Genomic DNA, 55,741 nt, shown 5'->3' on the forward strand with positions numbered 1-55,741 from the left:
ATACAGGTTGTTGTTTGTGCCGCGGGCGAAGGTGTCGATTCGGTTCGGCCCCCAGGACACGGCCGCGGGGTTGTCGATGATGACGCCGCCGAGGTCCTGCCAGCCGGACCAGCTGGAACCGTTCCACCACTTGTGCCACATGTGGTTGTTGGTGCCCGTGGCGAATACATCGAGGCGGTTTCCCGACCAGGAGGACACGGTGGGGCCTGCGATGATGGTGCCGCCCAGGTTCTCCCAGCCGGACCAACTGGAACCGTTCCACCACTTGTGATACAGGTTGTTGTTTGTGCCGCGGGCGAAGGTGTCGATTCGGTTCGGCCCCCAGGACACGGCCGCGGGGTTGTCGATGATGACGCCGCCGAGGTCTTCCCAGCCGGACCAACCGGAACCGTTCCACCACTTGTGCCACATGTGGTTGTCGGTGCCCGTGGCGAATACATCGAGGCGGTTTCCCGACCAGGAGGACACGGCGGGCCCTGCGACGATGACGCCGCCCAGGTCCTCCCAGCCGGACCAGCTGGCCTCGGTCGCGGGAGCCTCCGGTGCGGCGTTGGCGACGGCGGACGTGGTGATCAGCAGGCTCCCCAGCACGACGGCATTCGCCAAGGATCTCAGAATCTTCCCGCGCATTGACTGTCCTTTCTCGAACCGCTTACTGCTCTTTTGGCACGAAATCAGATCAGATGATCGCACGGTATGATCAGGGTTGAACAGGACGAACAATGGGAATCATCCGATAGGGTGGCGCAGGCCGGAAATCCCGAGGTAAAAGGGGAAAAAATTCAAGCCTTCCGGGTTAATACTCCAGCCGCACTTCGTGATGCTTACCCTGTAGCGTGCCGGTCTTGTGCCGAGTGATGATGATCCGGCCGCCTGGATATCCGGGTTGGATGCCCTGTTTTGGGCAGGTCGCGGGACGTTTCCATCGGGCGGAACCTCGACGTAGGGCTCACGCCTACGTGTTTGCGCTCTCTGGCCGGCACCCCGTGGTGCCGGCCAGAGAGCATCGCCAAGAGCCGGTGAGCAGCCGAAACACCGTCACCGGCGCAGGCTCCTCCACCGCCCCGCTTCACCGGACCCGGATACCCCAGCCGCCCGACCACGACGTCGCCGGCTCGAGCTCGATCAGGTCGGTGCCGGTGTTGAGCGCGTCGGCGGGGCAGGTCATCGGCTCGATCGCGACGGCCCGGCCGCGGCCGACGAGGTCGTCCGGGGTGAACACCTGCGCCCAGCGGAAGTCCGGGCCGGTCCAGACGAGCACCTCCTGCTCCCCGTGGCTCAGGACGATGTGGTGCAGGCCGTCCTCGGCCGCCGCGAGCCCGCCGAACGCCGTGTCCAGGTTGACGCCCGCCAACACCCGTCCGGAGCGGAAGTCGTACTCGGTGCCGTCGACGTCCTGCTCCGGCGCGTACGGCATCTGCTCGTCGGGGAGGGACGGCCGGACGCGGCTCGCCGGCAGGGTGAGGGTCAGCTCGTCGGTCGGGACGTCGCCGATCCGGAAGTACGGGTGCGTGCCGACGCCGACGCCGATCGGCTGCTCACCCTCGTTGCGAATCTCGTGGGTGACGGTCAGTTCGCGCGGCGCGAGCTCGTAGGTGACGGTCGCGCGCAGCGGCACCGGCCAGCCGGGCCGCACCTCGACGTCGACGGCGAGGGTGATCGACGACTCGGCGTGCTCCAGCAGCTCCCACTCGAGGTGGCGGGTCAGGCCGTGGATCGCGTTGCCACGCGCCTCCTCGGTGATCTCGAGCTGCTGCTGCGCACCCTGGAACGTCCACTGGCCGCCCTTGGTCCGGTTCGGCCACGGCAGCAGCACCTGCCCGGCGCCCATCGGCGGCTTCGCGTCTTCGGGGAATTCTTCGACGTACGGCACTCCGCCGACCTCGAAGGCGCGCAGCCCCGCGCCGATCTCGGTGACGACGGCGCGCGCGTTGCCGCGGGTGATCTCGAACTGCTGACCGGTCGGGTTGCCCATGCCCACGACCTTACCGAGACACGAACTCACTAGACCGGTCGTCATAGTTTGCGCTACAGTCGGCGTCATGGTTCGCCGCACCGACACGCGGCAGCGGATGCTCGACACCGCCGCCGACCTCTTCCAGACCCAGGGCTACCACGCCACCGGCCTCACCCAGCTGACGACGGCCGGTGGCGCACCGAAGGGATCGCTCTACTTCCACTTCCCCGGCGGCAAGGAGCAGCTCGCCGCCGAAGCCGTCCAGCTTTCGAGCCAACGCACCGGCGCGCTGCTCGAAGCGATCCTGCACGACGCTCCCGACGCGGCGACCGCGATCGACCGCGCCGTCGACGCGCTGGCGAGTTTCCTGACCGCGTCGGACTTCCAGCGTGGCTGTCCACTCGCGACGGTCGCGCTCGACGCCGCCGCGGCGAGCGAACCCATCCGGGAGGCCTGCGTGGACGGCTACTCGTCCTGGCACGACGTCTTCGCCGGATACCTTGCCGGACAAGGACTTTCCCCCGAACGCGCGGACGAGCTGGCCACCGTCGTGCTCGCCGCCATCGAAGGCGGGCTGCTGCTGGCCCGCACCCGCCGCGACCTCGCGCCACTGCGCGCCGTCGCCACCCACCTACACGCCACCCTCGACCGGGAGTTCTCCTGATGCGCGTCCACCACCTCAACTGCGGCACCCTGCGACCACTCGGCGGCAAGCTGATCGACGGCAAGCCGGGCCTGTTCCGGCGCGCCACCATGGTCTGCCACTGCCTGCTGCTCGAAACCGGCACCGGACTGGTGCTCGTCGAGACCGGCATGGGCACCCCCGCCGCCGTCGACCGGAACGCCTGGCTCGGCGCCGGCTTCGTCCGCCAGTCGAACCCCGTCGAAGACCCGTCGCAGACCGCGATCGCCCAGATCCGCGCGCTCGGCTTCGACCCGGCGGACGTCCGCGACATCGTGCTGACCCACCTCGACCTCGACCACGCCGGCGGGCTCATCGACTTCCCGTGGGCGCGCGTGCACGTCTACGCCGAAGAGCTGCGGGCGTTCCAGGAACCACGTGACGCCGCCGAGCGCGGCCGCTACCGCACCATCCAGTTCTCCCATGGTCCACAGTGGACCTCCTATGCGGACACCGGCGAGCCGTGGTTCGGCTTCGACGCCGTGCGGCAGCTCGACGGCCTGCCGCCCGAGATCCTGCTGATCCCGCTGTCCGGGCACACACGCGGACACGCCGGGGTCGCCGTCGACACCGGTGACGGCTGGCTGCTCAACGCCGGTGACTCGTACTTCTTCCACGGCCAGGTCGATCCCGTCGCGCCGCACTGCCCGCCGGGCCTGAAGTGGTTCGAGGGCCGAACGGAGACGGTGAAGCGTGCCCGGCTGGACAATCACGGCCGCCTGCGCCAGCTTGTTCAGGAGCACGGCGAGGAGGTCACCGTCTTCGCCGCGCACGACGAGACCGAGTTCCTCCGGCTGAGCACCAGGAGCAGGGTATGAAGGTGCACCACCTGAACTGCGGAACGATGCGCCCGGTGGGCGGGAAGGTGCTCGACGGCGAGCCCGGCCTGCTGCGGCGGGCGGAACTGGTCGCCCACTGCCTGCTGATCGAGACCGGCGACAGCCTGGTGCTGGTCGACACCGGGTTCGGCAGCCAGGGCGTGGCCCGCCCCGCCGCCTGGCTGGGCCAGCCGTTCCTGGCGATGGTCGGCGCCAAGCCCGAGGCCGCCGAGACGGCCGTCGCGCAGATCGAGGCGCTGGATCTCGACCCCGCCGACGTCCGGCACATCGTGGCGACCCACCTCGACGTCGACCACGCGGGCGGGCTGGCCGACTTCCCGAACGCCATCGTGCACGTCCGGGCGGAGGAGCACCAGTCCGCGACGGCGCCCGCGAACGCGGGGGAAAAGTACCGCTACCGCGCGGCGCAGTTCGCGCACCGTCCGTTGTGGAGCACGTACGACGAGCTGGGCGAGCCGTGGTTCGGCTTCGAAGCGGTCCGCTCGCTGAAGGGCCTGCCGGAGGAGATCCTGCTGGTCCCGCTCACCGGCCACACGCGCGGCCACACGGGCGTGGCGGTCGACACCGGCGACGGCTGGCTCCTGCACGCCGGCGACGCGTACTTCTTCCACGGCCAGCTGGACCCGGTCACGCCGCACTGCCCGCCGGGCCTGACCGCGTTCCAGAACATCGTCCAGACGATCCGCGCGGCCCGGCTGGAGAACCTGGCGCGGCTGCACGAGCTGGTCAGGAACCACCAGGACGAGGTCACGGTGTTCTCGGCACACAGCCCGGTCGAACTCGCGGCACTGCGCCGCTGAGGGAATCGGCCGCTGATCGGGGGAACCGGATGATCTCCCGTCGCATCTGAGCCGCGACGAAGGAGGTTCAGCGGTGACGAAGAAGTGGTGGAGTGCGGCCTTGATCGCGGCGGTCGCGGTGCTGGTCACGGCCTGCGGGAACGGCGGCACGCCCGCACCGGCCGCCGCCGCGGCGCCGGAAGCGGCGCCGCTCGATCTCTCGGGAATCGTCCTGCTGCAGCACTCCGAGAAGACCGGTCTCGACGACGTCGTCTTCGCCGATCCGGTCTCCGGCGCGGCGAGGACGACCCTGTCCCTGCCCGGGTACGACAGTTCCCTGAACCGCTTCGACGGGCCGGCCACCAAACTGGACCTCGTCTCCCCCGACGGCCAGTACGCGACCCTCGAGACCGACGAAGGCGTCGACGTCTTCATGCTCAACGCCGCCGACCGGCGGTACGAACGCACGGGTAGCGTGCCGGCCCCGGAACGGTCGATGAGCGAGCGGGCCTCGCGGTTCCAGAACCCGCAGTTCAGCCCCGTCGGGTCGAAGCTGTACTTCGACGACGACAAGGCGGTCTACTCCGTCGACTACCGGCAGCTCGGTCAGCCGGTGAAGGAAGCCGACATCGTGCCGAGCGGCAGTTCCGACCAGCACGTCGAGGACTGGTGGGTCGATCCGCAGGGCAAGGTGCTGACCTGGCGGGACGTCCGGCACGCCGGCGACCGGCTGGCTTATCTGGCCGACTCGGCGGGCGCGATCGCGTACGCCTACTACGAAGAGCCCGGCGCCACCTACCAGTTCGTCACCGCGCTCGACGCCACTACGGCGCTGATGTCCGCCGTCACCGGCTCGGACGAGCACGGCGTGCTGATGCGGCTGCACCTCGACGGCGGGACACCGCAGCTGACCAAGCTCGTCGAGAAGTCCGAGCCGATGATCGGCAAGGCTGCCGCCGCGCCGGACACGGCCACCGTGCTCTATCAGACCTACCAGGGCGAGTGGTTCGCCTCGCCGGTCACTCCGGGCGCGGTCGCGCGGCCCGCGCTCCCGCAGCTGCCGGCCACCGGAACGGTGTCGGAACGGCAGCTCGTCGGCTGGGCCTGATCAGCTCGCCGCGAGGGCCTGCTTGACCAGCGGGGCCATCATCTCCGGCGTCATCTTCGCCGGGCCGGTGTAGTTGACCAGCACCGGCGTCCCGGCCACCAGCTCGGCCGAGGCGAGGGTCGCCGTCTTCTGCTCGTCGATGTAGTAGACGGCGCCGTCCGGGAAGCCGGCGACGTCCTGCGAGCCCGCCTTCGCCTTCTTGATCGACGCCACCATTTCGGCGGGCTTCGCCTGGCGGCCCTCGTACCGGGTCACCGCGAGCGCGCCCGCGGCCTTGCCGTTCAGCTGGTACTCGCAGCTGCGCGCCTTGCCGCCGTTGGCGGTGTTGTCCTGGACCGGGCCCGGCACGGCCTTGAGGTCGGGGACCGAGATCGCCTTCGCCACGGCGTCGGCGGGCAGGAGCGCGCACGGGTCGAGTGACGCCGCCGCGGCCTTCGAACTCGTCGGCGCCGGCTTCGGGGCGGCGGACGACGATGTCGTCGTCGACGGCTTGTCCCCCGAGGAGCAGGCGGTCAAAGCGACAAAAGCGACTAAGGCGACAGCGAAAGTACGCATGTCCCGCACCATAGTCCGAACGGCCTACCCGCTCGGCGCCCGGTACCGCCAGAACGCCGGGAGCACCAGCATCGAAGCCAGGACCAGCACGATCACCAGCAGGCCACCGGTGGTCGCGGCGGCCGTCGTGCCGAACGCGGCGGCACCCCAGCCGTGGGTGAGGTCGGCGATCCGCGGGCCGCCGGCGACCACCACCGTGAACACGCCCTGGAGCCGTCCGCGCATCTCGTCGGTGGTCGCGACCTGCAGAATCGCCATCCGGTAGACCGCGCTGACCATGTCCGCGGCCCCGGCCAGCGCCATGAAGACGACGGCGAGCCACAGCGAGTGCGCGAGCCCGAACGCGGCCACCGCCGCGCCCCACGCGCAGACCGCCACGACCACCGCGACACCCTGGCGGTGGATGCGCGTCAGCCAGCCGGAGAACAGCCCGATCAGCATCGCGCCGGCGGGCAGCGCGGCGTAGAGCCAGCCGAGGGCGGGGCCGCCGCCGGGCGGGTCGCCGAACGTGCGCTCGGCCATCTCGGGGATCAGCGCCCGCGGCATCCCGAAGACCATCGCGATGATGTCGGCGACGAACGAGGCCAGCAGGATCTTCTGCCCCGCGAGGTACTTGAAGCCGTCGAGGACGTCGCTGAAGCCCGCCCGGCGCGACGGGCCGTTGAGCGGCGGGATCGACGGCAGCCGCCAGACCGCCGCGAGCGTGATCGTCAAGGCGATGACGTCGATCAGGTAGAGCGTCGAGAGGCCGAGGACGGGGATCAGCGCGCCGGCCATCAGCGGGCCGAAGACGGCGCCGAACGTCGACATCGTGGTGTTGAGGGCGTTCGCGGACGGCAGCAGCTCGGCGGGCACGAGCCGGGCGACGACGGCGCCGCGGGTGGGCATGTTGATCGCGAAGAACGCCTGGTTGACGGCCAGCAGGCCGAGGACGAGCCACACCGAGCCGAAGTGCGCGAACGCCTGCAGCCAGAGCAGCGCGGAGGTGATCGTGACACCGACGTTGGTGACGAAGAGGAGCTTCCGCCGGTCGACGGCATCGGCGACGGCGCCGCCCCAGAGCCCGAAGACCAGCAGCGGGACGAGGGCGACAAGCCCGGTGAGGCCGACGTACGCGGAGGACCCGGTGAGGTCGAAGACCTGCTTGGGCACGGCGACGGCGGTCAGCTGCGTGCCGACGGCGGTGACCACAGTGGACAGCCAGAGCCGCCGGAAGGCCGGGATCTTCAGCGGCCGCGTGTCGACGATGATGCGGCCGAGAAGCCCACGAACGCCCGAGCGGGGCGCCACGGTCCCCGGTTCACCACCAGTCACAACACGCGAGCTTAGCTCGGCTAACTATCTCGGGTCGCGTGATTTTCGTCGCGCGGCCGAGCGCCCCAATGTGGCGTTGGTTGCGTCCAGCGCACCCAATGTGGCGTTCGGTGCGTTGGACGCACCGAACGCCACATTGGGGCGCTTGGGACTCAGGGGGCGACGCGTTCGATGTGCCAGCCGTCGTCGGTGCGCATGTAGCGCAGCCGGTCGTGCATGCGGTCCTCGCGGCCCTGCCAGAACTCGACCAGGTCCGGCCGGATCCGCCAGCCGCCCCAGTGGGGCGGGGCCGGGATGTGCTCGACGTCCGCGAAGCGGCGCTCGATGCCGTGCAGCGCGTTGTCCAGCGCGCGGCGCCCGTCGACCACCCGGGACTGCGGCGACGCCCACGCCCCGAGCTGCGAGCCGCGCGGCCGCTGGGCCCAGTACTCCGCCGTCTCCTTGACACCGACCTTCTCGACCTCGCCGCGGACGTGGACCTGGCGGTGGAGCGCGTACCAGGGGAACGTCACCGACGCGTAGCGCGTCGCGGTCAGGTCGTGGCTCTTCGCCGACGTGTAGTTCGTGTAGAACACGACACCGCGGTCGTCGAGGCCCTTGCACAGCACGGTGCGGGACGACGGCCGGCCTTCGGCGTCCGCCGTGGCCAGCACCATCGCGTTCGGTTCGGCGATCCCGGCGGCGACGGCCTGGTTCAGCCAGCCCTGCAGCTGGTCGGTCCAGGTGGCCGCCAGCGCGGATTCGTCGAACGCCGCGCCGTCGTAGGCGACGCGCATTCCGGGCAGGCGCACGATGGCGTCTTCCACCTGGTCCTCGATCTCCGGCATCATCGCCAAACCTCCACGCCCGGTCGGGGCATCCGTCGACTTCGGCTCTAGGCACGTTAAGGCCTTCCGAGCTGCGGCGGAACCCACTGAACGGTGACACCCGCCACCCGCTTCGCGGCCACCAGCCCGTAACCGCAGGACAGCAAGCTGTAACGCTCGCGTTACCTGCCGGACCAGGATCGATACAGGACGCCCCTACCTTCGGCCCGTTCCCACCACCCCCGGAGGCAGGCATGACCGAGACCCTGTCCAGCGCCGAAGAAGGCGCTCCACCGAAGCGCCGGTACGCCCCGCTCGCGGCGAACGAAAACCGCGAGGACTATTCGCTGCGCTTCGCCGCTCACTCGTTCCGCAAGTGGTCCCCGTTCGTGGTCGCGACGACGGCGCTGGGCGGCATCGCCTACCTCGCCGACTTCGCGATCGGCGCCAGCATCGTCCTCTCCTACGGCTTCACCTCGGGAGTGCTGGCGATCCTCGCCGCGGCCGTCGTCATCTTCACGACCGGCGTGCCCATCGCGGCCGCCTGCGCGAAGTCCGGAGTGGACATGGACCTGCTGACCCGCGGAGCCGGCTTCGGCTACTTCGGGTCGACGCTGACGTCGCTCGTGTACGCGAGCTTCACCGTCATCTTCTTCTCGCTCGAAGGCTCGATCATGGGTCAGGCGTTCGAGCTGGCCCTCGGCATCCCGCTGCCGATCGGCTACCTCCTCGCCACGCTGATCGTGCTGCCCTTCGCGCTCTACGGCATGGGCGCGGTGGCGAAGATGCAGACGTGGACGCAGCCGCTGTGGATCGCCGGCCTGGTGCTGCCGTTCGTCGTCGTGCTGGTCCGCGAGCCGGGCCGCTTCGCCGACTTCGCCGCTTTCGGCGGGACGGAAGGCGCGGGCGCCGGGTTCTCCGCGATCGGGTTCGGCTTCGGCATGGGCGTCGCGCTGTCGCTGATCGGGCAGATCGGCGAGCAGGCCGACTACCTGCGGTTCATGCCGGAGAAGACGGCGGAGAACAAGCGGTCGTGGTGGGCCGCGGTGCTCGCCGCCGGACCCGGTTGGGTGATCCTCGGGGCCGCGAAGCAGATCGGCGGCGCGCTGCTGGCGTTCCTCGCGCTCGGCGTCGTGGGCAAGACGGCCGCGCTGGAGCCGATCGCGCCGTACCTCGAAGCGGTGAAACCGGCCCTCGGCCCGGTGGCGCTGACGTTCGCGGCGCTGTTCGTCGTCGTCTCACAGATCAAGATCAACACGACGAACGCGTACTCCGGGTCGCTGTCGTTCGCGAACTTCTTCTCCCGCGTGCTGCACAAGCACCCCGGCCGGGTCTGGTACGTGCTGGTGAACTGCGGGATCGCCCTCGCGCTCATGGAGTTCGGCGCGTTCGGCTTCCTCAACAAGATCCTGGGCTTCTACTCGAACGTCGCCATCGCGTGGATCGGCGCGGTGTGCGCCGACCTGGTGATCGCGAAGCCGCTCGGGCTCTCGCCGCGCTACATCGAGTTCAAGCGGGCCTACCTGCACAAGATCAACCCGGTCGGGTTCGGCTCGATGCTGGTCGCTTCGGTGGTCTCGATCGCGGCGTACTTCGGCGCCTTCGGGCAGTTCCTGGCCGCGTTCAGCCCGCTGCTCGCACTCGTGATCGCAGTGGTGCTGGTGCCGGTGCTGGCCGTGGCGACGCGCGGCAAGTACTACCTGGCCCGGCCGAACACGGTCGCCGGTCCGGACACCGACCTCGATCTGCGGGCGACGTACACCTGCTCGGTCTGCGGCGACCCGTACGAACTGCCGGACGTCGCGGACTGCGCGAAGCAGGACGGCCCGATCTGCTCGCTGTGCTGCACGCTCGACAACACCTGCCACGACGTGTGCCAGACGACCGGCCCGGTTTCGCTGGGCCTGCCGACGATGCGCGAGGCGTAAAGTCCGCGAAGACCTGCTCACCGGCGTCCGCCGCCGGTGAGCAGGCCTTCACGTTCGCCGGGCTCCCCCCTGCGCCCCCTCCCGGCTCGACTCTTCCACGTCCGCGGGCCCGCCGAGGTTGCCCGGGATCGCCAAGATTTTTTTTCCGGCCGCATCCGGCAGCGGCAGCCCGGTTGCGACGACCTGGCCGGCCACCAAGTTCTGAAGTCCGTGAATGTCGCATTGAGGGACATAGAGTCCCTCAATGTGCCATTCACGGCCGTGCCGTTGACCGCTTGCGCGGCAGAGGAATCTTTAACTACCCGGCCTTGGTCGTTCGAGACACCAAGCCGGGTGGTGATTCCCCGGATGCGGCGGGAAGCGACCGGTCGGCTAGCGCGGCCCGAGACCGGTCCGTCCGTCGATGAGCTCGCGCGCCACGTCCAGGTGGCCGGCGTGGCGCGCCGTCTCCTCGATCATGTGCAGCACCACCCCGCGCAGATCGGTGATCTCGGCACCGAGCGGGCCGGGGTGACGCTCGCGCGGCGGCGCGGACAACGACGTCGCCGCGAAGATCTCGTCGGACCGGCGGCACTGTTCGCGGTAGAACGCGAAGACCGCGTCGGGCGAGCGGGGCGTGGTCAGCGGCTCGTGGTCGTCCGGCCAGGCTACCGGGCCAACGTTCCCGGTGACGATCGCTCCTGGAACCAGTGCCGCTCGGCGTACCCGAGGTGCTCCACCATCCCCAGCGGCGTCCAGCCGGACGGCAGGACCGCGCTCTTCAGCACTTCCTCGCCGAGCCCGTCGAGGATCGCCAGGACGCTTTCGCGTTGCGCCCGCAGGAACATCAGCAACGTGCTCTTCTCACCGTCGTCCACGATCGTGGTCCCTAGCGGCGGGGTCCGACAGGACCGCACGACGGCGAGCGGTTTTTGTCGGCGCCACCCGGTAGCGTCGCGAGCATGGCAACACTGGTCACCTTCCACGCCCACCCGGACGACGAATGCCTCCGCACCGCGGGCGTCATGCGCAAAGCCGTCGAAGACGGGCACCGGGTCGTGCTCGTCGTCGCCACCAAGGGCGAGGTCGGCGAAGTACCCGAGGGCTTCCTCGCCGAAGGCGAAAAACTGGAGGACCGGCGCGTCCAGGAGGCGCACGCGGCCGCGGAGATCATCGGCGTCGAACGCGTCGAGTTCCTCGGCTACCGCGACTCCGGGATGATGGGCGAGCCGACGAACGACGACCCGGCGTGCTTCTGGCGGGCCGACGTCGAAAAGGCGGCCGAGCAGCTCGCCGCGATCCTGCGCGAGGAGTCGGCCGCCGTGCTCACGGTCTACGACGACAACGGCGACTACGGCCACCCGGACCACATCCAGGTGCACCGCGTCGGCCTCCGCGCCGCCGAGCTGGCCGGCACCGGCCGCGTCTTCCAGGCCACCTTCAACCGCGAATTCATGCAACGAGGCTTCGAAGCGGCCGTCGAGCAGGGCCTGATGCCACCCGAGGCCGCGCCGAAACCCCCGGAGAACGTCGAGTTCGGCAAGCCGGAGGCGGAGATCACCGCGGCCGTCGACGTGGCGAAGTACGCCCCGGTGAAGCGGGCGGCGATGCGGGCCCACCCGAGCCAGATCAGCGAGGACATGTTCATGCTGGCGATGCCGGACGACGCGTTCGCGTTCGCCTTCGGCACCGAGTGGTTCATCCGCGCGGGGCAGGGCCCGGGGATCACGGAGACCGACCTGATGGCCGGCCTCTGATCACGCGAGGGCGGCGGTCACGTCCAGCTCGACCAGCTGCCCCGGGAACCCGAGCCGGGCGACACCCAGCAGGGTGCTCGCCGAGCTGAACGCCGCGCCGATCTCGGACGCCGTGAGCCGGTCCCACACGGCCGAGAGCGTCTCCCGGTCGTCGGTGACGACGTAGATCACCGTGCGGACCACGTCCGCCGGCCCGGCGCCCGCGAACGCCAGCGCGGCCGCCGTGTTGGCGACGACCTGGTCGGTCTGCTCGAGGACGCCGCCGTCGACGACCTGGCCGTCGGCGGCGAGGGGGCACTGGCCGGCCAGGTACACGGTGCGGCGCGCCTCGGTCACCGTCACGTGGTGGTACCCGGGCGGCGTGTGCAGCCCGGGCGGGTTCTGCCGTTCAATGGTCACCGTCGCATCATCACCTGGGCGGCAACCGGATTTCGCGGGAGGACACGTGCGCAGGACCATCGACTGGGCGGACGGCGCGATCGTCATCATCGACCAGACCGCGCTGCCCGCCGAGTACCGGCTCCTGGAGCTGCGGACCGTCGGCGAGCTGGTCGACGCGATCAAGCGGCTCGCCGTCCGGGGCGCGCCCGCGCTCGGCGCGGCGGGCGCGCTCGGCGTCGCGCTGGCGGCCCGCCTCGGCGGTGACGTCCTGGCCGGCGCCGAGCTGATCGCGAACGCCCGCCCCACCGCCGTCAACCTGGCCTGGGGCGTCGAGCGCGCGCTCGCGAAGCTCCCCGACGGTCCGGACGCGGTCCTCGCGGAAGCACAAGCGCTGCTCACCGAGGACGAAGAACTGAACAGGACGGCGTCGGCGCACGCCGCCGAGATCGTGCTGGCCGAGTGCCCGCGCCGGCCGCTGCGGCTGCTCAGCCACTGCAACGCCGGGCACCTCGCGACCGTCGGCTGGGGCAGCGCGCTCGGCGTCGTCTGGCACCTGCACGAACGCGGCCTCGTCGAGGAAGTCCTCGTCGACGAGACACGGCCGCTGCTGCAGGGCGCCCGGCTGACGGCGTGGGAGCTGGCCCAGGCCGGCGTGCCCTACCGCGTCCAGCCCGACTCCGCGGCCGCCGCCGCGATGGCGCGCGGCCTGGTCGACTGCGTGCTGGTCGGCGCCGACCGGATCGCGGCCAACGGCGACGTCGCCAACAAGATCGGCACCTATGGCCTGGCGATCGCCGCCAAGCACCACGGCGTGCCGTTCGTCGTCGTCGCCCCGTCGTCCACAGTGGACAGCAGACTCGCGGACGGCGCGGGGATCGCCATCGAGGAACGCGACGCCCGCGAGCTCACCGAATACGCCGGGGTGCCGATCACACCGCCGGACGCGGAGGTGTTCAACCCCGCGTTCGACGTCACCCCGCACGCGCTGATCACCGCCGTGGTCACCGAGCGCGGCCGCTTCGCGCCCTAGGGACGCGGGCCGATCTCGCGACCGCCGTCGGTCACCGTGATCGCCATCGCCGGGCAGGAGTCGGCGGCGTCGAGCACCGTCTCGTCGCCGTCGACGGTGTCGGTCACCGTGTGCGCGACCGCGCCGTCCAGCGCGAACACCCCGGGCATCAGGGCGGCGCACATCCCCGACCCGATGCAGGTGTGTTCGTCGATCTCCACGTGCCAGCTCATCGTCACCTTCCGATCGGCATCGACCGCGGTCCGCGGACGATCATCTGCGTCTTCCCCACGATATCGCCGGCGAGGTGCGACACCGGCGTAACGGAAATTTTCCGTCCGGATGTCACGGTGAGCCATTGCGGGGTCACGGCCGACTAGGTTACGGTGACCTAGGTGTGGATCGAGATCCTCTTGCTGTCCAAGCTGGCCGCCGAACCGATGCACGGTTACGAACTGCGCAAGGCCGTCGAGGCGTCGACGGGCCACACCTTGTCGAACAACTCGCTGTACCCGACGCTGCGGCGCTTCGTCGACGCCGGCGCGGTGAGCCGCAGTGCCGAGGAGCAGGAGGCCAAGCCGCCGCGGCACGTCTACACGATCACCGACGTCGGCCGGGAGCTGCTGCACGACATGCTCGCGGACTTCCCGCCGGAGCTGGCGCTCAGCCAGGAGGAGTTCCTGTCGCGCGTCGGGAACTTCGGGTGGCTGCGCCCGGAGGAACGGGCGCGGGTGCTCGAAGTCCGGACCCGCGCGCTGACCACCGAGCAGGCGCGGCTGACCGAGCTCGCCGCCGGGCAGGCCGACCCGTGGAGCCGCACCGCGCTGCACCACGTTCTCGGGAGGTTCGACGCCGAACTCCGCTGGCTTTCCGACCTCCGAACCGATCCGAGGAGCGACGCATGACCACCACCGAACAGACGCCTCGACTTCCCTTCGCCCGCGCCGACGCGCTCTCGATCGCCCCGGACTACGAAGTCCTCCGGCGGCAGGCGCCGGTGACCAGGGTGCTCACCCCCGCCGGCGACCCGGCGTGGCTGGTGACGTCGTACGAAGAGGCCAAGGAGGTCTTCCGGGACCGCCGCTTCGGCCGCTCGCACCCGGCGCCGGAACAGGCGTCGCGGATTTCCTACGCCGCGGTGCAGGACGGCCCGAGCGGCGACTTCGAAACCGAAGAGCGGGAGCACAAGCGGATGCGCCGGATGCTGGCGCCCGCGTTCTCCGCGCCCCGCATGCGCGCCCTCGGCGACCGCATCGCCGAGCTGACCGACCGCTGCCTCGACGACCTGCAGGCCGCGCGCGACGCCAACCCCGGCGAGCCGGTCGACCTGACCGACTTCCTCGCGTTCCCCCTGCCGGTCCTGGTGATCTGCGAGCTGCTCGGCGTGCCGTACGCCGACCGCGAGCACTTCCGCGGGCTGTCCGAGCGGATCGCGCTGATGGACGGCGGCGAAGACGCCCAGGCGGCGATGGCGGAGTTCATGGCCTACATGACGAAGCTGGCCGACGCCAGGCGCACGGACCCGCGGGCCGACGTCATCTCCGACATGGTCGCGGTCCAGGCCGACGATCCGGCCTTCACCGACGAAGACCTCGCCCGGATGGGCGCCGGCCTGCTGTTCGCCGGCCACGAGACGACGTCGACGCGCATCGCGATGGGCACCCTGTTCCTGCTCACCGATCCGGACCGCCGCGACCGCTTCGCCGCCGACCCCGAAGGCCAGGTGGACCAGACCGTGGAGGAGATCCTGCGGCTGACGGCCACCAGCGGCACCGGCTTGCTGCGGTACGCGCGCGAGGACGTCGAGATCGCCGGGGTCCGGATCGCCCGCGGCGACGCGGTGCTGATCTCGAGCGACGCGGCCAACCGCGACGCGTCGGTGTTCGCCGACCCCGACGAGTTCGACCCCGGCCGCACGCCGAACGTCCACCTCGCCTTCGGCACCGGCGCCCACGTCTGCATCGGCGCCAACCTCGCCCGCACCGAGCTGCGGACGGTGTTCCCCAAGCTGTTCCGCCGCTTCCCGGGCCTACGGCTCTCGGTCGGGCTCGACGAGATCCCCGTCCGGGTGAACCGCGTCGCCGGCGGCGTCGACCGCGTCCCCGTGGAGTGGTGAACGTGAAGATCACCGTCGACCCGGAAAGCTGCGTCTCGTCCGGACAGTGCGTCCTGCTCGCGCCGGGGACGTTCGACCAGAGCGAGGACGACGGCACGGTCGTCCTCCTCGCGTCCGAGCCGTCCGCCGGCGAGGAGGACGCCGTCCGGCAGGCGGAGCTGACCTGCCCGGCCGCCGCGATCCGCCTCTCGGGCGCGTAAGCCGCCGCGCGCGAATGATCACGGGAGCGCGCGGCGCAGCAGCTCCGCCAGGTGCACCGGCGTCCGCCCCGACTCCTGGGCGATCTGTGTCCGGCAGCTGAAGCCGTCGGACACGACCACGGTGTCCGGGGAAGCCGCGCGAATCGCGGGCAGCAGGCGATCCTCGGCCACCGCCTTCGAGACGTCGTAGTGGCCGCGCTCGAAACCGAAGTTGCCGGCCAGGCCACAACATCCGGAGTCGAGCGTCGTGTTGCGCACCCCCGCGGCCGCCAGCGCGGCCTCGTCGGCGCCGAAGCCCAGCACCGCGTGCTGGTGGCAGTGCACCTGCGTGATCGCGTCGACATCGAGCGCCGCGAACGGGATCGGCGCCCGCTCCAGCAGTTCGGCGAACGTGAACGTCCGGGATGCCAGCAGTGACGCACGCGCGTCGCCCGGCATGAGCGCGGGCAGGTCGCCGCGGAACAGCGCCGTGCAGCTCGGTTCCAGGCCCGCCACCTCGTAGCCGTCCGCCAGGTACGGCATGAGCACGTCGAGCGTCCGGTCGAGGACGCGACGCGCGACGCCGAGCTGGCCCGTCGACACCCACGTCAGTCCACAGCAGACTCCGCGGTCCGGCAGCACGACGTCGTAGCCCGCCGCGGTCAGGACTTCCCACGCGGCGTCGAGCACCGAAGGCGTCAGGTAGTTGTTGAACGAGTCCGGCCACAGCACCACGCGGCGCTCCCCCGTCGCCTGGCGGCGCAGGTCGGCCCGCGCACGGGTGAACGGGGAAGGCGCGAACGACGGCAGGTCGCGTTCCGGTGCGATCCCGCCGAACCGTTTCACCCAGCGCGCCAACGAAGAACGTCCGACGGCGTTGGCCAGCCGCGGGACGCGTGCGCTGAGCCGCAGCCACAGCGGCAGCCAGCCCATCGAGTAGTGCGACGCCGGACGCGGCCGCCGCCGGTAGTGCTGGTGCAGGAACTCCGCCTTGTACGTCGCCATGTCGACGTCGACCGGGCAGTCGGAGAGACACCCCTTGCAGGACAGGCACAGGTCGAGGGCCTCGCGGACTTCGCTCGATCGCCAGCCGTCCGTGATGACTTCGCCGTTGATCATCTCCGCGAGCAGGTGCGCGCGCCCGCGCGTCGAGTGCTGTTCCTCGCGGGTGGCCCGGTAGCTCGGGCACATCACGCCGCCGCCGCTGGTGTTGCGGCACTTCCCCACGCCGACGCAGCGCCGCATCGCCTGCCCGAAGCTCCCCCGGTCCTCGGGATAACCCAGCACCGTGACGTCCTCTATGGACAGTGGCGCCGGGCGCACGCGCAGGTTCGCGTCGACCGGCCGCGGCGCCACCAGGATGCCGGGGTTCATCCGGCCGGCCGGGTCGAAGACCCCCTTGAACCGCGCGAAGAGGTCCATCATCTCCGGGCTGTACATGCGCGACAGCAGCTCGGAGCGCGCCTGGCCGTCGCCGTGCTCGCCGGACAGCGAGCCGCCGTGCGCGGCGACGAGGTCCGCGGCCTCCTCCAGGAACCGCCGGAACCCGGCGACGCCTTCGGAAGACAACAGGTCGAAGTCCAGCCGCATGTGCAGGCAGCCTTCGCCGTAGTGGCCGTAGACCACGCTGCGACGTCCGTGCGCGCGCATCAACGCCTTGAACTCGCGCAGGTACGCGCCGAGCCGCTCGGGCGGGACGGCGGCGTCCTCCCAGCCGGGCCACGCCTCCGAGCCGTCCGCGAGCCGCGTCGCCAGCCCGGCGCCTTCCTCGCGGATGCGCCACAGACGGCGTTGTGCGGCCGGGTCGTCCAGGATCGCGAACCCGGTGAGATCGAGCGACGAGGCGAGCGCGCGGGCCTGCTCGCCCGGGTCGTCACCGGCCAGTTCGACGAAGAGCCACGCGCCGCCCGGCGGCAGGTCGCCCGCCCGGCCCGGCAGCATCGCGACCAGTTCGGCGTCCACGCCTTCGACGGTCAGCGGGGACCACGGGAGGATCCGCGGCACGGCGTCCGCCGCGGCGATGTCGGAGGAAAACCCCAGCACGGCGAGGACCTTGCGGTCCGGGAGCGCGGCGAGCGAGACGGTCGCTTCGAGGATGGTCACGCAGGTGCCCTCGCTCCCGACGAGCGCCTTCGCGACGTCGAAACCGTTCTCCGGCAACAGGTGTTCCAGCCCGTAGCCGGAGACGCGCCGCGGCCACGTCGAGAGTTCCTTGCGCAGCAACGCCAGGTTGTCCCGCACCAGCGCGCGCAGCTCGTCGAAGATCCGGCCTTCGGTGGGCTCGCCGCGCCCCACCCGCAGCCGCGTGCCGTCGTAGAGCAGCACGTCCAGCGAGCGGACGACGTCGACCGTGCGCCCCCACGCCACCGAGTGCGAGCCGCACGCGTTGTTGCCGATCATCCCGCCGAGCGTGCACCGGCTGTGCGTCGACGGGTCCGGCCCGAACCGCAGCCCGTGCGGCGCCGCGGCCGCCTGCAGGTCGTCCAGCACCGTGCCCGGCAGCACCCGCGCGAGCCGGGTCTCCGGGTCCAGCGCGAGCACGCCGCGGACGTGGCGCGAGGTGTCGATGACCAGGCCCGGCCCGCACGCGTTCCCGGCGACGCTCGTGCCGCCGCCGCGCGCGATCACCGGCAGGTCACGCGCGCGGGCCTCGGCGACCGCGGCGACGACGTCGTCGACGGTCTCCGGCAGCACCACGCCGCGGGGCACGTGGCGGTAGTTGGACGCGTCGGTGGTGTACAGCGCGAGCGTGGCGGCGTCGGTGAGGATCTCCACGTCCCCCATTCAAGTCGACCGGCGGCGTCCGCACCTCTCCAGTCGGCTATGTCCGAAACCACCTCCGATGTGCGATCGTGAGCGCGTGACGGCAAAGGAGCACGTCGCCGAGTACAGCGCTGTGCTGGGCGAGCTGCTGCGCGAGCGCGAGGAGCTGCTCGGCACGCTCGACCGGGTCGCCGCGCTGCACGGAACCGCGCGCCTGATCCGCGAGACGGTCGGCGCGAAGGCCGGGTTCGTCGGCGAGCTCACCGAGCCGGGGCGGGCCGTGATCCGCTGGATGTCCGGCAACCGCACCGACGCGCTGCAGGACCTCGAAGTCCCCGTCGGCCAGGGCATCGGCGGGCGGGTGCTGGCGCTGGGCCGGCCGGTGCGGGTCACCGACTACGTCAGCTCGCCGACGATCACCCACCACTTCGACGCCCAGGTGCGCGGCGAGGGCCTGGCCGCGATGCTCGCCGTCCCGATCATCGCGCGCGGCGAGACCGTCGCCATCGCGTACGCGGCCATGCGCGAACCCGCCGACTTCGGCGACGACGCCGTCCGGCGGATGGAAGCGGTCGCGTGCCAGGCCGGCGCGGCGCTGCACCTGGCGAAGGTCGCCGAGACGGACCGCTCGGCCGCGGTGGCCGGCGAGCGCCTGCGGATGCAGAGCGCGCTCCACGACTCCGTCGGCGCGCTGCTGTTCTCGATCGGCGTCCAGGTGCGTGACCTGCACGCGGACGCCCACGGCAACCCCGGCCTGGAAGCACGGCTGCGCCAGTTGGAAGGGGACGTCTCGGCGGCGGCCGGGGCGCTGCGGGAATCGCTGCTGGCGATGTCGGAGTCCAGCCCGGAACGCGCGCTCCCGGTCGAGCTGGCCGAGCACTGCCGCTCGTTCCAGGCGCGCTGCGGCGTCCCGGCGCGGTTCGTGCAGCTCGCGGCGGTGCCGCCGCTGGACGCCGAACGGACCGCGCTGCTCGTGTCCGCGGTCCGCGAAGGGCTGCTCAACGTCGAGAAGCACGCCGGGGCGACGTCCGTGATCGTCAGCCTGCTGCCCAGCGACGACGGGGTCCAGGTGGTCGTCGCGGACGACGGCGCCGGTGCGGCGCCCGTCCCCGGCACGGGCATGGGCCTGCGGACGCTGACCGGGCGTGCCGCGCGCCTCGGCGGCCGGGTCAGCCTGGTCCGCGACGACGACGACGGCTGCACCCTGCGCGCGTGGGTGCCGCTGGTGCGGCCGTGACGCCCGCGACCGTGTTCGTCGTCGACGACCACCCGGTGGTCCGCGACGGCGTGACCCTGCTGCTGCGCTCGGACCCGTGCCTGAGCGTGGTCGGCTCCGCGGAGTCCGGGCGGCTGGCGATCGAGCGGGTGGCGTCGCTGGCGCCGGACCTGATCCTGCTCGACCTGCGGCTGCCGGACATGCTCGCGCCGGAGGTCGTCACCGAGCTGCGGCGGGTGCACCCCGACGGGAAGATCGTGGTGTTCACCGCGCACGGCGACCACCAGGGCGTGCTGGCCGCGCTGGAGTCGGGGGCGCACGGTTGCCTGCTCAAGGACGCCGCCGGCGCGCAGCTGGTGACCGAGCTGCGGCGGGTGCTGCGCGGCGAGCGCGTCGTCGACCCGCGGATCCTGCCCGACGCCGGGCAGCGGTCGGACGCGCTGGCCCGCAGCGGCCTGACCCGCCGCGAGTACGAGGTCCTGCGGCTGGCCGCGCAGGGGCAGACGAACCCGGAGATCGCGGAGTCGACCGGGCTGGCGCGCAACACGGTGAAGACGTACCTGCAGTCGGCGCTGCACAAGCTGGGTGCGCGCAACCGCGTCGAGGCGATCGGCAAGGCCAGTGAGGCCGGGCTGCTGTGAGATCCTCCGCTGCGTGACGATCGACCTGCACGCGCACAGCACGGCCTCCGACGGGACGACGCCGCCTTCGGACCTTCCCCGGCTGGCCGCCGAAGCCGGGCTGACCGTGCTCGCCCTCACCGACCACGACACCTTCGCGGGCCTGGCCGCGGCTTCCGCCGCTTCGGACATCGAACTCGTTCCCGGCGTGGAGATCTCGTGCCGGCTCGATGACGCCGAGGTGCACCTGCTCGGCTACTTCGCCGATCCGGGGAACGCGCCGCTGGCCACGGAGCTGGAGCTGATCCGGACCGACCGGGAGCGCCGCGGGGTGCGGATGGTCGAGCGTTGCCGGGAGCTGGGCGCGCCGATCACCCTGGAGGAGGTCCGGGCGATCGCCGGCGGGGCTTCGCTCGGCCGCCCGCACGTCGCGGCCGCGCTGGTGGCCGCGGGCGTGGTCGCCGACACCGCGGGCGCGTTCACCACGGACTGGCTCGCCGACGGCGGCCGCGCCGACGTGCCGAAGCACGTGCTGTCCACGGTGGACGCGATCGCGCTGGTCCGCGCGGCGGGCGGCGTCACGGTGCTGGCTCATCCGCGCTCGGTGAAGCGCCGCGCTTCGGTCTCCGACACGCAGCTGGCCACGCTCGCCTCAGCCGGGCTGGCGGGTGTCGAAGCCGACCACCCGGAACAGCCACCTGAAGTCCGGGAGCGGCTACGCGCGGTAGCCGCCGACCTGGGCTTGCTTGCGACCGGATCGAGCGACTTCCACGGCGACCGCAAGCCGGTCCGCCTCGGCGAGTTCACGACGTCCCCCGACGTGCTCGCGGCCCTCCGGGAGGCCGTCCAAAAGCCGTGAATGTCGCATTGAGGGTCCATCCATGCCCCCGCCACCACCCTCAACGGAGGCGCTGACGCGCCACAGCGTCAATTCAAGTCCCTCAATGCGACATTCACGGATCTGAGCAGGCCCGTGTCCGTTTTGTAGCCCGGGGGGTCTCCAGGTGGGGGTAACGGATCACTCCCGCCGAACGCAGGATGACCGCCACTGACGGTGACTCACGTCACACAAGTGGAGGAGGCATCTTGCGTCCTGGAGTAAGTCCGTGCTGACCGTGCGTGGTCTACGGGTGCGGTACGGCCGGTCGACGGCCGCCCTGCACGGCGTCGACCTCGACGTTTCCGCCGACGGCGTGCTGGCCGTGCTCGGCAGCAACGGTGCCGGGAAGTCCACTTTGCTCAGAGCCCTCTCGGGCACGCTCCGCATGCACCGCGGCGCGGTTTCGGGCGGCCAGATCCACTACGACGGCCACGCGCTCGGCAAGCTCGACCCCGCCCGGATCGTCCGGCTCGGCGTCGTCGGCGTGCCCGAGGGCCGGCAGGTGTTCGCCCGGATGACCGTCGAGGAGAACCTGCGGGCCGGCGGCATCGGGGCACGGACCGCCGCCGAGCGCACCGCCGCGCGACAGCGGGTCGACGAGCTGTTCCCCGTCCTCACCGAACGCGCGAGGCAACGCGCCGGGCTGCTGTCCGGCGGGGAGCAGCAGATGCTGGCCATCGGCCGGGCGCTGATGTCCGCGCCGCGGCTGCTGCTCCTCGACGAACCGTCGCTGGGACTGGCGCCGAAGATCGTCGAGCAGATCAGCCGGACCATCCGCGAGATCCACGAGCAGGGCACCGCCGTGGTGCTGGTGGAGCAGAACGCCGTGATGGCGCTCAACGTCGCCGACCACGCCCTCGTGCTGGAGACGGGACGGGTCGCGCTGGCCGGGACGGCCGCCGAACTCGCCGCCAGCCAGGACGTCCAGCGGCTCTACCTCGGCGGGCACGCCGAGTCGCAGGAGGCCGCCGAGGCCGCGGCGGAGACCGCGCGCGCCCGCCTGGCGGGCCGGACCCTGTCGAGGTGGGGCGGATGACGCCGCCGGAACTGCGCGTCGACCGCCTGTCCCTGCGGTTCGGCGGGATCCGCGCGCTCGACGACGTCTCGTTCACCGTCGCCCCGGGATCGCTGCACGCGCTGATCGGGCCGAACGGCGCCGGGAAGTCCAGCTGCTTCAACGTGATCAGCGGCCTCTACCAGGCGAACGACGGCCGCGTGCTGCTCGGGGAACAGGACCTCACCGGGATCGCGCCGCACAAGCTCGCTCGCCTCGGCGTCGGGCGGTCGTTCCAGAACGCCGCCCTCTCCCCCGGCTCGACCGTGCTGGACAACGTCATGCTCGGCCGCCACGCGCTGACCCGCGGCGGGTTCCTCGAAGTGGGGCTGCGGCTGCCGTGGACGGTCCGCGCCGAACGACGGCACGCCGAGCGGGTCCGGGAGATCTGCGCGTTCCTCGGGCTGGGGCCGGTGGTCGACGCCCCGGTCGGCGCGCTGCCCTACGGCGCGGTCAAGCGCGTCGACCTGGCCCGCGCGCTCGCCGTCGAGCCCGTGCTGCTCCTGCTCGACGAGCCGGCGGCCGGGATGAACGCGTCGGAGACCGCGGAGCTGGCCGGGACCATCAGCGAGATCCGCGCCGAGCTGGGCATCTCGATCCTGCTCGTCGAGCACGACATGGGCCTGGTGATGGGGATCGCCGACCGGGTCACGGTGCTCGACTTCGGGCGCCGCATCGCCGACGGCACTCCCGCCGAAGTCCAGTCCGACCCGGACGTCATCAAGGCCTACCTGGGCACGGAGGCGGCGTGAACACATTCCTGCAGCTCGCGGTGAACGGTCTCGGCAAGGGCGCGGTGTTCGCGTTGCTGGCGCTGGGGTTCGTGATCATCTTCAAGGCCACCGAGGTGGTCAACTTCGCGCACGGCTCGCTCGTGCTGTTCGGCGGCTACCTCGTCGTGGTGACGCGGGACGCGCTCGGCTGGGCCGGCGCGTCGCTGGTCGGGATCGTCTCCGCCGGGCTGCTCGGGCTGCTCGTGGAGCGGCTGCTGCTGTCGCGCTCGCGGCACGCCGACGCGAACAGCCTGGCCCTGCTCACCATCGGCGTCGACGTGATGATCACCGAGGAGATCGTCCGCCGCCTCGGCGTCACGCTGCCCTTCCTCGGCGACGCCTGGGACGCGAAGCCGTTCCAGCTCGGCGGGATCACGCTGTTCCGCACGCACCTGGTCGCCCTCGGCGTGGCCGCGGTGCTGATCACGGCGTTCTGGCTGGCCTTCAAGTACTCGAACTGGGGCGTGGCGATGCGGGCGCAGGCGGAGAACCGCGAGGCCGCCGCGCTGATGGGCATCCGCAGCTCCCGCGTCACCGCGACCGCGTGGCTGGTCGCCGGGCTGCTGGCCGGCGTGGCCGTGCTGTTCATCGCGACGCAGGACTTCTCCGGCGCCGGGCTTTCCCGCGGGACGCACTCGATCGCGCTGGCCGCGTTCCCCGCGGCGATCCTCGGCGGCCTCGACTCGACGGCGGGCGCGGTGGTCGGCGGCCTGGTCGTCGGCCTCGTGGAGGCGTTGTCGGCGCAGTACGTCTCGTTCGACTTCTCCAAGAGCGCGGTGTTCCTGGTGATGCTGGTGGTCCTGGTGGTGCGGCCGTCCGGGCTGTTCGGCACGAGGGAGCGAACCCGTGTCTGACAGCGCTGTGTCCGAAGTGGACACCAAAGCCGCGGCCGACGCGCCGGCGCCGCGTCCCCGCCGCAGCCCGGCGAAGCTGGTCCGCACGGCGGCGTGGCTCGTGCTGCTGGTCGTCCTGCTCGCCCTGCCGCTGTACCTCGACGCGGCCTGGCTGAAGTCCGGCCAGTACATGATGATCGGCGCGGTCGGGGCGATCGGGCTGACGCTGGTGGTCGGGCAGGCCGGCCAGCTTTCCCTGGCGCACGCGTTCTTCCTGCTCGCCGGCGGCACGGCCTACACCGTCCTGTCCGGACCGACCGGCGACGACCGCGTGGTCGGCTTCGGCCTCGACCCCGGCCTGTCACTGCTCGGCGCGGTGGTCGTCGCGGCGCTGCTGGGCCTGGCCTTCGCCCCGGTCGCCGGGCGGCTGCGCGGGATCTACCTCGGCGTCGCCTCGCTGGCGCTGGTGTTCCTCGGCCTCTACTTCGGGCAGTCGGCCGAGGAGCTCACCGGCGGGACGTCGACCGGGCGCACACCGGCGTCGTTCTCGCTGTTCGGGTTCCCCTTCACCAACGACGGCCCGCAATTCGAACTGCTCGGCGTGCCGATCCAGCAGGCCGAGCGCATGTGGTACCTGTTCCTGCTGCTCACCGTCATCGCGTTCGTCATGGCCCGCGGCGCGGTCCGCGGCCGGGTCGGGCGGTCGTGGCGGGCGGTGCGCGACCACGAGGCCGCGGCCGCGGTGATGGGGGTCAGCGTGATCCGCGCCAAGGCCGGCGCGTTCGCCGTCTCGTCGGCCTATGGCGGCCTCGCGGGCGCGATGACCGTGCTGTGGTTCGACATCCTCAAACCGGACGAGAGCGAGTTCGGCACCTACGGCATCAACGTGTCCATCGCCTTCCTCGCGATGGTCATCATCGGCGGCCTCGGCTCGGTCCCCGGCGCGCTCGTCGGCGCGCTGATCGTCAACGGCCTGCCGCAGGTCCTCGCCCTGTACTCGGCCGACCTGGGCTGGTTCTCCGGCACCGGCGACGGCGCGCTGACCCCGGTGCTGGTCAGCTCGTTCGTCTACGGCGCCGCGATCATCCTCGTCGTGCTGTTCGAGCCGGGTGGGCTCGCCGCGATCGGCCGCCGGATCACGCAGAGACGTTTTCGCCGTCAACCTCCGGAGGAACCATGAAACGAACACACCTGGCGGCGGCGCTGGCGGCCGTCCTCGCGCTCGGCGCGTGCAGCACGAAGGCGAACGACTCCGGCTCGTCGGGCTCCGACAGCTCCGGCGTCAAGACCGGCAAGGGGGTGACGGCCACCGAGGTGACGCTCGGCGTGATGACCGACAAGTCCGGCGTGTTCAAGAACCTCGGCCTCGGCGTCACGCAGGGCAACGAGCTGTGGGCCAAGGACTTCAACGCCGCCGGCGGTGTCTGCGGCCGGCAGGTGAAACTCGAAGAGGTCGACCACGGCTACAAGGCCGACACGGCGAAGACGCTGTACCCGCAGATCGAGCCGAAGGTGCTCGGCTTCGTGCAGCTGCTCGGCTCGCCGGTGGTGGCCGCGCTGAAGCAGAACCTGGCCACGGACAAGGCCGTCGCCGCGCCCGCGTCGTGGTCGTCGGAACTGCTCGACAACCCGTACGTGATGATCGTCGGCACCACCTACGACCTGGAGATCATCGACGGCCTGTCCTACCTGCAGGAGCAGGGCCTGATCAAGGACGGCGACACGATCGGGCACGTCTACATCGACGGCGAGTACGGGAAGAACGGCCTGCGCGGCTCGCAGTTCTACGCGAAGAAGCACAGCCTGACGGTCAAGGAAGTGAAGATCACCTCGACCGACAGCGACCTCACCAACGTCGTCACCGGGCTGAAGGGTGCCGGCGTCAAGGCCATCGTGCTGACGACGACGCCCGCGCAGACCGGATCCGCGGTCTCGACGAACAAGGCGCTCGGGCTGAACGTGCCGGTGCTGGGCAACAACCCGACGTTCGACCCCGCGCTGCTGAAGAGCCCGGCCGCCGGGGCGCTCGACAAGCTCACCGTCGTCGCCAGCAGCGTGCCGTTCTCGGCCGACCTGCCGAAGGCCAAGGACGTCGCGGCGAAGTACAAGGCCGCGTACAAGGAAACGCCCAACGGCGGGGTGCCCTACGGCTACGCGGTCGGCGAGGTGTGGGGCGCGGTGCTGAAGAAGGCCTGCGACAACAAGGACATCACCCGGGACGGCATCGCCGCGGCGCTGAAGCAGACGACGTCGGCGAGCACGGACGACCTGGTCGCGGCGCTCGACTTCTCCAAGCCGGGGACGCCGGCGACGCGCCAGGTGTACGCGGCCACCCCGGACGCCACCGCCGAGGGCGGCGTCCGGTACGTCAAGCCGCTGTTCGAAGCGCCCGAGGCTAAGGAGTACGTGGCTCCGCACCAGAAGTGAGCCTTCGCCGCGCCAGCGCGGCCGCCTCCTCCAGCGGGGTGGTCGCGTTGGCGCGCGCGGCGTTCAGGAGGTCCTCGACGGTCCGTTCGATCGTCTCGACGCGGGCGAGGGCGGCCTCGTGGCCCAGGCCCTCCGCTTCGCGCGAGAGCGTGTAGAGAATCCCGCCGGCGCTCGCCACGTAGTCCGGGATCCACAGGACGCCGCGAGCGGCGAGGCCGGCCGCGACGGAGTCGTCGGTCAGCTGGTTGTTGGCCGGGCCGACGACCAGCGGGGTGTCCAGCGGTGTCTCCGCGCTCAGGACGCCGCCGACCGCGGCCGGGATGACGACGTCCGCGGTCAGGGTGAGCGCCTTTTCCGGCTCGGCCCAGGTCAGTCCGAGCCGCTCGGCTTCGGCGCGCTTCGCCGGGTCGATGTCGGAGACGACGACGTCGGCGCCGGCCGCTTGGAGGCTCGCGGCCAGGTGGGCGCCGACCGAGCCGTAGCCGCTGACGACCACCCTCCGGCCGGCCATGGCGGCTTCGCCGAAGACGGCCCGGGCCGCGGCCCGCAGCGCGGCCAGCACGCCGACGGCGGTCGGGCCGCTGGAGGAGCCGGTGCCGCCCGCGGACTCGGGGGCGCAGAACGCGAACGCCGAGACCTCGCGCAGCACCAGCATGTCGGCCGGGCCGGTGCCGACGTCCGGTCCGGCCAGGTAGGCGCCGCCGAACCCGGCGATCAAGTCGGCGTGGTCGAGCAGGACGTCCCGGCGCTCCGCCGGCGAAAGGACGCGCCCCGGCTCCAGCGCGATCACGCTCTTGCCGCCGCCGAAGGCCAGCCCGGCGACCGCGCACTTCGCCGTCATCGCGGCGGACAGGCGGAGGACGTCGTCGACGGCCTGGCCGAAGTTCGCGTAGGGCTTGAGGCGGCAGCCGCCGACGGCCGGACCGAGGGCGGTCGAATGGATCGCGACCATCGTGGTGATGCCGGATCGGCGGCCCCGGCGGGCGACGAGTTGCTCATGTGCGGTCATGACGGCTGAAGTTAGAGTGACCAGCGGCGGTATCGGCTCGTCGCCGAACGTTATTCGGTGACACTGGGGAGGTCAGGGTGCTCGACGAACTTGATTCGGCGATCGTGCGGCACCTGCAGGAGGACGCGCGGCAGACCAACCGGGACATCGCGCGCAAGGTCGGCATCGCGCCGTCGACGTGTCTCGAACGCGTCCGGCTGCTGCGCGAACGCGGCGTCATTCGCGGCTACCACGCCGACATCGACCTGGCGAGCCTCAACCGTGGCGTCCGGGCGCTCGTCACGGCGCAGGTACGGCCGCTGAGCCGGGCGGTGATCGATTCCTTCCAGCGGTCGATCGCGGAACTGCCGGAGGTCGTCTCGGTATACGTCACGGCGGGCAGCGACGATTTCTTGATCGAAGTGACCACGCCGGACATCGACGCGTTGCACGCTTTTCTCACCGACCGGCTGGCGTTGCGCCGGGAGATCGTCGGCTTCCGGACGTCGATCGTTTTCCGCCACCTGCGGAAGACGACGCTTGAACCACTCCCGTAGGGGTACCCGAGGGTTCACCCGGAAACGCACGACACGCCACCCTTAAGCGCACCCCTGAAATACCCCGGTTCGCACCCTGGAAGGCGGAAACTGTCGGTGGTAGGCGGTCTAATGAGACGACGGGAAGGAGGCGCCGCCATGATCACCGAACTGAACCATCGTGAGCGGGCCACATTGAGAGCCGTGGCCGGGGGTCACGCCGAAATCAGCTGCAGTTGCGAGCCCGACCTCTTCATCGACGGTCTGGCTTGCTGCGACCAGTCCACCGTCCACCGGCTCGCCCGGCTGGGCCTGATCGCACCGGCCCGCCCGGGCAAGTGCGGGGCACGGGTGCCCGCGGTGCTCACCCAGGCCGGCTCGCAGGCGCTGGGCGAGGTCTTCGCCACCGCCGCGTAATGGCGTTGCCACACACTGGGGTCACTGTCAGCATCACCTGATGCAGGTATTCCTCGAAACCGAGCGGCTCATCCTCCGCCGGTTCACCGAGAACGACGCGGACGCGCTCTTCGGGCTCTACGACGACCCGGCCGTCATGAAGTACCTCAATGGGGGCAGGCCGGCGGACCGCACCGAGATCGTCACCCTCGATCTCCCCGCGTTCCTCGGTTACTACGAGCGTTTCCCCGGTTACGGGTTCTGGGCCGCGATCGAGAAGAGCAGCGGCGATTTCCTGGGGTGGTTCCATTTCCGGCCGCGGCCGGAAGATCCGCCGGACGAGCCCGAGCTGGGCTACCGGCTGCACCAGAAGGCGTGGGGCAAGGGCTACGGCACCGAGGGATCCGCGGCGCTGCTCGCGAAGGGCTTCACGGACCTGGGAGTCCGGCGCGTGACGGCGTCCACGATGGTGGTGAACGAGCGCTCGCGCCGCGTGATGGAAAAGCTGGGGATGACGCTCGTCCGCACGTACTTCGAGGAGTTCCCGGAGCACGAGCGGGCGCCGGGCAGCGAACACGGCGACGTCGAGTACGCCATCACCCGCGAGCAGTGGCAGACGCGGTCGTGATCGAAGCCGGAACTCGCGTGATCGAGGCCGGAACTCGCGTGATCGAGGCCGGAACTCGCGTGATCAGAGGCGGAACTCGCGAGTTCCGCCTCTGATCACGCGGATTACGGATTCAGTCACGCGAGTCACGGCGCGAATCACGGACCCGCACCCATGTCTCACCGAGTTCCGTCGTCGTGGCTTCGCCGTTGGTCAAGTCCGCGAGCCGGCTCTCGAACGCCTCCGCCTCGCCCGGGGCTAGGCCGATCTCGAAGCGGGCTCGCTCGTCGAAGCGGGTCGCGCGCAGCACGTAGGGCGACGCGCGGAGGTCGTTCTCCAGCCGGCCCGCACGGTCGTAGCTCACCGCCACCTCCACCAGCCGGAGACGCCGGTGTTCTAGTACACCAACAGCTTCCGCCGCTTCCGCGACCGATTGGCCGTACGCGCGGATCAGCCCGCCGGCGCCGAGCAGCACCCCGCCGAAGTACCGCGTCACCACCGCGACCGTGTCGGTCAGCTCCCGGCGGCGCAGCACCTCCAGCATCGGCGCGCCCGCCGTGCCCGCCGGCTCACCGTCGTCGCCGGCCCGCCGGGTCCGCCCGCCGGGCCCCAGAACGAACGCGTGACAGTGGTGCCGGGCGCCCGGATCCGCCCGGCGGCGGGCGGCGATGAACTCGCGCGCGGCCGCCTCCGACGTCACCGGAGCGAGCGCGCAGAGGAACCGGGAGCGCTTGATCTCGATCTCGTGGACGCTCATCCGAGCCACGGAGAGATAACGATCAGTCATCGGACGAGTCCGCCATGCATCCAGCTTCCCACCCCGGCGCACCGTCGCGAGACCCGCCCTGGACCACTTGGGACAGACGTTTCCGCAGGTCAGAGCCACAAAACGCCGCTCTGCGGGAGATCCAGCCCGGCATATGGGACTACCCCGGGTGCCGTCAACGCATGCGTGGCATTTCCCACCCGGGCGCGACGACGTATGTCGATAACAGCGAATTCACACTATCGTCATAAGACCCGGCGAACCCGGGAGTAACACCGCGCGCTCCGACCGGCCCCCACCACCCTGGCCGTTCTCTGCGCGCACGCAGCACCCGACACGTTCGGCTGCCCAGTGTTGTGCGGCCTCCCAGATGACCCGCGTCCGGCTTCCGGGCTCCCGCCCGGCCGATACCTCGCGGCATCTTGCACTGTGAAACCAACGCAGTGTGACACCACCAAGCACTGCGACACCACCAACGCCGACAACAGCAACTGTTCTCGACTGACTATCGCGGTACCGGACCACTTCGTTAACCGGTTCAGCTGGAACCACTCGATGAAGTTGAGTACCGGTCGCGCCAACGCCTTGGGAGGCGGCCAGCCGTGACCCACCGTGCCAGTTCCCTGCCCCCGTCCGGGGAGCAGCTCAGCAACGCCGAGGCCAAGGGCCTCTACCGGAGCGACTACGAACACGACGCCTGCGGTGTCGCCTTCGTCGCCGACCTGACCGGCCGCCGAGATCATACGATCGTCGCGAAGGCCCTGATCGCGTTGCGCAACCTGGAACATCGCGGGGCGCGGGGCGCCGAACCGGACACCGGCGACGGCGCCGGCCTGCTGATCCAGATCCCGGACGAGTTCTACCGCGAGGTCGTGGACTTCACCCTGCCCGAACCCGGCATGTACGCCGTGGGCACGGCTTTCCTGCCGCAGGACGAAAAGCGCCGCGGCCGGGCCATGACGACCATCGAGCGCATCGCGGCCGAAGAGGACATGCGCGTCCTCGGCTGGCGCGAGCTCCCGGTGCACGCCGAGCACTGCGGGCCGACCGCGGCCGAGACCATGCCGCACTTCACGCAGCTGTTCCTCGCCGCACGCCGTCCGAAGCCGGAACACCAGGACCCCCTCGCCATCGAGCGCAGCGCCTTCTGCGTCCGCAAGCGCGCGGAGCACGAACTGGCCGAGGACGACGTGTACTTCCCGTCGCTGTCCTCGCGCACGATCGTCTACAAAGGAATGCTCACCGAGCCCCAGGTCGAGCGGTTCTTCGCCGACCTGACCGACGAGCGCGTCACCAGCGCCATCGGCCTCGTGCACTCCCGCTTCTCCACCAACACCTTCCCGTCGTGGCCGCTGGCGCACCCGTACCGGTACGTCGCGCACAACGGCGAGATCAACACACTGCGCGGCAACCGCAACTGGATGGACGCCCGCGAAGCGCTGCTCGAGACCGACCTGATCCCGGGCGACCTCAAGCGCATCTACCCCGTGATCACGCGCGGGGCCAGTGACTCGGCGAGCTTCGACGAAGTGCTCGAGCTCCTCCACCTCGGCGGCCGGTCGCTCCCCCACGCGGTTCTCATGATGATCCCCGAAGCCTGGGAGAACCACCAGGAAATGGACCCGGCGCGACGCGCCTTCTACGAGTTCCACTCGACTTTGATGGAGCCGTGGGACGGCCCGGCGCTCGTCGCCTTCACCGACGGCGCCCAGATCGGGGCGGTGCTGGATCGCAACGGCCTGCGTCCCGGCCGGTACTGGGTGACCGACGACGGGCTCGTCGTGCTGGCCTCCGAGGTCGGCGTGCTCGACATCGACCCGGCGACGATCGTCCGGAAGGGACGCCTCGAGCCCGGCCGGATGTTCCTCGTGGACACCGTGGCCGGCCGGATCGTCGAGGACGAGGAGGTCAAGGGCGAGCTGGCCACCGCGCACCCGTACGACGAATGGGTCGACGCCGGCCTGCTGCACCTCGACGCCCTGCCCGAACGCGACCGCGAGGTGCCGCTGCACGCCGCGCTCGTCCGCCGCCAGCAGGCGTTTGGCTACACCGAGGAAGAGCTCGAAGTCATCCTCGAGCCGATGGCCCGCACCGGCGCGGAGCCGATCGGCTCGATGGGCAACGACTCGCCGCTCGCACCGCTGTCGAGCCGGCCGCGGCTGCTGTTCGACTACTTCATCCAGCTGTTCGCGCAGGTCACGAACCCGCCGCTGGACGCGATCCGCGAGGAGCTGGTGACCGCGCTCGGCACGCAGATCGGCGCCGAGCCGAACCTCCTGGTGGGCGACGCGTCCAGCTGCCGCCGCATCACGCTCCCGTTCCCGGTGCTCGACAACGATCAGCTCGCCAAGCTGGTGCACGTCAACGACGACGGCGACCTGCCGGAGTTCCAGGCGGTCACCGTGCTCGGCCGGTACAACGTGCACGGGGGCGGCGAGGCCCTCGTCAAGCGGCTCGACGAGATCCGCGCCGAGGTGTCGGAGGCGATCGAGGACGGCGCGCGGTTGATCGTGCTGTCCGACCGCGGGGTCGACGAGGACCACGCGCCGATCCCCTCGCTGCTGCTGACCGGCGCGGTGCACCACCACCTCGTCCGCGAGAAGACACGCACGCAGGTCGGCCTCATCGTCGAGGCGGGCGACGCGCGCGAGGTGCACCACATCGCGCTGCTGATCGGCTACGGCGTCGCGGCGGTGAACCCGTACCTGGCGATGGCGACCGTCGAGGAGATGGCGTACCAGGGCCTGATCCCGGGCGTGACGCCGAAGCAGGCGACGCAGAACCTGATCAAGGCGCTGGGCAAGGGCGTCCGCAAGACGATGTCCAAGATGGGCGTTTCGACCGTCGCGTCCTATACCGGCGCGCAGATCTTCGAGGCGATCGGGCTCGGCGACGACGTCATCGAGAACTGCTTCACCGGCACGACGTCCCGCCTCGGCGGCGTCGGCTTCGAAACGCTCGCCGACGAGGTCGCGAAGCGGCACAAGTACGCCTTCCCCGCCGACGGCGTCCGGGCCTCCCACCGCGAGCTCCAGACCGGCGCGGACTACCAGTGGCGCCGCGAGGGCGAGCCGCACCTGTTCAACCCGCAGACGGTGTTCAAGCTCCAGCACTCCACGCGGGCCGGGAAGTACGACGTCTTCAAGGAGTACACGAAGGCCGTCGACGACCAGGCCGAGAAGCTGCTGACGCTGCGCGGGCTGTTCGACTTCAAGTACGGCCAGCGGCCGCCGGTGCCGATCGAGGAGGTCGAACCGGTCTCGTCGATCGTCAAGCGGTTCGCCACCGGCGCGATCTCCTACGGCTCGATCTCCATGGAGATGCACCAGACCCTCGCCATCGCGATGAACCGCCTCGGCGCGAAGTCCAACACCGGCGAAGGCGGCGAAGACGCGGAACGGCTGTACGACCCGGAGCGTCGCTCCGCGGTCAAGCAGGTCGCCAGCGGCCGGTTCGGCGTCACGAGCGAGTACCTCGTCAACGCCGACGACATCCAGATCAAGATGGCGCAGGGCGCGAAGCCCGGCGAAGGCGGGCAGCTGCCCGGTGCGAAGGTGTACCCGTGGATCGCGAAGACGCGGTTCTCGACGCCGGGCGTGGGGTTGATTTCCCCGCCACCGCACCACGACATCTACTCGATCGAGGACCTGGCGCAGCTGATCCACGACCTGAAGAACGCCAACCCCAAGGCACGCATCCACGTGAAGCTCGTGTCCGAGGTCGGCGTCGGCACGGTCGCGGCCGGCGTGTCGAAGGCGCACGCCGACGTCGTGCTCATCTCGGGCCACGACGGCGGCACGGGCGCGTCACCGCTGTCGTCCATCAAGCACGCCGGTGGCCCCTGGGAGCTCGGCCTGGCCGAGACGCAGCAGACGCTGCTGGCCAACCGGCTGCGCGACCGGATCGTGGTGCAGACCGACGGCCAGCTCAAGACCGGCCGCGACGTGATCATCGCGGCGCTGCTCGGCGCCGAGGAGTTCGGCTTCGCGACCGCGCCGCTGGTGGTGTCCGGCTGCATCATGATGCGCGTCTGCCACCTCGACACCTGCCCGGTGGGCGTCGCGACGCAGAACCCGAAGCTGCGTGAGAAGTTCAGCGGCAAGGCCGAGTACGTCGTCAACTTCTTCGAGTTCATCGCCCAGGAGGTCCGGGAGTACCTGGCGGAGCTGGGCTTCCGGTCGATCGCCGAGGCCGTCGGGCACGCCGAGTTCCTCGACAAGCGCAAGGCCATCGAGCACTGGAAGGCGTCCGGGCTGGACCTGTCGCCGATCTTCCACGTGCCCGACATCGCGCCGGCCGGCCTGCGGCTCCAGCAGACGCTGCAGGACCACGGGCTCGAGAAGGCGCTCGACAACACGCTGATCCAGCTCGCCGAGGGCGCGTTGAACTCCGGCGACCGGGTGCGCCTGGAACTGCCCGTGCGCAACGTGAACCGGACCGTCGGCACGATGCTCGGCTCGGAGCTGACCAAGCGGTGGGGCGGCGAAGGGCTGCCGGACGACACCATCGACGTCACCTTCACCGGGACGGCCGGCCAGTCGTTCGGCGCGTTCGTGCCGAAGGGCATCACGCTGCGGCTCTACGGCGACGGCAACGACTACGTCGGCAAGGGTCTCTCCGGCGGCCGGCTGATCGTGCGGCCGCCGAAGGAGGCGCGGATCGCCGCCGAGGACCACATCATCGCCGGCAACGTCATCGCCTACGGCGCGACCAGCGGCGAGATCTTCATCCGCGGCAAGGTCGGCGAGCGGTTCTGCGTGCGCAACTCGGGCGCGCTGGCCGTCGTCGAAGGCGTCGGCGACCACGGCGGCGAGTACATGACCGGTGGCCGGATGGTCGTGCTCGGCCCGATCGGGCGCAACTTCGCGGCCGGCATGTCCGGCGGCGTCGCGTACGTGCTGGACCTGCCCGCGCACCGCGTCAACCCGGAGATGGTCGACCTCGACCCGCTCGACTCCGAGGACGCCGACTTCCTGCGGGAGACGCTGGAAAAGCACTACAACGAAACGGAATCCGCGGTCGCGCGGGAACTGCTGGCCGACTGGGACGCGGGCATCGACCGCTTCGGGAAGGTCATGCCGAAGGACTACAAGCGCGTGCTCGCCGCTCAGGTGCAGGCGGAGCGGGACGGGCGCGACGTGAACGAGGCGATCATGGAGGCCGCACATGGCTGACCCCAAGGGCTTTCTGACCACCACCCGCGAAGAACCGAAGCGCCGTCCGGTCGACCTGCGGCTGATGGACTGGCGAGAGGTCTACGAAGACTTCGCCACCACGAAGCTGGAGAAGCAGGCCGGCCGCTGCATGGACTGCGGCATCCCGTTCTGCCACCAGGGCTGTCCGCTCGGGAACCTCATCCCGGAGTGGAACACGCTGGTGTGGCGCGACGACTGGCGCAAGGCCATCGAACGGCTGCACGCGACCAACAACTTCCCGGAGTTCACCGGCACCCTGTGCCCGGCGCCCTGCGAAACCGCGTGCGTGCTCGGGATCAACGACGATCCGGTGACGATCAAGCGGGTCGAGATCTCCATCGTCGACCGCGCCTTCGAAGAGGGCTGGGTGACGCCCGAGGTGCCCGTCACGAAGACGGGCAAGAAGGTCGCCGTCGTCGGGTCCGGCCCGTCGGGACTCGCCGCGGCGCAGCAGCTCACGCGCGCGGGCCACAGCGTCGTGGTCCTCGAGCGGGCCGACAAGATCGGCGGGCTGCTGCGCTACGGCATTCCCGAGTTCAAGATGGAGAAGCACCGGCTGGACCGGCGCCTCGACCAGATGCGCGCGGAAGGCACCGAGTTCCGGACTTCGGTGGACGTCGGCGTCGACGTTCCGGCCGCCGAACTGACGTCTTCGTACGACGCCGTGGTGCTGGCGGGTGGCGCGACCGACTGGCGCGACCTGCCGATCCCCGGCCGGGAGCTGGACGGCATCCTCCAGGCGATGGAGTTCCTCCCGCCGGCCAACCGGGTCGCCGCGGGCGAGCTGGAGAAGTCGCCGTTCGACGCCGCCGGTCTGGACGTCGTCGTGATCGGCGGCGGCGACACGGGCGCCGACTGCGTCGGGACGTCGCACCGCCAGGGCGCCCGTTCGGTGACGCAGCTGGAGATCATGCCCAAGCCGCCCGAGTCGCGTTCGGACGCGCACCCGTGGCCGACGTACCCGATGATCTACCGGGTGTCCTCGGCGCACGAAGAGGGCGGCGAGCGGCTGTACGCGGTGAACACGCAGGAGTTCCTGGGTGACGACGCCGGTCGCGTCCGGGCGCTCAAGCTCGTCGAGGTCCGCAACGAGGGCGGCAAGTTCGTCCCGGTGCCCGGGACCGAACGCGAGCTGCCGGCGCAGCTGGTGCTGCTGGCGATGGGCTTCCTCGGGCCGCAGAAGAAGGGCCTGCTCGAAGACCTCGGCGTCGAGCTGGACGCGCGCGGCAACGTGGCGCGCGACAAGGCGTTCAAGACGAGCCTGGACAACGTGTTCGTGGCGGGCGACATGGGGCGCGGCCAGTCCCTGATCGTGTGGGCGATCGCGGAGGGCCGCTCGGCGGCCGCGGGCGTGGACGCGTACCTGACCGGGCGCGGCTTCCTGCCCGCGCCGATCGCGCCGACGGACCGGCCGCTCGCCTAGACCCCAGCGCCGGCGAAGGTGTCAAAGCCGCCACCTTCGCCGGCGCTGTACCACGTCGCTACGCGGTCCGGCCGGTGAGCACCTCGATCACCGCGGCGAAGCTGTCCGAGCCGTGCCCCGCGGCGCTCGCCTGCTCCATTGTGGACTTCAGGACCGCCGGCAGCGCGTTGTCCACGCCACGGGACGCGGCCGCGTGGAGGAGGTGGCCGATGGCCGCGATCTGCACGTCGACGGTGGCGTCGTCGCCGGGGTAGCGGCCGGCGTCGACCTGGGCCGCGTACCTCGTCAGGAACCGGTTGACCGTGGCCAGCCAGCGGATCGCGACCGGGGTGAACTCGGCCGCCGGCGTCTTCTCCGCGCCGACCAGCGCGGTGCCGTGGAGCCAGCCGGTCATGGTCGACCACATCAGGCCCAGCAGGGCGGCGTCGTACAGGGACGCCCGGCCGGGATCGGCACCGAGGTACACGGGGTCGCCCAGGGCCGCGAGCGTGGGCCGGTGCGCGTCGAACACCGTGCGCGGACCGCTGTACAGGAACATCACGTCGGAGCCGCCGACACCCTCCGGCGTGGTCATGATCGCGCCGTCGAGATAGTCCGCGCCGCGCGAGCCGAACCACTCGGCCGCCGTCTGCGCCTGTTCCGGCGCACCGGACGTCAGGTTGACGAAAGCCTTGCCCCGCAACGACTCCGCGCCCGGCTCGAGCACGGCGCGGAGAACGTCGTAGTCGAGCACGCACGCGACGACGAGCGGGCTCACCGCGATCGCCTCCTCGGGGGTGGCCGCGAGCCGGGCACCCCGCTCGACCAGCGGCGCGGCCTTCTCGGCCGACCGGTTCCACACGGTCGTCGGGTGACCGCGGTCCAGCAGGGCGGCCGCCAGCGCCGAGCCCATCGTCCCCAGACCGAGAACGGTCACAGAGTTCATTTCACTCGCTCCTCGGGATTCGGTGATCATCCGCCGTCAGGTTCGCAGTCCGGAACCGGCCCGGCGAGTGACACCGGTGACGGCCACCACCAAATTCCTGCCATACGATCGCGAGCATGAGCGTGGGGTCTGTCGCCCTGGTCGTGCCCGAGGAAATCGGGCTGCTGTCCTGGGACCTGTACGAAGTGAGCATCGCGGCCACCGTGTTCGGGATGCCGCAGCCCGACCTCGCCGACCCCTGGTACGACCTGCGACTGTGCGGTGTCGGCGCCGCGCCGCCGAGCGCGTCCGGCTTGGCATTGCGGACCCCGTACGGGCTCGACGGTCTCGCCGGCGCCGGCACGGTCATCGTGCCGTCGGTACCGGACGCCTGTGTGGAGGAAGGCGCGCCGGTGTCCCCCGAACTGGTCACGGCACTGCGTCAGGCGTACGACGACGGCGCTCGGATGGTGTCGCTGTGCACCGGCGCCTTCGCCCTCGCCGCGGCCGGGATACTCGACGGCCGCCGGGCCACCGCACACTGGATGCACACCGGCCAGCTCGCCGAGCGCCACCCGGAGGTGCTGGTCGACGACTCGGTGCTCTACGTCGACGACGGCGACGTGCTGACCAGCGCCGGGATGACCGCCGGGCTCGACCTCTGCCTGCACCTGGTCCGCCGCGACCTCGGCGCGCACGTCGCCAACCAGCTCGCCCGCCGGATGGTCGTGCCCGCGCACCGCCCCGGCGGCCAGGCGCAGTTCGTCGACCTGTCGGTGCCCGCCACGGACGACCAGGGCCTGGCGCCGGTGCTGGACTGGGCCCGGGCCCACCTCGACCGCCCACTGACGATCGAGGACCTGGCCCGCCGAGCGGCGGTGAGCCCGCGGACGTTCTACCGGCAGCTCCATCGGGCCACCGGCACGACCCCGCTGCGGTGGCTCCTCAACCAGCGGCTGGCCAGGGCCCAGACCCTGCTGGAGTCGACCGGTTTCTCGGTGGAGAAGATCGCGGAGCTGAGCGGGCTGGGGACCGCGAACAACCTGCGTCACCACTTCGTCAAGCAGATCGGGGTCTCCCCGAGCGACTACCGGCGAGCCTTTCCCCGCACGGCCGCGGCGAGCGGTCCAGTGCGCTGAAGGCCCGGCGCGCGAAGCGGATTAGCGTCGCAAGTTGTTCGACGTTCGGGCCGAGCGCCCCAATGTGGCGTTGGGTGCGTCCAACGCACCCAATGTGGCATTCGGTGCATCCAACGCACCCAAAGTGGCATTGGGGCGCAACCCCGGGCCCCGTCAACGAACCTTGGACGCGCGACCCTAGCTGTCCAGGAGAGCGCTTCCCAGCGGGGTGAGCGAGTGCAGCACGGTGTTGCGCTCCCGGTGCGTGATGATCAGCCCCGCGCGCCGGAGCACCGTGGTGTGCTTGCTGACCGCCGACGGCGTGACACCCAGCCGGGCCGCCAGTTCGGACGTCGAGCAGCCGACCGCCAGGATCGTCAGCGCCGCCGCGCGGGTCGGGCCCAGCAGGTCCGCCAGCGCGTTGGCCGGCGCCCGGCGGGCCCCGCGGTCGAACCCCGCGGAGTGCGCGGCCTGGCGGACGCACGGGTAGTGCAGCCGGGGCGTGCCGCCCGTGGCCGGCGGGACCAGCGCCGGGTACACCGAAAAGTACGTCGGCACCAGCAGCAGGCCCGTTCCTTCCGACGCGAGCGTTTCGGGGATCCGGTCGTCGGTCTCCAGGACCGGCGCCTCCCAGCGCACCCGCGGGCGGAGGCCGGTCAGCACCGCGTCGACACCGCCGTGGAGCAGCAGCTGCGTGCGCATCCCGAGGTCGGCGTCCACCTGCGCGCACACGATGTCCCAGCCCGGTGCGAGCGCGAGGTCGTGGTAGTCCTGCATGACCTGGACCAGCCGCGGCAGGCCCGCGGTGTCGCCGTCGGCGAGCGCCGCCGCCCAGCCCGGCAGGTCGCGGTTGACCGGCGCGCAGCGCAGCGCGGACTTCAGGCTCACCGGTTCCGTCTTCAGCACCGCCGCGAGCCCGGACTCCAGGTCGTAGCGCCCGGCCGCGGGCAGCAGGAACTCCGGGATCGGCGCGTCCGGGCGGCAGAGCCACATCAGCACCGCCGCCGAGTCCGGCAGCCCCTGCCACACGCGGTACCGCCACCGGTTGAACGCCGCCGACTCCGCGTTGCGGCCGCCGTCGCGCCGCTGCAGGACCTGCAGGCTCGCGGCGAGCTCGCCCATCGGGTCGGCCGCCGCGGCGAGCCCGACCCGGACGAGGTCCTGCCACGTCAGCTCGATGCGCATGATCATCCCCCGGGTGTCTGCCCGTCCATCGGCGCCCAATCCCGTTCTGTTACACACCTGGCCTGCGTTTTTGCCGCTGCGGGAAATCTCCTCGACGGGGCGGGGGTGGCCCTGAATGATGGCTGCAGAGACCGCTTTCGGGGGTTCGCGGTCTTGACGAGGGGGAATCGACGGCACGACCACGCGCCGGGTCCACTGTGGCCCGGGGCCGGTTTCCGCCTGCGTTCTTCCCTCGTCGTCAGGTACACCGAAATGCCGAAAAGGGGAACGATGACGAAGATGAAGCGGCTGATGGTGACGGTCGCCGCGGCGGCGGGCCTGTTCGGGCTGGTCGCCGTGCCGCAGGCCGGCGCGGCGCCGGCCGAGGGCAAGTCCACCCCGGTCACGTCGATCGGGCAGATCAAGCTCCGTCCGTCGAAGGTGGCCGGCACCGTTCAGCAGCGGTCCGCCAACGGGATGGCGACGCAGGACATCGACCCGGGCCCGTACCTGCTGGAGTCCGCGGCCTTCGGCCGTTGCTGGGACGCCGACCTGAACACCATCAACGCCAACGGCACGAAGATGCAGTTGTGGGACTGCAACGACACCGCGCCGAACCAGGCGTTCTGGGTGACCCAGAACCCGGAGGGCTACTACCGCTTCCAGAACTACCAGAGCGGGCGGTACCTCGACGCGGATCTGAACTCGATCGGCAAGAACGGCACCAAGATCCAGCTGTGGGAATTCATGGCCGGTGGCAAGAACCAGTGGTGGAGCCTGGCCCAGAACGCGGAGGGCTACCTGCGGATCCAGACCCCGGCCAGCCCGCGCCACCTGACCGCCGAGGGCTCGGTGGGCAGCAACGGCACGCGGCTGCAGCTGTGGGACTTCATCGCGGGCGGCAAGACCCAGTGGTGGTTCTGATCCACTAGGCATCCACTGAGCGGATGAACGCGGGCCCCGGCCGGGGCCCGCGTTTCTCGTTTCGCGAACGATTTCACGCTCAACTTAATTCTTCGTGTGAATCCCCCGAAATCGGTGGCACACAGCCGGGCGACGGGGCAGGCTGGATTCAGGGGGCACGGCCGGCGAGGGGGCTTCGGCCGGCCGTGCAACCCCGCCACAGAAATATTTTCACCACAGAAACAGTTTCCCGGGCACTGAGTCACCACCACGACGCCGGATCCCGGTGCGCATTCCGCCGATTGCCTCGTTTCCGTGAACCGCGTCCGAAGATCGAGATCGACCCGGCGCCTCGCTCACTTCAGCAAATCCAGCGCCAGCAACCCCGCGCCCAGCCGCCCGGCCTCGTCGCCGAGTTTCGCGGTCCGCAGCTCGGGCATCTTCTGGAACGTCAGGTGCGCCGCGAGCCACTCCCGGACCGGGTCCAGCACGTAGTCGGCCGCGGTGAACAAGCCGCCGCCCAGGACGATCACCTCCGGTCCGAGCAGCGTGAGCAGTGTCCGGATGCCGTGACCGAGGCCGTCGAGGGCGTCCTGGACCACCGTCACCGCGACCTCGTCGCCGTGGCGGGCGAGCTCGACGACCTCGCGGGCGCCGTCGGCGGGGCGGCCGGTGCGTTCGGTGTAGCGGCGGGCGATCGCGGACGCCGACGAGATGGCTTCGAGGCAGCCGGTCGCGCCGCAGCCGCACCTGCCGGGGTGGCCGACGTCGATGTGCCCGATCTCGCCCGCCTGGCCGTGTGCGCGATGGATCCGGCCGTCGAGCAGCAACGCGGCCGCGATCCCGGTGCCGACCGGGATGAACGCCGCGTTGGTCGCGCCCTTTCCGGCGCCCACCCGGAACTCGGCGATGCCACCCGCGGTGACGTCGTGCCCGAAGGCCACCGGCAGCCCGAGCCGCTGCTCCAGGAGCTCGCCGAAGGGAACCTCCCGCCAGTCGAGGTTGGCCGAGAAGTGGCAGACGCGGGTCTGTTCGTCGACGATGCCCGGCACCACGACGCCGACCGCGGCGGGCTGCCCGGTCCCCGCCTGCTCCGCCAGCGAGGCGACGATGTCCGCGACCTGCCCGGCCAGCGCCGTCCCGTCCGCACTGCGCGCCGTCTCCGCGCGCAGGGCCGCCTGCGGCCGCAGCCGTTCGTCGAGCAGCGCCGCCTTGATCGTCGTTCCGCCCACGTCGAGGGCGGCCACCGTTCTGGTCACCGCGGCATTGTCACATTGACGGGCCGGGAAGCGCGGACCTACGCTCAACCGGCCAGACGACGGATTCCGGAACGCGGTGCAAGTCCGCGCGGTCGCGCCACTGTGACCCCCGCCAGGGGGAAGCCAGACCCGGACCGTCGTATCCGACCCCGATGAGGCCGCGAAAGCCCGAGGAGGCCACGCCATGTCCCACCCGGCAGTTCCCGCCGTTCCGCTCCCGATCCGGATCCCGGTCCGCGAGATCGTCCCGTGGGCGGTGTTCGTGGTGCTCCTCGCCCTGATCGCCCTCTACTTCGTGAGCGCCGAGCAGGGCGCCACCGCGGTCTTCGCGAACATGTACGTCCACGAGTTCGTGCACGACGGCCGGCACCTGCTGGCCTTCCCCTGCCACTGATCGGCGGGCACGCGCTCCCATGATGAAGACCCTGCTGGTCCGCGGCATGCTCGCGGGCCTGATCGCCGGTGTGCTCGCGTTCGGGTTCGCCTACGCCTTCGGGGAGCCGTCGGTGAACACCGCCATCGGGCTCGAGGAGTCCGGCGGCCACGCGCATTCCCACGACGCCGCCGCTCCCGCCGCCGAAGAACCCGAGGAGGAGCTCGTCCCCCGGGACATCCAGAGCACTGTCGGGCTGCTGACCGGCGTCGTCGTCTACGGCGTCGCGATCGGCGGGCTGTTCTCGCTCGCTTTCGCGTTCGCCCAAGGACGGCTCGGCAACCTGCGCCCGAGGGTGACGTCGCTGTTGCTCACCGCGGGCGCGTTCGCCGTGGTGTTCCTGGTGCCGTTCCTGAAGTACCCGGCCAACCCGCCCGCGGTGGGCCGGCCAGGCACCATCGGTTCGCGCACCGAGCTGTATTTCGGGTTCGTCGCCGTTTCGCTGCTCGCCGGCATCCTCGCCACGGTGTTCGGCCGCAAGCTCGCGGACCGTTTCGGCGCGTGGAACGGAGCCATCCTGGCCGCGGCCGGCTACGTCGTCGTGATCGGCGTCGTGGCCTGGCTGATGCCGGTGGTCGACGAAGTCCCGGCGACGTTCCCCGCGTCGACGCTGTGGAGCTTCCGGACGGCGTCGGTCGGCACCCAGGTGACGCTGTGGCTGGCGCTCGGCCTCGCGTTCGGCACCTTCGCGGAGAAAGCGCTGAACCGGAAGGCCACCACCATCGGACGGTGACGGCTAAGGCGCGCCGGGCGGGACGAACGGCAGGTCCGGCGGCGCGCCCCGGTCCGCCAGGGTCAGCAGCGCCGCCGTGTCCAGGTGCTCGTCGACCGCGTCCGCCAGCTTGTCCAGCATCTCCTCGCGCAGGTCACCGAAGGCCGGGGCGTCCGGCGCCGGGGTCCAGCCGGTTCCGGCCTGGGCCGCCGCTTCGGTGAGCCAGGCGCGACGGAAGGCGTCGTTCTCGAACGCGCCGTGCCACATCGTGCCCCAGACCGCGCCGGCCCGCACACCGTCCAGAAAGGACTCCAGCGGCACCGCGGTGGTCACCGAGCCGTGGTGGATTTCGTAGGCGTCCACGCGGGTGCCCCGCCACCGGCCGGCCGGGCGGGCGAGCACCTTCTCCGCGGCGAAGGTCACCCGCGCCGGCAGCAGGCCGAGGCCCGCCACCTCGCCGGCGCCGGACTCGACGTCGTCCACAATGGACTCCGCGAGCATCTGGTAGCCGCCGCAGATGCCGAGCACCGGGCGGCCGGCCGCGGCGCGGGCCGCCACCGCCGTGTCGAGGCCGCGGTCGCGCAGCCAGGCGAGGTCGCTCACCGTGGCCCGCGACCCGGGCAGCACCACGACGTCCGCCGCGGCGACCACGTCGGGGTCGGCGGTCAGCGTCACGGTGACGCCGGGTTCGGCGGCGAGGGCGTCGACGTCGGTGGCGTTGGACGCGCGCGGGAACCGGACCACGGCCACGCCGAGCCCACCGCCCCGCGTTTCCCGGCGCCAGCCCGCCGCGGCCAGGGCGTCCTCGGAGTCGATCCACACCCGGTCGAGCCACGGCAGCACGCCCAGCACCGGACGCCCGGTGACCTTCTCGAGGCTGTCGAGGCCCGGTCGCAGCAAGCCGACGTCGCCGCGGAACTTGTTGACCACCCAGCCCGCGACCAGCGCCTGGTCCTCGGCCGAGAGCAGCGCGAGGGTGCCGAACATCGCGGCCAGCACACCGCCGCGGTCGATGTCGCCGACGACGAGCACCGGCAGCCCGAACCGCCGCGCGAGCCCCATGTTGACGTAGTCGCCGCCGCGCAGGTTGATCTCCGCCGGGCTGCCCGCGCCTTCGCAGACGACGACGTCGTAGCGCGTGCTGAGGTCTTGGTAAGCGGCGAAGGCGATCTCGGCCAGCCCGGCCCGGCCGGTCGCGTACTCCCCCGCGTCGAGGACGCCGAACGGCTTCCCGAGCGCGACGACGTGGCTGCGCCGGTCGCTGCCGGGCTTCAGCAGCACGGGGTTCATGGCGGCTTCGGGCTCGACGCCGGCCGCGCGCGCCTGCAGCCACTGGGCGCGGCCGATCTCGGCGCCGTCGGCGCAGACCATGGAGTTGTTCGACATGTTCTGCGCTTTGAAGGGCGCGACCCGGGCCCCGCGGCGCGCCAGCCACCGGCAGATCCCGGCGGTGACCAGGCTCTTCCCGGCATCGGACGTCGTACCGGCGACGAGCAGGCCGCTCATCGTGCGTTGTCCACAGCCGGGCCGAAGTCGGCGGAGTTGTCCACAGATCGCCGAACGGCGCTTGCCACGGCCGCCCTGCCGATAAACTGGACAGGGGACGCCCCCCAGGGAGTGGTGGGGGCTGCGCTCGCGACGCCTGCGCTCGCGGCGACCGCACTGGCAGCGGCTGCGCTCGCGGCGGCGGCCGCACCGGCGGCGACCACAACCGCGGCCAGTCCCACTAGCCGGGACAGCCGCACCGCCCGCCGTAGATCGACCGGCTCCGGGTCGCGGCCCTCGCCGAGCCGGGCCCGGCTCTCGACCTCACCGCCGTAGCTGTTCGTCCCGCCGAGCCGGATGTCCAGCGCGCCGGCGAACGCGGCTTCGACCTGGCCCGCGTTGGGGCTCGGGTGCCGCCCGCCGTCACGGCGCCAGATCCGCCAGGCACCGCCTGCCCGCCCACCGGCCAGCGGCGCGCCCAACGCCGTGAGCACCGCGCCGAGCCGCGACGGCACCAGGTTGACAACGTCGTCGGCGCGCGCGGCGGCCCACCCGAAGCGGCCGTAGCGCGGCGAACGGTAGCCGACCATCGCGTCGAGCGTGTTGAGCGCGCGGTAGCCGAGCAGGCCGGGAACCCCCGCGACGGCGCCCCAGAACAGCGGCGCGACCACGGCGTCCGAGGTGTTCTCGGCGATCGATTCGGTGGCCGCGCGGGTCAGCTCGGCGGAGTCGAGCGTCGTCGCGTCGCGCGCGCAGAGGTGCGAAAGCCGCTGACGCGCTCCGGGCACTTCGCCGGCTTCGAGCAGCCGGGCCATCTCGGCGCCTTCGGCGGCGAGGCCGCGTCCGCCGAGCACTACCCACGTACAGACAGCCGTCGTCGCGAAGCGCACGAAGGGACGTCGCCGCGTCGCGACCTGAAGCGCGACGCCCAGCCCCACGGCACCGGAGGCGCACAACCCCGCGTACGCGACTCCACGCGGCTTCGAATCGGCCCACATGCGACGTTCGAGACGGGCCGCGGCGGTTCCGAAGACGGCTACCGGATGCCCCCGACGGGGGTCACCGAACAGGGTGTCGGCGACATATCCGGTCACGAGTCCGGCCGCGGTTGTCCCTAGACGGAGTGGCACGTGGCGAACCGTAGCGCGTGCACCAGAATGCCGGGTATGACTGTGCCCAATGCCGCCTCCGCGGGAAGAAGTGCGTCGGCGGGGCCCAATGCCGCCTCCGCGGGAAGAAGTGCGTCGGCGGGGCCCAATGCCGCCTCCGCGGGAAGAAGTGCGCCGACGGGGCTGAGCCACCGGCTGGCGGGGTATCTCGAAGCCCTGGCGCGGGCGCTACGCCGGTACGGACACGGCGAAGACAAGGTGCTGGTCCTCGGCGGTGTCCGCTCGGGGAAGTCACGGCACGCCGAACGGCTCGTCGCGCACCACCCGCACCTCGTCTACGTCGCGCCCGGCCTGCCCGCGGGCGACGACGACGCGGAATGGGCCGCGCGGGTGGCCGCGCACCAGGCGCGGCGGCCGGCGCACTGGAGGACCGTCGAGACCACCGACCTGGCCGGGATCCTCCGCACGGCGACCGAGCCACTGCTGATCGACTGCCTCGGCACCTGGCTCTCCCGGGTGCTGGACGACGTCGGCGCGTGGCGGCAGCAGGCGGGCTGGGAGCATCGGCTGGACGACCGGCTGGAGGACTTCCTGGCCGCGTGGGCCGCGGCGCGGGTGCCGGTGGTCGCGGTCAGCAACGAGGTCGGCAGCGGTGTGGTGCCCGCGACGTCATCCGGACGGCTGTTCCGTGATGTGCTGGGCGCACTCAACAACCGGGTGTCCGCCGACGCCGACCGGGTCGTGCTGGTCGTCGCGGGCCGGGCGCTCGACCTGTAACAGGAGGCGCCCGTGTTCGACGTACCCGTGCCAGACGCAGCCGCCCGCGCCGCCGCGCAGGAGCGGCTCGACGGCCTGGTCAAGCCGCTCGGCTCGCTGGGCAGGCTGGAGGAGATCGCCGCCTGGCTGGCCGCGGCGCACGGCAGCGTGCCGCCGCGCCCCCTCGACGACGTCCGCGTGGTCGTGTTCGCGGGCGACCACGGCGTGTCCGCGCTCTCGGCGTACCCGCGCGAGGTGACCGCGGCGATGGTGCGGGTGTTCCTGGCCGGGAAGAGCGGCGTGAACGTGCTGGCCGCCCAGGTCGGCGCGCGGGTCCGGGTGGCCGACCTCGGCGTCGACTGGGACGGCGCGGACGTCCCGGCTTCCGTCACGGCCCACAAGATCCGCCGCGGTTCGGGCTCGATCGACGTCGAGGACGCGCTTTCGCCAGGTGAGGCGCAGGCGGCGTTCGACGCGGGCCGCGCGATCGCGGACGAAGAGCGCGACGCCGACGTCCTGATCCCGGGCGACATGGGGATCGGCAACACGGCGATGTGCGCGGCGCTGGTCGCGGCGTCGCTGGGGCTGCCCGCGGCGGAGGTCGTCGGCACGGGCACCGGGGTGGACGCGGCCGGGCTGGCGCGGAAGACGGCGTCGGTGTCGGCGGCGCTGGCCCGGACCGTGGGCCGGACGGAGGACCCGTTCGAGCGCTTGACGGCGCTGGGCAGCGCGTGCGTCGCGGCGACGGCGGGGTTCCTCGTCCAGGCGGCGGTGCACGGCATCCCGGTGCTGCTCGACGGAGTGTTTTCGGGCGCGGCGGCCCTGGTGGCCCGCGACATCGCGCCCGGCGCGGAGCAGTGGTGGCTGGCCGGCCACCGCTCGACGGAGCCGTCGCAGGCGTTCGCGCTGAAGGCGCTCGGCCTGGAGCCGATCCTGGACTTCGGCCTGCGGCTCGGCGAGGGCAGCGGCGCGGTCCAGGCGATCCCGACGCTGCGGGCGGCCCGCGCGATCCTGGCCGACATGGGCCTGCTGGCAGACTTGGCATGAGCGCAGCCCCCGCCACTCCCTGGGGGGCGTCCCACGTCCAGTCTATCGGCTCCCCCGGTGCAAAAGGCCCCGCTCGGCGATCTGTGGACAACTCCGCCGAGTTCGCATCGCCTGTGGACAACTTGAGCCGGGGGGTGGCACTCGGTGCCCTGAACGCACCCAATGTGGCGTTCGGTGCATCCAACGCACCCAAAGCCACATTCGGTGCATCCAACGCACCCAAAGCCACATTGGGGCGCTCGTGAGCCGCTGGGGTGACTCCGCGCGGATGGCCGTCGGGACGCTGACCACCGTGCCCGTCCCGGCGCCCCGCGTTATCGACCGCCGGGTCGCGGGCGGCGCCATGCTGCTCGCGCCCCTCGCCGCCGTTCCGCTCGCCGCGGCCGCCGGGCTCGTCGTCGCCGCTGGAACAGCCCTGCACCTGCCCGCGCTCGCCACCGCGGCCTTGGCCCTCGGCGCCGTCGCGCTCGGCAGCCGCGGCCTGCACCTCGACGGGCTCGCCGACACCGCCGACGGCCTCGGCGCCTCCTACGACCGCGCCAAGGCCCTCGACGTCATGCGCCGGGGCGACTCCGGCCCCACCGGGGTCGCGACCCTCGTGTTCGTCCTGCTCGTGCAGGCCGGGGCGCTCACCGGAGCCATCGGCGCCGGCCACGGGATCGCCGCCGCGGTCGCGGGCGTGCTCGTCGGCCGCTGCACGCTCTCGATGTCCTGCGCGCGCGGAGTGCCGTCGGCGCGGCCGGAGGGGCTCGGTGCCACCGTCGCCGGCTCGGTCCCGAGAACCGCCACGATCGCGATCGCCGCGATCGCGGCCGCGCTCGCCACGCTCATCCCCGGCCTGCCCTGGTGGCGCGGCGTAGTCGCGGTCGCCCTCGCGTACACCACAGCCGCGGTCCTCCTCATCAGGTGCGCGAAACGGCTCGGCGGGATCACCGGCGACGTCCTCGGCGGCTGCCTCGAAGTCTCCGTGGCCGCGGCCCTGCTCGCCCTTTCGTGGTGATCGTGTCAACCCGCGGCGACCGGTCGGCGTGTAGTGAGGGAGAACGCCGACAAGGGAGGTGGTCGAGCCGTGCCTCGGCCGGAAACGACGGCGGACGGGCCCGTCGCGGACCTGTTCCGCCGGCAGCGGCCCGATCTGCTGCGGCTCGCCGTGCTGCTGCTCGGTGACCGGGCCATGGCCGAGGACGTCGTCCAGGACGCCTTCGTGGCGCTGCACCGGAAGTGGCCCACGCTGACGGACCCGGCGTCGGCTGCCGGATACCTGCGGGTCTCGGTGGTGAACGGCGCGCGGTCGGCCCAGCGGCGCCGGACGACGGTCTGGCGGCACCTCAAGGCCGGTGAACCGGAGGCGCTCCCGGCAGCGGACGCCGGCGTGCTGCTCGCCGAGGAACACCGGACGGTGCTCATCGCGGTCCGGCGGCTCCCCCGCCGGCAGCGCGAGGTGCTGGTGCTGCGGTACTGGGCCGGGCTTTCCGAGGCCGAGATCGCGGACACCCTCGCCGTCTCCCGCGGGACGGTCAAGACCTGCGCGTCCCGCGCCCTCACCAAGCTCGCGGACCTGCTCGGAGGACCCGATGGACACTGAAATCGAGGACCGGCTGCGGCGGGCGTTCAGCGCCCTCGCGTCCACTGTGGACAGCGTGGACACTGTCGACATGGAGGCGGCGCCGGCCGCACGGCCCCGGCGCCGGCTGACCCCTGTCTTCGCCGCCGCGACCGCCGTCGTCCTGGTCGCCGCCGGGGTGGTCTTCGCCGTCACCCGGCCCACGCCCGGACCCGTCCCCGTGACGCCGGCGACCGCGGCTTCGCCTTCCGCGTCGGCGCGGTCGTTCTCCTTCGACCTGCTGACCCACTGCGGTGTCGACGAAGCGAAGATCGGCGGCACCTACTTCGAGGCCGAGCACCCGATCGTCGGCCCCGCCGTCAGCGCGCCCGCCGGGTGGGACAACCCGTACCAGCGCGGAACCATGACCCTGCTTTCCCCGGACACCGCCGTCTTCCACGACGACCACGGGCACGAAGTCCGCTTCCGCGCCCGTCCCGGGGCGACGGCGTTCAAACTCCTCTGCGACTGACCAGCGCCGCGAGGAAGCCGTCGGTGGTCGCCCGGTCGCGGACCGCGAGCCGGAGGTGGTCCGGGCCGAGGCCGGGGAAGGTGTCGCCGCGGCGGACCGCGTAACCCGCCTCACGCAGACGCGCGCGAAGCACCATCGCGTCAGGGATGCGCACCAGCACGAACGGGCCGCGCGGGTCACCCAGAACCTCGACGTCCGCCTCGGCCAACCGCGACACCAGGTACTCGCGGTCCGACTCCGCCGCGACGGCCAGCTTTTCCGCTTCCTCCAAAGCGGACGGACGGCAGCACGCCACCGTCGCCACTCCGGCCAAAGTGGACACCGACCACGGCACCTGCACCTCTCGCAACCGCTCGACGACGTCGGCCTCGGCGAGCACATACCCCGCCCGCAACCCAGCCAAGCCCCAGGTCTTCGTCAGGCTGCGCAGCACGGCAACGCCGGGCGCACCGCCGGCCAGGCTTTCGGCCTCGCCGGGGACCGCGTCCAGGAAAGCTTCGTCGACCACCAGGAGCCGCCCGGGCCGGGCCAGCGAACGCAAGGCCGACGCCGGGTGCAGCACCGACGTCGGGTTCGTCGGGTTGCCCACGAACACCAGGTCCGCGTCGTCCGGGACCAGCGCCGGGTCCAGCACGAAACCGTCCTCTTCGGACAAGATCACGCGCGAAACCGCGTGCCCGGCTGCCCGCAGCGCGGCTTCCGGCTCGGTGAACTGCGGGTGCACGACCACCGCGTGCCGCGGCCGAAAAGCCGACGCGAGCAGGGTGAACGCCTCCGCCGCGCCCGCCGTGACCAGGACTTCCGCCTCCGGACGCCCGTGCCGCGCCGCTACCGCACGCGTCGCTTCCGCAGCGGACGGATAGGCGGCGAGATCGTCCAAAGCGGACGCCAGCTCCCGTCGCAGCCACTCCGGCGGCCGCGGCAGCCGGACGTTCACCGCGAGGTCCACCAGCCCCGGCCCGACCTCGCGGTCGCCGTGGTGGTGCAGGTCGTAGTCACGCACGGGCGAACCCACGAGCCCGCGCGGCGAATCGGTGGGCCAACTCGGGATACCCGGCCCAGTGGACGTGCAGGTAGGACGCGTTCAGCGTCGGCGACGCGAAGCCGTCCAGTTGCCGGTCCCAGCCCCAGGCCGCCGCGGCACCGTGCGACGGCGTCACCTCGGTGCGGTGGAACTCGTGCCCGGTGACGCGCTGCCCGGCCGCGGCCAGGAGGTTGTCCTCGACGGCGACCGCGCGCCGGTAGCCGAGCTTGCCGCGGGCGGTCATCTTGGCGTCCGCGGGCACGGCGCCGACCATCGGCACGCCGTCCAGGGACTGGCACAGGTACAGCAGTCCCGCGCATTCCGCGCTCACCGGCATCCCACGCTCGATCGCGGAGGCCACTTCGGCGCGCAACGCCGTGTTCGCCGACAGCTCGGCCGCGTGCACCTCGGGAAACCCGCCACCGAAGTACAGCCCGGCACAACCGTCCGGCAAAGCCTTGTCACGCAAGGGGTCGACGTCCACGACGTCGACGCCGCCCGCGGCGAGCAACTCGATGTTCTCGGTGTAGCGGAAGGTGAACGCCGGGCCGCCCGCGGCCGCGACCGTCACCCGCGGACCGTCCACTCCGGACGGCTCCCAAGCGGGCGCGGAGAGCCGGGAGGCGCCGGAGGCGATCCGCACGATCGCGCCGAGATCAACGCCGTCGGCGACCCACGCGGCGAGCGAAGGCAGCACGCGCTCGGCCTCGGCGGCCCGTTCCGCCGCGGGCACCAGCCCGAGGTGCCGGCTCGGCGCGTGGATCTCCTCGTTGCGGTACAACGCGCCCAGCAGCGGGACGCCGGTGGCCTCCAGCGCGGACGCGATCTCGTCGCGGTGCCGCCGCGAGCCCAGCTTGTTGAGGATCACGCCGGCGAGCCGCACGCGGTGGTCGTAGTGGGCGAACCCGAGCACGGTCGCGGCGACGCTGCGCGAGGCGGCCGAAGCGTCGACGACCAGCACCACCGGCGCGTCGAGCAGCCGGGCGACGTGCGCGGTGGACGCGTAGCCCTCGGTGCCCAGCGCCCCGTCGAACAGACCCATCACGCCCTCGATCACGGCGATGTCGGCGCCGAGGGAACCGTGCCGCAGCAACGGGATCAGCCGGTCTTCGCCCTGGAGGAACGGGTCGAGGTTCCGCGCCGGGCGCCCGGTGGCGAGCGCGTGGTAGCCCGGATCGATGAAGTCGGGCCCGACCTTGTGCCCGGAAACGCGGTGCCCGGCCGCGCGGAGCGCCGCCATCAGCCCGGCGGCGACGGTGGTCTTGCCGTGCCCGGAGCCGGGCGCGGCGATCACCACCCGCGCTACCACTCGATCCCCCGCTGGCCCTTCTGCCCGCTGTCCATCGGGTGCTTGACCTTGGTCATCTCGGCGACCAGGTCCGCGGCCTCGACGAGCTCCGGCGGCGCGTACCGGCCCGTGATGACGACATGCTGGTGCCCGGGCCGCGAGACCAAAGTGGACACGACGTCGTCGACTTCGAGCCAGCCCCACTTGAGCAAGTAGGAAAACTCGTCGAGGACGTAGAAGCCGTGTGTTTCGGCGGCGAGGCGGCGCTTGATCTCGGCCCAGCCCTCACGCGCGTTCGAGGCGTGGTCGTCTTCGCTGCCGGACTTGCGCGCCCAGCTCCAGCCCTCGCCCATCTTGTGCCACTCGACCGGGCCGCCCTCACCGGTTTCGTCGTGCAGCCGGCCCAGCGCGCGGAACGCGGCTTCCTCGCCGACGCGCCACTTCGCCGACTTGACGAACTGGAACACGCCGATCGACCAGCCCTGGTTCCAGGCGCGCAGCGCCATCCCGAACGCGGCCGTCGACTTGCCCTTCATCTCCCCGGTGTGCACGGCGAGCAGCGGCCGGTTGCGGCGCTGGCGCGTGGTCAGTCCGTCGTCCGGGACGACCTCGGGTTTTCCCTGCGGCATCAGGCGGCCCTCCCGGTCCGGGCGCGGACGGCGCCGGCCAGCGACTCCGCGGCGACGTCGGCCAGCGGCACGTGTTCCGCGCCGAGGTGGGCGGCCAGGTCGGCGGCCAGGCCGAGCCGCATCTTCCCGCTCTCGCAGTCCATCACGACGGCGGTGACGCCGGTGAGCAGCCCGGCCGCGGCCTGGGCGCGCGCGACGGCGTCCGGCCCGCTGGTGGCCCGGCCGTCGGTGACGACGACCAGCAGCGGACGGCGCCGCGGATCGCGGATCTCCTCGACGCGCAGCACGCGCGCCGCTTCCAGGAGCCCTTCGGCCAGCGGTGTCCGGCCGCCGGTGGGCAGGCCGTCGAGCCGGGACGCGGCCGCGTCGACGCTGATCGTCGGCGGCAGCGCCAGTTCGGCGGCGTCGCCGCGAAAAGTCACGAGCCCGACCTTGTCGCGGCGCTGGTAGGCGTCGAGCAGCAGCGACAGCACCGCGGACTTGACCTCGCGCATCCGCGCCTTGGCCCCCATCGAGCCGGACGCGTCCACGCAGAACAGCACGAGATTGCCCTCGCGCCCTTCCCGCAGCGCGAACCGCAGGTCCTCCGGCCGCAGCTTCAGGCCGGCGCCGTCGCGGCCGCGGGCTTTCTGGTGCGGCGCCGCGGCTTTGACGGTCGCGACCAGGTGCGGCCGCCCGTCCCGGACGCTCGGGGGCTGGACGCCGATGGTCCGCCCGCTGTCGGTGATGGCCCGCGAACGGCGTCCGCGCTCGCCTTCGCCCATGCCCTTGACGCGGAAGACCCGCGCCTTGAACGTTTCCCCGGCGCCGACGGTCTTCTGCCGGCCGCCGCTTTGCCGCGGTTCGCCTTGCGGCGCGTCGTCGCTGCCCTGCGGCGCCGGGGCTTCGTCCTGCTGGGGTGTGGAGCCTGAGCCAGGGCCGTCGTCCTCGGGGCCGGGCTCCGGTGGCTGGGCGTCCTGCAAGGCCTGCTCCAGCTGCTCTTCGGAGATCCCCGGGGCGTCGAACGGGTTCCGGCGGCGCCGGTGCGGCAGCGCGAGGCGCGCGGCGACGCGGACGTCGTCGGTGGTCACCTCGTCGCGACCGGCCCAGGCCGCGTGCGCCACCGCGGTGCGCGCGGTGACGATGTCCGCGCGCATGCCGTCGACCTCGAACGACGCGCAGACCTCGGCGATCTGGCGCAGTGCGTCGTCGGGGAGCTTGACGGCGGGCAGAAGCCGTTGCGCCGCTTCGATGTCCGCGGCCAGCAGGGCGTCCTCGGCGGCGTACTCCGCGGCGAAGCCGCCAGGATCGGCTTCGTAGGCCAGCCGGCGCCGGACGACCTCGACGCGCTGCTCCGGATCGCGGCTGGAAGCGACCTCGACGGTCAGCCCGAACCGGTCCAGCAGCTGCGGCCGCAGCTCGCCCTCTTCCGGGTTCATGGTGCCGATCAGCACGAACCGCGCCGCGTGCGACACCGAGACGCCCTCGCGTTCCACGGTCGCGCGGCCCATCGCGGCGGCGTCGAGCAGGGTGTCGACGAGGTGGTCGTGCAGCAGGTTGACCTCGTCGACGTAGAGCAGCCCGCGGTGCGCGGCGGCCAGCAGGCCCGGCTGGAAGTCCGTGACGCCTTCGGCGAGCGCGCGCTCCAGGTGCAGGGAGCCGATGACGCGGTCCTCGGCCGCGCCGACCGGCAGCTCGACCAGCCGCGCGGGCCGCCGGTGGCTGTTCGCTCCGTCGTGCGGGCCGTCGGGGCAAAGCGGGTCAGGAGCCGCGGGATCGCAGGAGAACCGGCAGCCGTCCACGACGTCCACGCCGGGCAGCAGGCCCGCCAGCGCGCGCACCATGGTCGACTTCGCGGTCCCCTTCTCGCCGCGCACCAGCACCCCGCCGACGGCGGGCGAGATCGAGGACAGGACGAGCGCCAGGCGCAGGTCCGGCATCCCGACGACGGCGGTGAACGGGTACGGCTTCAACAGCGCTCCTGAGGTCGGCGACCGGCCGATCATCGCACAGCGCCCGCCTCGCTTAGGGTGGGAAATCGTGCGCGAAAAATCACGCTTGACCGTCGTCGGGATCGGGGCCGACGGGTGGACCGGGCTGTCGGAAGAAGCCCAGGCCCTGGTGCTCGGCGCCGACATCGTGCTGGGTGCGCCGCGGCAGCTGGCTTACCTGCCCGAGCAGGTCCGGGCCGAGCCGTGGCCGACGCCGTTGCTGCCCGGGCTCGACGCGGTCATCGCCGAGCACGAAGGCGCGCGGATCTGCGTCCTGGCCAGCGGAGATCCGTTCTTGTCGGGGGTCGGCACCACGTTGGTGGCACATGGATACGAGGTCGAGGCGCTGCCCGCGCTCTCGTCGGTGACACTGGCCAGGGCCCGGCTGGGCTGGTCCGCCGAGGAGACCGAGGTGGTGACCATCGTCGGCCGGTCGTCGGCCCGCGTCGCCCGGGTGCTGGCGCCGCGACGGCGGGTGCTCGTCCTGGGCGCCGACGCGACCGCGCTGCGCTCTCTGCTCACCGTGCGCGGGTACGCCGAGAGCGAGCTGATCGCGCTCGAAAACCTGGGCGGGCCCGACGAGCGCGTCTCCGACGGCTGGAGCGGCGAACCCGGCCCGCTGACGGTGTTCGCGCTGGAGTGCGCGGGTCCGGCGCTGCCGCTGATCGGCGTCCCGGACGACGTGTACGCCCACGACGGGCAGCTGACCAAGCGCGACCTGCGCGTGTCGGCGCTGGCCCGGCTCGCGCCGAGCCCCGGCGAGCTGCTGTGGGACGTCGGGGCGGGCGCCGGCAGCGTCGGCATCGAGTGGTCGCGGCTGCACGGCCTGAACCGCGCGATCGCGATCGAGCGCGACCCCGAACGCGCCGAGCGGATCAGCCGCAACGCGGTGGACCTGGGCGTCCCGGAACTGGAGGTGGTGACCGGCGAAGCACCCGAATCGCTGAGCGCGCTCCCCGTGCCGGACGCCGTCTTCATCGGCGGCGGGGTGACGGCACCGGGCGTCCTGGACGCGTGCCTCGCCACGGGCGCGCGGGTGGTCGCGCACGGCGTCACGCTGGAGGCCGAGCAGGTCCTGGCGCGCGCGTACGAGCACCACGGCGGCGAGCTGCTGCGCATCAGCGTCGAACACGCCGCGCCGCTCGGCGGGTTCAGCGGGTGGACGCCCGCCCGCACGGTGACCCAGTGGAGCAACCGATGACCGTCTACTTCGTGGGCGCCGGGCCGGGCGCCGCGGATCTGATCACCGTGCGCGGCCGCGACCTGCTCGGCCGCTGCGGTGTCTGCCTCTACCCGGGCAGCATGACGCCGACCGACCTCCTGGCGTACTGCGCGCCCGGGACCGAGCTGGTGGACACGGCGAACCTCAGCCTCGAGCAGATCGTCGCGAAGATGACCGACGCGCATCGCGCCGGGCACGTCGTCGCGCGGCTGTGCTCCGGTGACCCGTCGCTCTACAGCGCCGTCGCCGAGCAGATGCGCCGGCTCGACGCCGCCGAAGTGCCGTACGAGGTCGTCCCCGGTGTGCCCGCCTTCGCCGCTTCGGCGGCAGTGCTCGGCCGGGAGCTGACCGTGCCGGAAGTCGGGCAGAGCCTGGTGATCACCCGGGTGCGGGCCCGGTCGACCGCGATGCCGCCGGGCGAGACCCTCGCCGCGTTCGCCGCCACCGGCGCCACTCTGGCGCTGCACCTGGCGATCAACCACGTCGAGCGGGTGGCCGGGGAGCTGGTCCCGCACTACGGCGCCGATTGCCCGGTCGCCGTCGTCGCGCTCGCTTCGCAGCCCGGCGAAACCGTGGTGCGCGGTGTGCTCGGCGAACTCCCGGTGCTGGTCCGCGAAGCCGGGATGACGCGCGCGGCCACCATCTTCGTCGGCCGGGTGCTCGCCGCGGCGGGCTTCCCCGACAGCTTCCTCTATTCGAGTGCCCGTGACCGGGCGAACCAACCGGAGTCGTTGTGACCGAACTGCGTTGGGGCCTGCTGGCCGCCGGGACCATCGC

55 protein-coding genes and 1 pseudogene (1 of these 56 only partly in view) are annotated in these 55,741 nt (G+C 71.8%); 35 read left to right on the top strand and 21 right to left on the bottom strand.

Going from position 1 to position 55,741, the window contains the following annotated elements:
- A partial coding sequence (locus AB0M82_RS34690; RefSeq protein WP_364731203.1) for a carbohydrate-binding protein occupies window positions 1-606 on the bottom strand: 606 nt, incomplete at its 3' end.
- A gap of 463 nt (window positions 607-1,069) precedes the next feature.
- The gene (locus AB0M82_RS34695) at window positions 1,070-1,975 is read right to left on the bottom strand and encodes an aldose 1-epimerase family protein (RefSeq protein WP_364731205.1); all 906 of its coding nucleotides are present in this window, start codon (window positions 1,973-1,975) and stop codon (window positions 1,070-1,072) included.
- Window positions 1,976-2,042: 67 nt separating this feature from the next.
- Between AB0M82_RS34695 and AB0M82_RS34700 the strand changes: the two genes are divergently transcribed.
- From AB0M82_RS34700 to AB0M82_RS34715, 4 genes are all read left to right on the top strand, one after another.
- Window positions 2,043-2,621, top strand: coding sequence for a TetR/AcrR family transcriptional regulator (locus tag AB0M82_RS34700; protein ID WP_364731207.1), 579 nt, complete (start codon window positions 2,043-2,045; stop codon window positions 2,619-2,621).
- The gene (locus tag AB0M82_RS34705; protein ID WP_364731210.1) at window positions 2,621-3,457 is read left to right on the top strand and encodes an MBL fold metallo-hydrolase; all 837 of its coding nucleotides are present in this window, start codon (window positions 2,621-2,623) and stop codon (window positions 3,455-3,457) included. The genes AB0M82_RS34700 and AB0M82_RS34705 overlap by 1 nt, the downstream gene beginning before the upstream one ends.
- Entirely contained in the window at window positions 3,454-4,278 is an 825-nt protein-coding gene (locus AB0M82_RS34710) for an MBL fold metallo-hydrolase (protein WP_364731212.1), read from the top strand. The genes AB0M82_RS34705 and AB0M82_RS34710 overlap by 4 nt, the downstream gene beginning before the upstream one ends.
- A gap of 73 nt (window positions 4,279-4,351) precedes the next feature.
- Entirely contained in the window at window positions 4,352-5,365 is a 1,014-nt protein-coding gene (locus AB0M82_RS34715) for a hypothetical protein (RefSeq protein WP_364731215.1), read from the top strand.
- On the opposite strand, the gene AB0M82_RS34720 is transcribed toward AB0M82_RS34715, so the two are convergent.
- From AB0M82_RS34720 to pdxH, 3 genes are all read right to left on the bottom strand, one after another.
- Window positions 5,366-5,920, bottom strand: a complete 555-nt coding sequence (locus tag AB0M82_RS34720; RefSeq protein WP_364731218.1) for a DUF3558 family protein — start codon at window positions 5,918-5,920, stop codon at window positions 5,366-5,368.
- 24 nt (window positions 5,921-5,944) lie between these two features.
- A complete protein-coding gene (locus tag AB0M82_RS34725; RefSeq protein ID WP_364731220.1) occupies window positions 5,945-7,210 on the bottom strand; it encodes an MFS transporter in 1,266 nt (421 codons plus the stop codon).
- A 176-nt stretch (window positions 7,211-7,386) separates the two neighbouring features.
- Window positions 7,387-8,064 carry a pyridoxamine 5'-phosphate oxidase gene (gene pdxH, locus AB0M82_RS34730; RefSeq protein ID WP_364731223.1) on the bottom strand — a complete coding sequence of 226 codons (678 nt, stop codon included), beginning with the start codon at window positions 8,062-8,064 and terminating at the stop codon, window positions 7,387-7,389.
- A 230-nt stretch (window positions 8,065-8,294) separates the two neighbouring features.
- On the opposite strand from pdxH, the gene AB0M82_RS34735 reads away from it, so the two are divergent.
- Window positions 8,295-9,968 (top strand): hypothetical protein, encoded by a 1,674-nt coding sequence (locus AB0M82_RS34735; RefSeq protein WP_364731225.1) that lies wholly within the window; start codon window positions 8,295-8,297, stop codon window positions 9,966-9,968.
- 372 nt (window positions 9,969-10,340) lie between these two features.
- Here the strand turns inward: AB0M82_RS34735 and AB0M82_RS34740 are convergent, their stop codons facing one another.
- Window positions 10,341-10,706 (bottom strand): DUF664 domain-containing protein, encoded by a 366-nt coding sequence (locus tag AB0M82_RS34740; RefSeq protein WP_364731373.1) that lies wholly within the window; start codon window positions 10,704-10,706, stop codon window positions 10,341-10,343.
- Window positions 10,616-10,825 carry a DUF664 domain-containing protein gene (locus tag AB0M82_RS34745; protein WP_364731228.1) on the bottom strand — a complete coding sequence of 70 codons (210 nt, stop codon included), beginning with the start codon at window positions 10,823-10,825 and terminating at the stop codon, window positions 10,616-10,618. The genes AB0M82_RS34740 and AB0M82_RS34745 overlap by 91 nt, the downstream gene beginning before the upstream one ends.
- Window positions 10,826-10,909: 84 nt before the next feature.
- On the opposite strand from AB0M82_RS34745, the gene AB0M82_RS34750 reads away from it, so the two are divergent.
- Window positions 10,910-11,704, top strand: coding sequence for a PIG-L family deacetylase (locus AB0M82_RS34750; RefSeq protein ID WP_364731231.1), 795 nt, complete (start codon window positions 10,910-10,912; stop codon window positions 11,702-11,704).
- Here AB0M82_RS34750 and AB0M82_RS34755 read toward each other — a convergent pair whose 3' ends face one another.
- Window positions 11,705-12,103, bottom strand: a complete 399-nt coding sequence (locus AB0M82_RS34755) for a RidA family protein (protein WP_364731233.1) — start codon at window positions 12,101-12,103, stop codon at window positions 11,705-11,707.
- A gap of 46 nt (window positions 12,104-12,149) precedes the next feature.
- Between AB0M82_RS34755 and mtnA the strand changes: the two genes are divergently transcribed.
- The gene (mtnA, locus tag AB0M82_RS34760; RefSeq protein WP_364731236.1) at window positions 12,150-13,115 is read left to right on the top strand and encodes an S-methyl-5-thioribose-1-phosphate isomerase; all 966 of its coding nucleotides are present in this window, start codon (window positions 12,150-12,152) and stop codon (window positions 13,113-13,115) included.
- Here mtnA and AB0M82_RS34765 read toward each other — a convergent pair.
- On the bottom strand, window positions 13,112-13,327 hold the full coding sequence (locus tag AB0M82_RS34765) for a ferredoxin (RefSeq protein WP_364731239.1): 216 nt from the start codon (window positions 13,325-13,327) through the stop codon (window positions 13,112-13,114). The two genes, mtnA and AB0M82_RS34765, sit on opposite strands and share 4 nt — an antisense overlap.
- A gap of 162 nt (window positions 13,328-13,489) precedes the next feature.
- Between AB0M82_RS34765 and AB0M82_RS34770 the strand changes: the two genes are divergently transcribed.
- From AB0M82_RS34770 to AB0M82_RS34780, 3 genes are read left to right on the top strand one after another with little or no spacing between them, the layout of a single operon-like run.
- Window positions 13,490-13,999, top strand: coding sequence for a PadR family transcriptional regulator (locus AB0M82_RS34770; RefSeq protein ID WP_364731242.1), 510 nt, complete (start codon window positions 13,490-13,492; stop codon window positions 13,997-13,999).
- Window positions 13,996-15,210: a cytochrome P450 gene (locus AB0M82_RS34775; RefSeq protein ID WP_364731244.1), complete on the top strand. Its 1,215-nt coding sequence runs from the start codon at window positions 13,996-13,998 to the stop codon at window positions 15,208-15,210. The genes AB0M82_RS34770 and AB0M82_RS34775 overlap by 4 nt, the downstream gene beginning before the upstream one ends.
- Before the next feature lie 2 nt (window positions 15,211-15,212).
- Window positions 15,213-15,410: a ferredoxin gene (locus tag AB0M82_RS34780; protein ID WP_364731247.1), complete on the top strand. Its 198-nt coding sequence runs from the start codon at window positions 15,213-15,215 to the stop codon at window positions 15,408-15,410.
- An 18-nt stretch (window positions 15,411-15,428) separates the two neighbouring features.
- Here AB0M82_RS34780 and AB0M82_RS34785 read toward each other — a convergent pair whose 3' ends face one another.
- Window positions 15,429-18,164 carry an FAD-binding and (Fe-S)-binding domain-containing protein gene (locus AB0M82_RS34785; protein WP_364731250.1) on the bottom strand — a complete coding sequence of 912 codons (2,736 nt, stop codon included), beginning with the start codon at window positions 18,162-18,164 and terminating at the stop codon, window positions 15,429-15,431.
- 67 nt (window positions 18,165-18,231) lie between these two features.
- Between AB0M82_RS34785 and AB0M82_RS34790 the strand changes: the two genes are divergently transcribed.
- From AB0M82_RS34790 to AB0M82_RS34825, 8 genes are all read left to right on the top strand, one after another.
- Entirely contained in the window at window positions 18,232-19,389 is a 1,158-nt protein-coding gene (locus AB0M82_RS34790) for a GAF domain-containing protein (protein WP_364731253.1), read from the top strand.
- A complete protein-coding gene (locus tag AB0M82_RS34795) occupies window positions 19,386-20,009 on the top strand; it encodes a response regulator transcription factor (RefSeq protein ID WP_364731256.1) in 624 nt (207 codons plus the stop codon). The genes AB0M82_RS34790 and AB0M82_RS34795 overlap by 4 nt, the downstream gene beginning before the upstream one ends.
- A 13-nt stretch (window positions 20,010-20,022) precedes the next feature.
- On the top strand, window positions 20,023-20,847 hold the full coding sequence (locus AB0M82_RS34800; RefSeq protein WP_364731259.1) for a PHP domain-containing protein: 825 nt from the start codon (window positions 20,023-20,025) through the stop codon (window positions 20,845-20,847).
- 247 nt (window positions 20,848-21,094) lie between these two features.
- Entirely contained in the window at window positions 21,095-21,904 is an 810-nt protein-coding gene (locus AB0M82_RS34805; protein ID WP_364731262.1) for an ABC transporter ATP-binding protein, read from the top strand.
- Window positions 21,901-22,674, top strand: a complete 774-nt coding sequence (locus tag AB0M82_RS34810) for an ABC transporter ATP-binding protein (RefSeq protein ID WP_364731265.1) — start codon at window positions 21,901-21,903, stop codon at window positions 22,672-22,674. Before AB0M82_RS34805 ends, AB0M82_RS34810 begins: the two co-directional genes overlap by 4 nt.
- Window positions 22,671-23,549, top strand: coding sequence for a branched-chain amino acid ABC transporter permease (locus AB0M82_RS34815; protein WP_364731268.1), 879 nt, complete (start codon window positions 22,671-22,673; stop codon window positions 23,547-23,549). Before AB0M82_RS34810 ends, AB0M82_RS34815 begins: the two co-directional genes overlap by 4 nt.
- A gap of 7 nt (window positions 23,550-23,556) precedes the next feature.
- A complete protein-coding gene (locus AB0M82_RS34820; protein ID WP_364731375.1) occupies window positions 23,557-24,708 on the top strand; it encodes a branched-chain amino acid ABC transporter permease in 1,152 nt (383 codons plus the stop codon).
- Window positions 24,705-25,955: an ABC transporter substrate-binding protein gene (locus tag AB0M82_RS34825; protein ID WP_364731271.1), complete on the top strand. Its 1,251-nt coding sequence runs from the start codon at window positions 24,705-24,707 to the stop codon at window positions 25,953-25,955. The genes AB0M82_RS34820 and AB0M82_RS34825 overlap by 4 nt, the downstream gene beginning before the upstream one ends.
- On the opposite strand, the gene AB0M82_RS34830 is transcribed toward AB0M82_RS34825, so the two are convergent.
- Window positions 25,924-26,964 carry a Glu/Leu/Phe/Val dehydrogenase dimerization domain-containing protein gene (locus AB0M82_RS34830; protein ID WP_364731274.1) on the bottom strand — a complete coding sequence of 347 codons (1,041 nt, stop codon included), beginning with the start codon at window positions 26,962-26,964 and terminating at the stop codon, window positions 25,924-25,926. The genes AB0M82_RS34825 and AB0M82_RS34830 overlap by 32 nt on opposite strands.
- A 77-nt stretch (window positions 26,965-27,041) precedes the next feature.
- Between AB0M82_RS34830 and AB0M82_RS34835 the strand changes: the two genes are divergently transcribed.
- From AB0M82_RS34835 to AB0M82_RS34845, 3 genes are all read left to right on the top strand, one after another.
- The gene (locus AB0M82_RS34835) at window positions 27,042-27,500 is read left to right on the top strand and encodes an Lrp/AsnC family transcriptional regulator (RefSeq protein ID WP_364731277.1); all 459 of its coding nucleotides are present in this window, start codon (window positions 27,042-27,044) and stop codon (window positions 27,498-27,500) included.
- Between the two features lie 138 nt (window positions 27,501-27,638).
- A complete protein-coding gene (locus AB0M82_RS34840; RefSeq protein WP_364731279.1) occupies window positions 27,639-27,896 on the top strand; it encodes a hypothetical protein in 258 nt (85 codons plus the stop codon).
- A gap of 40 nt (window positions 27,897-27,936) precedes the next feature.
- On the top strand, window positions 27,937-28,503 hold the full coding sequence (locus tag AB0M82_RS34845; protein ID WP_364731282.1) for a GNAT family N-acetyltransferase: 567 nt from the start codon (window positions 27,937-27,939) through the stop codon (window positions 28,501-28,503).
- A 112-nt stretch (window positions 28,504-28,615) separates the two neighbouring features.
- Here the strand turns inward: AB0M82_RS34845 and AB0M82_RS34850 are convergent, their stop codons facing one another.
- Window positions 28,616-29,269 (bottom strand): YigZ family protein, encoded by a 654-nt coding sequence (locus AB0M82_RS34850; protein WP_364731285.1) that lies wholly within the window; start codon window positions 29,267-29,269, stop codon window positions 28,616-28,618.
- A 581-nt stretch (window positions 29,270-29,850) separates the two neighbouring features.
- Between AB0M82_RS34850 and gltB the strand changes: the two genes are divergently transcribed.
- Together gltB and AB0M82_RS34860 are read left to right on the top strand one after the other, a co-directional pair.
- Window positions 29,851-34,422, top strand: a complete 4,572-nt coding sequence (gltB, locus tag AB0M82_RS34855; RefSeq protein ID WP_364731287.1) for a glutamate synthase large subunit — start codon at window positions 29,851-29,853, stop codon at window positions 34,420-34,422.
- On the top strand, window positions 34,415-35,866 hold the full coding sequence (locus AB0M82_RS34860) for a glutamate synthase subunit beta (protein ID WP_364731290.1): 1,452 nt from the start codon (window positions 34,415-34,417) through the stop codon (window positions 35,864-35,866). Before gltB ends, AB0M82_RS34860 begins: the two co-directional genes overlap by 8 nt.
- 58 nt (window positions 35,867-35,924) lie before the next feature.
- Here the strand turns inward: AB0M82_RS34860 and AB0M82_RS34865 are convergent, their stop codons facing one another.
- The gene (locus tag AB0M82_RS34865) at window positions 35,925-36,791 is read right to left on the bottom strand and encodes an NAD(P)-binding domain-containing protein (protein ID WP_364731293.1); all 867 of its coding nucleotides are present in this window, start codon (window positions 36,789-36,791) and stop codon (window positions 35,925-35,927) included.
- A gap of 116 nt (window positions 36,792-36,907) precedes the next feature.
- Here AB0M82_RS34865 and AB0M82_RS34870 point away from each other — a divergent pair, with 116 nt between their 5' ends.
- Window positions 36,908-37,909: a helix-turn-helix domain-containing protein gene (locus AB0M82_RS34870; RefSeq protein ID WP_364731296.1), complete on the top strand. Its 1,002-nt coding sequence runs from the start codon at window positions 36,908-36,910 to the stop codon at window positions 37,907-37,909.
- Window positions 37,910-38,086: 177 nt separating this feature from the next.
- Here the strand turns inward: AB0M82_RS34870 and AB0M82_RS34875 are convergent, their stop codons facing one another.
- Window positions 38,087-39,073: a winged helix-turn-helix domain-containing protein gene (locus AB0M82_RS34875; RefSeq protein ID WP_364731299.1), complete on the bottom strand. Its 987-nt coding sequence runs from the start codon at window positions 39,071-39,073 to the stop codon at window positions 38,087-38,089.
- Between the two features lie 270 nt (window positions 39,074-39,343).
- Between AB0M82_RS34875 and AB0M82_RS34880 the strand changes: the two genes are divergently transcribed.
- The gene (locus AB0M82_RS34880) at window positions 39,344-39,976 is read left to right on the top strand and encodes an RICIN domain-containing protein (RefSeq protein WP_364731302.1); all 633 of its coding nucleotides are present in this window, start codon (window positions 39,344-39,346) and stop codon (window positions 39,974-39,976) included.
- A gap of 335 nt (window positions 39,977-40,311) precedes the next feature.
- Here AB0M82_RS34880 and AB0M82_RS34885 read toward each other — a convergent pair whose 3' ends face one another.
- Window positions 40,312-41,202, bottom strand: a complete 891-nt coding sequence (locus tag AB0M82_RS34885) for an ROK family protein (protein WP_364731377.1) — start codon at window positions 41,200-41,202, stop codon at window positions 40,312-40,314.
- Window positions 41,203-41,398: 196 nt separating this feature from the next.
- Here AB0M82_RS34885 and AB0M82_RS34890 point away from each other — a divergent pair, with 196 nt between their 5' ends.
- Together AB0M82_RS34890 and AB0M82_RS34895 are read left to right on the top strand one after the other, a co-directional pair.
- Window positions 41,399-41,608 (top strand): CbtB-domain containing protein, encoded by a 210-nt coding sequence (locus AB0M82_RS34890; RefSeq protein WP_364731305.1) that lies wholly within the window; start codon window positions 41,399-41,401, stop codon window positions 41,606-41,608.
- 19 nt (window positions 41,609-41,627) lie between these two features.
- On the top strand, window positions 41,628-42,380 hold the full coding sequence (locus AB0M82_RS34895) for a CbtA family protein (RefSeq protein ID WP_364731307.1): 753 nt from the start codon (window positions 41,628-41,630) through the stop codon (window positions 42,378-42,380).
- Between the two features lie 3 nt (window positions 42,381-42,383).
- On the opposite strand, the gene AB0M82_RS34900 is transcribed toward AB0M82_RS34895, so the two are convergent.
- Both AB0M82_RS34900 and AB0M82_RS34905 read right to left on the bottom strand, forming a co-directional pair.
- Window positions 42,384-43,865: a cobyric acid synthase gene (locus AB0M82_RS34900; RefSeq protein ID WP_364731310.1), complete on the bottom strand. Its 1,482-nt coding sequence runs from the start codon at window positions 43,863-43,865 to the stop codon at window positions 42,384-42,386.
- A 182-nt stretch (window positions 43,866-44,047) separates the two neighbouring features.
- A pseudogene (locus AB0M82_RS34905) lies at window positions 44,048-44,974 on the bottom strand (cobalamin biosynthesis protein); the annotation flags it as partial.
- Between the two features lie 36 nt (window positions 44,975-45,010).
- Between AB0M82_RS34905 and AB0M82_RS34910 the strand changes: the two are divergent.
- From AB0M82_RS34910 to AB0M82_RS34930, 5 genes are all read left to right on the top strand, one after another.
- The gene (locus AB0M82_RS34910) at window positions 45,011-45,730 is read left to right on the top strand and encodes a bifunctional adenosylcobinamide kinase/adenosylcobinamide-phosphate guanylyltransferase (protein WP_364731313.1); all 720 of its coding nucleotides are present in this window, start codon (window positions 45,011-45,013) and stop codon (window positions 45,728-45,730) included.
- 12 nt (window positions 45,731-45,742) lie between these two features.
- Window positions 45,743-46,756 carry a nicotinate-nucleotide--dimethylbenzimidazole phosphoribosyltransferase gene (cobT, locus tag AB0M82_RS34915; RefSeq protein ID WP_364731316.1) on the top strand — a complete coding sequence of 338 codons (1,014 nt, stop codon included), beginning with the start codon at window positions 45,743-45,745 and terminating at the stop codon, window positions 46,754-46,756.
- Between the two features lie 268 nt (window positions 46,757-47,024).
- Window positions 47,025-47,756, top strand: coding sequence for an adenosylcobinamide-GDP ribazoletransferase (locus tag AB0M82_RS34920; protein WP_364731379.1), 732 nt, complete (start codon window positions 47,025-47,027; stop codon window positions 47,754-47,756).
- Between the two features lie 69 nt (window positions 47,757-47,825).
- Window positions 47,826-48,341, top strand: a complete 516-nt coding sequence (locus tag AB0M82_RS34925) for a SigE family RNA polymerase sigma factor (RefSeq protein ID WP_364731319.1) — start codon at window positions 47,826-47,828, stop codon at window positions 48,339-48,341.
- Window positions 48,331-48,831: a hypothetical protein gene (locus tag AB0M82_RS34930; RefSeq protein WP_364731321.1), complete on the top strand. Its 501-nt coding sequence runs from the start codon at window positions 48,331-48,333 to the stop codon at window positions 48,829-48,831. Before AB0M82_RS34925 ends, AB0M82_RS34930 begins: the two co-directional genes overlap by 11 nt.
- Here AB0M82_RS34930 and cobC read toward each other — a convergent pair.
- The 4 genes from cobC to AB0M82_RS34950 are packed head-to-tail and all read right to left on the bottom strand — an operon-like array spanning window position 48,812 to window position 53,724.
- Entirely contained in the window at window positions 48,812-49,834 is a 1,023-nt protein-coding gene (gene cobC, locus AB0M82_RS34935) for an Rv2231c family pyridoxal phosphate-dependent protein CobC (RefSeq protein ID WP_364731324.1), read from the bottom strand. The two genes, AB0M82_RS34930 and cobC, sit on opposite strands and share 20 nt — an antisense overlap.
- Window positions 49,827-51,164 carry a cobyrinate a,c-diamide synthase gene (locus AB0M82_RS34940; RefSeq protein ID WP_364731327.1) on the bottom strand — a complete coding sequence of 446 codons (1,338 nt, stop codon included), beginning with the start codon at window positions 51,162-51,164 and terminating at the stop codon, window positions 49,827-49,829. Before AB0M82_RS34940 ends, cobC begins: the two co-directional genes overlap by 8 nt.
- A complete protein-coding gene (cobO, locus tag AB0M82_RS34945) occupies window positions 51,158-51,772 on the bottom strand; it encodes a cob(I)yrinic acid a,c-diamide adenosyltransferase (protein ID WP_364731329.1) in 615 nt (204 codons plus the stop codon). Before cobO ends, AB0M82_RS34940 begins: the two co-directional genes overlap by 7 nt.
- Complete coding sequence (locus tag AB0M82_RS34950) at window positions 51,772-53,724, bottom strand: putative cobaltochelatase (protein ID WP_364731332.1); 1,953 nt, start codon at window positions 53,722-53,724, stop codon at window positions 51,772-51,774. The genes cobO and AB0M82_RS34950 overlap by 1 nt, the downstream gene beginning before the upstream one ends.
- 67 nt (window positions 53,725-53,791) lie before the next feature.
- Here AB0M82_RS34950 and cbiE point away from each other — a divergent pair, with 67 nt between their 5' ends.
- The 3 genes in view from cbiE to AB0M82_RS34965 are tightly spaced (each overlapping or abutting the next) and all read left to right on the top strand, a layout consistent with a single transcriptional unit that may run on beyond the window.
- On the top strand, window positions 53,792-54,943 hold the full coding sequence (gene cbiE / locus AB0M82_RS34955) for a precorrin-6y C5,15-methyltransferase (decarboxylating) subunit CbiE (RefSeq protein ID WP_364731334.1): 1,152 nt from the start codon (window positions 53,792-53,794) through the stop codon (window positions 54,941-54,943).
- Window positions 54,940-55,701 carry a precorrin-4 C(11)-methyltransferase gene (gene cobM / locus AB0M82_RS34960; protein WP_364731337.1) on the top strand — a complete coding sequence of 254 codons (762 nt, stop codon included), beginning with the start codon at window positions 54,940-54,942 and terminating at the stop codon, window positions 55,699-55,701. Before cbiE ends, cobM begins: the two co-directional genes overlap by 4 nt.
- Window positions 55,698-55,741, top strand: the start of a protein-coding gene (locus AB0M82_RS34965; protein ID WP_364731340.1) for a Gfo/Idh/MocA family oxidoreductase. It continues 973 nt past the right edge of the window; the window shows 44 of its 1,017 coding nt (coding positions 1-44); the start codon lies at window positions 55,698-55,700; the stop codon falls past the right edge of the window. Before cobM ends, AB0M82_RS34965 begins: the two co-directional genes overlap by 4 nt.

Origin of the sequence: Amycolatopsis sp. NPDC051128, from assembly GCF_040682715.1 — a bacterium.
Taxonomy (GTDB): Bacteria; Actinomycetota; Actinomycetes; order Mycobacteriales; family Pseudonocardiaceae; genus Amycolatopsis.

What these genes read in the sequence shown, in the direction of transcription:
- AB0M82_RS34825 (WP_364731271.1), top strand. Translation starts at nt 24,705, where the DNA reads ATGAAACGAACACACCTGGCGGCGGCGCTGGCGGCCGTCCTCGCGCTC.
- AB0M82_RS34890 (WP_364731305.1), top strand. Translation starts at nt 41,399, where the DNA reads ATGTCCCACCCGGCAGTTCCCGCCGTTCCGCTCCCGATCCGGATCCCG.
- AB0M82_RS34850 (WP_364731285.1), bottom strand. Translation starts at nt 29,269, where the DNA reads ATGACTGATCGTTATCTCTCCGTGGCTCGGATGAGCGTCCACGAGATC.
- AB0M82_RS34830 (WP_364731274.1), bottom strand. Translation starts at nt 26,964, where the DNA reads ATGACCGCACATGAGCAACTCGTCGCCCGCCGGGGCCGCCGATCCGGC.
- AB0M82_RS34875 (WP_364731299.1), bottom strand. Translation starts at nt 39,073, where the DNA reads ATGCGCATCGAGCTGACGTGGCAGGACCTCGTCCGGGTCGGGCTCGCC.
- AB0M82_RS34860 (WP_364731290.1), top strand. Translation starts at nt 34,415, where the DNA reads ATGGCTGACCCCAAGGGCTTTCTGACCACCACCCGCGAAGAACCGAAG.
- AB0M82_RS34920 (WP_364731379.1), top strand. Translation starts at nt 47,025, where the DNA reads ATGGCCGTCGGGACGCTGACCACCGTGCCCGTCCCGGCGCCCCGCGTT.
- AB0M82_RS34865 (WP_364731293.1), bottom strand. Translation starts at nt 36,791, where the DNA reads ATGAACTCTGTGACCGTTCTCGGTCTGGGGACGATGGGCTCGGCGCTG.
- AB0M82_RS34845 (WP_364731282.1), top strand. Translation starts at nt 27,937, where the DNA reads ATGCAGGTATTCCTCGAAACCGAGCGGCTCATCCTCCGCCGGTTCACC.
- AB0M82_RS34880 (WP_364731302.1), top strand. Translation starts at nt 39,344, where the DNA reads ATGACGAAGATGAAGCGGCTGATGGTGACGGTCGCCGCGGCGGCGGGC.
- pdxH (WP_364731223.1), bottom strand. Translation starts at nt 8,064, where the DNA reads ATGATGCCGGAGATCGAGGACCAGGTGGAAGACGCCATCGTGCGCCTG.
- cobO (WP_364731329.1), bottom strand. Translation starts at nt 51,772, where the DNA reads ATGCCGCAGGGAAAACCCGAGGTCGTCCCGGACGACGGACTGACCACG.
- AB0M82_RS34840 (WP_364731279.1), top strand. Translation starts at nt 27,639, where the DNA reads ATGATCACCGAACTGAACCATCGTGAGCGGGCCACATTGAGAGCCGTG.
- AB0M82_RS34700 (WP_364731207.1), top strand. Translation starts at nt 2,043, where the DNA reads ATGGTTCGCCGCACCGACACGCGGCAGCGGATGCTCGACACCGCCGCC.
- AB0M82_RS34810 (WP_364731265.1), top strand. Translation starts at nt 21,901, where the DNA reads ATGACGCCGCCGGAACTGCGCGTCGACCGCCTGTCCCTGCGGTTCGGC.
- AB0M82_RS34870 (WP_364731296.1), top strand. Translation starts at nt 36,908, where the DNA reads ATGAGCGTGGGGTCTGTCGCCCTGGTCGTGCCCGAGGAAATCGGGCTG.
- AB0M82_RS34705 (WP_364731210.1), top strand. Translation starts at nt 2,621, where the DNA reads ATGCGCGTCCACCACCTCAACTGCGGCACCCTGCGACCACTCGGCGGC.
- AB0M82_RS34765 (WP_364731239.1), bottom strand. Translation starts at nt 13,327, where the DNA reads ATGAGCTGGCACGTGGAGATCGACGAACACACCTGCATCGGGTCGGGG.
- AB0M82_RS34735 (WP_364731225.1), top strand. Translation starts at nt 8,295, where the DNA reads ATGACCGAGACCCTGTCCAGCGCCGAAGAAGGCGCTCCACCGAAGCGC.
- AB0M82_RS34695 (WP_364731205.1), bottom strand. Translation starts at nt 1,975, where the DNA reads ATGGGCAACCCGACCGGTCAGCAGTTCGAGATCACCCGCGGCAACGCG.
- AB0M82_RS34720 (WP_364731218.1), bottom strand. Translation starts at nt 5,920, where the DNA reads ATGCGTACTTTCGCTGTCGCCTTAGTCGCTTTTGTCGCTTTGACCGCC.
- AB0M82_RS34775 (WP_364731244.1), top strand. Translation starts at nt 13,996, where the DNA reads ATGACCACCACCGAACAGACGCCTCGACTTCCCTTCGCCCGCGCCGAC.
- AB0M82_RS34910 (WP_364731313.1), top strand. Translation starts at nt 45,011, where the DNA reads ATGACTGTGCCCAATGCCGCCTCCGCGGGAAGAAGTGCGTCGGCGGGG.
- AB0M82_RS34710 (WP_364731212.1), top strand. Translation starts at nt 3,454, where the DNA reads ATGAAGGTGCACCACCTGAACTGCGGAACGATGCGCCCGGTGGGCGGG.
- AB0M82_RS34895 (WP_364731307.1), top strand. Translation starts at nt 41,628, where the DNA reads ATGATGAAGACCCTGCTGGTCCGCGGCATGCTCGCGGGCCTGATCGCC.
- AB0M82_RS34750 (WP_364731231.1), top strand. Translation starts at nt 10,910, where the DNA reads ATGGCAACACTGGTCACCTTCCACGCCCACCCGGACGACGAATGCCTC.
- AB0M82_RS34930 (WP_364731321.1), top strand. Translation starts at nt 48,331, where the DNA reads ATGGACACTGAAATCGAGGACCGGCTGCGGCGGGCGTTCAGCGCCCTC.
- AB0M82_RS34900 (WP_364731310.1), bottom strand. Translation starts at nt 43,865, where the DNA reads ATGAGCGGCCTGCTCGTCGCCGGTACGACGTCCGATGCCGGGAAGAGC.
- AB0M82_RS34790 (WP_364731253.1), top strand. Translation starts at nt 18,232, where the DNA reads ATGTGCGATCGTGAGCGCGTGACGGCAAAGGAGCACGTCGCCGAGTAC.
- cobM (WP_364731337.1), top strand. Translation starts at nt 54,940, where the DNA reads ATGACCGTCTACTTCGTGGGCGCCGGGCCGGGCGCCGCGGATCTGATC.